General features: G+C 36.5%; 54 protein-coding genes, 2 pseudogenes and 5 other annotated features (1 of these 61 only partly in view). Of the genes and pseudogenes, 11 read left to right on the forward strand and 45 right to left on the reverse strand.

The annotated features are described in order from the left end of the window. From AC3WVA_RS04180 to zapA, 8 genes are all read right to left on the reverse strand, one after another. On the reverse strand, positions 1–969 hold a 969-nt coding region (locus AC3WVA_RS04180; RefSeq protein ID WP_492321789.1), incomplete at its 3' end, for an NEAT domain-containing protein. A gap of 19 nt (positions 970–988) precedes the next feature. Then, positions 989–1696 carry a heme uptake protein IsdC gene (gene isdC, locus AC3WVA_RS04185; protein WP_098521707.1) on the reverse strand — a complete coding sequence of 236 codons (708 nt, stop codon included), beginning with the start codon at positions 1694–1696 and terminating at the stop codon, positions 989–991. Positions 1697–2195: 499 nt separating this feature from the next. After that, positions 2196–3521, reverse strand: a complete 1326-nt coding sequence (gene brnQ6 / locus AC3WVA_RS04190; RefSeq protein ID WP_048531564.1) for a branched-chain amino acid transport system II carrier protein BrnQ6 — start codon at positions 3519–3521, stop codon at positions 2196–2198. 114 nt (positions 3522–3635) lie between these two features. Further along, positions 3636–3886, reverse strand: a binding site (T-box leader). A 109-nt stretch (positions 3887–3995) separates the two neighbouring features. Continuing rightward, entirely contained in the window at positions 3996–4685 is a 690-nt protein-coding gene (locus AC3WVA_RS04195; protein ID WP_048531567.1) for a 23S rRNA pseudouridine(2604) synthase RluF, read from the reverse strand. A gap of 195 nt (positions 4686–4880) precedes the next feature. Beyond that, the gene (locus AC3WVA_RS04200; protein ID WP_048531569.1) at positions 4881–7241 is read right to left on the reverse strand and encodes an endonuclease MutS2; all 2361 of its coding nucleotides are present in this window, start codon (positions 7239–7241) and stop codon (positions 4881–4883) included. A gap of 19 nt (positions 7242–7260) precedes the next feature. Next, a complete protein-coding gene (gene polX, locus AC3WVA_RS04205; protein ID WP_492321790.1) occupies positions 7261–8979 on the reverse strand; it encodes a DNA polymerase/3'-5' exonuclease PolX in 1719 nt (572 codons plus the stop codon). Positions 8980–9034: 55 nt separating this feature from the next. Then, positions 9035–9574: a CvpA family protein gene (locus AC3WVA_RS04210; protein WP_048531573.1), complete on the reverse strand. Its 540-nt coding sequence runs from the start codon at positions 9572–9574 to the stop codon at positions 9035–9037. 1 nt (position 9575) lies between these two features. After that, positions 9576–9845 carry a cell division protein ZapA gene (gene zapA, locus AC3WVA_RS04215; protein WP_000082701.1) on the reverse strand — a complete coding sequence of 90 codons (270 nt, stop codon included), beginning with the start codon at positions 9843–9845 and terminating at the stop codon, positions 9576–9578. A 124-nt stretch (positions 9846–9969) separates the two neighbouring features. Here zapA and rnhC point away from each other — a divergent pair, with 124 nt between their 5' ends. Continuing rightward, on the forward strand, positions 9970–10905 hold the full coding sequence (gene rnhC / locus AC3WVA_RS04220; protein WP_098521705.1) for a ribonuclease HIII: 936 nt from the start codon (positions 9970–9972) through the stop codon (positions 10903–10905). A gap of 534 nt (positions 10906–11439) precedes the next feature. Next, positions 11440–11691 carry a hypothetical protein gene (locus tag AC3WVA_RS04225; protein ID WP_098520792.1) on the forward strand — a complete coding sequence of 84 codons (252 nt, stop codon included), beginning with the start codon at positions 11440–11442 and terminating at the stop codon, positions 11689–11691. 42 nt (positions 11692–11733) lie between these two features. On the opposite strand, the gene AC3WVA_RS04230 is transcribed toward AC3WVA_RS04225, so the two are convergent. From AC3WVA_RS04230 to AC3WVA_RS04250, 5 genes are all read right to left on the reverse strand, one after another. Further along, positions 11734–11868, reverse strand: coding sequence for a YuzL family protein (locus AC3WVA_RS04230; protein ID WP_048531579.1), 135 nt, complete (start codon positions 11866–11868; stop codon positions 11734–11736). Positions 11869–11959: 91 nt separating this feature from the next. Next, positions 11960–13351, reverse strand: a complete 1392-nt coding sequence (gene asnS / locus AC3WVA_RS04235; RefSeq protein ID WP_048531582.1) for an asparagine--tRNA ligase — start codon at positions 13349–13351, stop codon at positions 11960–11962. Between the two features lie 52 nt (positions 13352–13403). Next, positions 13404–13655 (reverse strand) — a binding site (T-box leader). A 152-nt stretch (positions 13656–13807) separates the two neighbouring features. Continuing rightward, the gene (gene pheT, locus AC3WVA_RS04240; protein WP_098520793.1) at positions 13808–16228 is read right to left on the reverse strand and encodes a phenylalanine--tRNA ligase subunit beta; all 2421 of its coding nucleotides are present in this window, start codon (positions 16226–16228) and stop codon (positions 13808–13810) included. 18 nt (positions 16229–16246) lie between these two features. Beyond that, on the reverse strand, positions 16247–17281 hold the full coding sequence (gene pheS / locus AC3WVA_RS04245) for a phenylalanine--tRNA ligase subunit alpha (protein WP_000388219.1): 1035 nt from the start codon (positions 17279–17281) through the stop codon (positions 16247–16249). A 43-nt stretch (positions 17282–17324) separates the two neighbouring features. Continuing rightward, positions 17325–17553 (reverse strand) — a binding site (T-box leader). Between the two features lie 48 nt (positions 17554–17601). Then, on the reverse strand, positions 17602–18399 hold the full coding sequence (locus AC3WVA_RS04250; RefSeq protein ID WP_141539562.1) for a TrmH family RNA methyltransferase: 798 nt from the start codon (positions 18397–18399) through the stop codon (positions 17602–17604). 82 nt (positions 18400–18481) lie between these two features. On the opposite strand from AC3WVA_RS04250, the gene sspI reads away from it, so the two are divergent. The 4 genes from sspI (at position 18482) to AC3WVA_RS04270 (ending at position 21217) form a co-directional block, all read left to right on the forward strand. Further along, a complete protein-coding gene (gene sspI / locus AC3WVA_RS04255; RefSeq protein WP_000009509.1) occupies positions 18482–18691 on the forward strand; it encodes a small acid-soluble spore protein SspI in 210 nt (69 codons plus the stop codon). A 177-nt stretch (positions 18692–18868) separates the two neighbouring features. Next, positions 18869–19426, forward strand: coding sequence for an HD domain-containing protein (locus tag AC3WVA_RS04260; protein WP_000554791.1), 558 nt, complete (start codon positions 18869–18871; stop codon positions 19424–19426). A 139-nt stretch (positions 19427–19565) separates the two neighbouring features. Next, entirely contained in the window at positions 19566–20279 is a 714-nt protein-coding gene (locus tag AC3WVA_RS04265; protein WP_001182105.1) for a CPBP family intramembrane glutamic endopeptidase, read from the forward strand. A gap of 263 nt (positions 20280–20542) precedes the next feature. Then, complete coding sequence (locus AC3WVA_RS04270; RefSeq protein ID WP_098520795.1) at positions 20543–21217, forward strand: CPBP family intramembrane glutamic endopeptidase; 675 nt, start codon at positions 20543–20545, stop codon at positions 21215–21217. Positions 21218–21244: 27 nt separating this feature from the next. Here the strand turns inward: AC3WVA_RS04270 and AC3WVA_RS04275 are convergent. Together AC3WVA_RS04275 and AC3WVA_RS04280 are read right to left on the reverse strand one after the other, a co-directional pair. Next, positions 21245–21388 (reverse strand): annotated as a pseudogene (locus tag AC3WVA_RS04275) (DUF4179 domain-containing protein); the annotation flags it as partial. After that, a pseudogene (locus AC3WVA_RS04280) lies at positions 21378–21548 on the reverse strand (sigma-70 family RNA polymerase sigma factor); the annotation flags it as partial. The pseudogenes AC3WVA_RS04275 and AC3WVA_RS04280, both read right to left, overlap by 11 nt. A gap of 145 nt (positions 21549–21693) precedes the next feature. Here AC3WVA_RS04280 and AC3WVA_RS04285 point away from each other — a divergent pair. Together AC3WVA_RS04285 and AC3WVA_RS04290 are read left to right on the forward strand one after the other, a co-directional pair. After that, positions 21694–22065, forward strand: a complete 372-nt coding sequence (locus AC3WVA_RS04285) for a DNA-binding protein (RefSeq protein ID WP_492321791.1) — start codon at positions 21694–21696, stop codon at positions 22063–22065. A 24-nt stretch (positions 22066–22089) separates the two neighbouring features. Further along, entirely contained in the window at positions 22090–22446 is a 357-nt protein-coding gene (locus tag AC3WVA_RS04290) for an ammonia permease (protein WP_098520797.1), read from the forward strand. Positions 22447–22467: 21 nt separating this feature from the next. Here the strand turns inward: AC3WVA_RS04290 and AC3WVA_RS04295 are convergent, their stop codons facing one another. Next, positions 22468–24267, reverse strand: coding sequence for a DHA2 family efflux MFS transporter permease subunit (locus AC3WVA_RS04295; RefSeq protein WP_098520798.1), 1800 nt, complete (start codon positions 24265–24267; stop codon positions 22468–22470). Between the two features lie 12 nt (positions 24268–24279). After that, a complete protein-coding gene (locus AC3WVA_RS04300; protein ID WP_048531600.1) occupies positions 24280–24933 on the reverse strand; it encodes an HlyD family secretion protein in 654 nt (217 codons plus the stop codon). A gap of 297 nt (positions 24934–25230) precedes the next feature. On the opposite strand from AC3WVA_RS04300, the gene AC3WVA_RS04305 reads away from it, so the two are divergent. After that, positions 25231–25848, forward strand: coding sequence for a TetR/AcrR family transcriptional regulator (locus tag AC3WVA_RS04305; protein ID WP_048531603.1), 618 nt, complete (start codon positions 25231–25233; stop codon positions 25846–25848). Positions 25849–25888: 40 nt separating this feature from the next. Here the strand turns inward: AC3WVA_RS04305 and AC3WVA_RS04310 are convergent, their stop codons facing one another. The 19 genes from AC3WVA_RS04310 to AC3WVA_RS04400 all read right to left on the reverse strand — a co-directional run bounded on the left by AC3WVA_RS04310 (position 25889) and on the right by AC3WVA_RS04400 (position 46075). Beyond that, positions 25889–26974, reverse strand: a complete 1086-nt coding sequence (locus tag AC3WVA_RS04310) for a M42 family metallopeptidase (RefSeq protein ID WP_087957139.1) — start codon at positions 26972–26974, stop codon at positions 25889–25891. Positions 26975–27043: 69 nt separating this feature from the next. After that, a complete protein-coding gene (locus AC3WVA_RS04315) occupies positions 27044–27535 on the reverse strand; it encodes a dUTP diphosphatase (protein ID WP_000365050.1) in 492 nt (163 codons plus the stop codon). Positions 27536–28005: 470 nt separating this feature from the next. After that, positions 28006–28362, reverse strand: coding sequence for a 50S ribosomal protein L20 (gene rplT, locus AC3WVA_RS04320; RefSeq protein WP_001138362.1), 357 nt, complete (start codon positions 28360–28362; stop codon positions 28006–28008). Positions 28363–28399: 37 nt separating this feature from the next. Further along, complete coding sequence (gene rpmI / locus AC3WVA_RS04325) at positions 28400–28600, reverse strand: 50S ribosomal protein L35 (protein WP_001125945.1); 201 nt, start codon at positions 28598–28600, stop codon at positions 28400–28402. Positions 28601–28621: 21 nt separating this feature from the next. Next, a complete protein-coding gene (gene infC / locus AC3WVA_RS04330; protein WP_000973214.1) occupies positions 28622–29125 on the reverse strand; it encodes a translation initiation factor IF-3 in 504 nt (167 codons plus the stop codon). A 62-nt stretch (positions 29126–29187) separates the two neighbouring features. Continuing rightward, positions 29188–29308 (reverse strand) — a sequence feature (ribosomal protein L20 leader region). A 207-nt stretch (positions 29309–29515) separates the two neighbouring features. Then, positions 29516–31453: a threonine--tRNA ligase gene (gene thrS, locus AC3WVA_RS04335; protein ID WP_000786081.1), complete on the reverse strand. Its 1938-nt coding sequence runs from the start codon at positions 31451–31453 to the stop codon at positions 29516–29518. A 47-nt stretch (positions 31454–31500) separates the two neighbouring features. After that, positions 31501–31728, reverse strand: a binding site (T-box leader). Positions 31729–31759: 31 nt separating this feature from the next. After that, a complete protein-coding gene (ytxC, locus tag AC3WVA_RS04340; RefSeq protein WP_048531606.1) occupies positions 31760–32641 on the reverse strand; it encodes a putative sporulation protein YtxC in 882 nt (293 codons plus the stop codon). 269 nt (positions 32642–32910) lie between these two features. Further along, the gene (dnaI, locus tag AC3WVA_RS04345; RefSeq protein ID WP_048531608.1) at positions 32911–33849 is read right to left on the reverse strand and encodes a primosomal protein DnaI; all 939 of its coding nucleotides are present in this window, start codon (positions 33847–33849) and stop codon (positions 32911–32913) included. 33 nt (positions 33850–33882) lie between these two features. Beyond that, positions 33883–35289 (reverse strand): replication initiation and membrane attachment family protein, encoded by a 1407-nt coding sequence (locus tag AC3WVA_RS04350; RefSeq protein WP_048531610.1) that lies wholly within the window; start codon positions 35287–35289, stop codon positions 33883–33885. 148 nt (positions 35290–35437) lie between these two features. Next, complete coding sequence (gene nrdR, locus AC3WVA_RS04355; RefSeq protein ID WP_001203687.1) at positions 35438–35899, reverse strand: transcriptional regulator NrdR; 462 nt, start codon at positions 35897–35899, stop codon at positions 35438–35440. Positions 35900–36183: 284 nt separating this feature from the next. Then, positions 36184–36567, reverse strand: coding sequence for an adenosylmethionine decarboxylase (gene speD / locus AC3WVA_RS04360; RefSeq protein ID WP_002003660.1), 384 nt, complete (start codon positions 36565–36567; stop codon positions 36184–36186). A 388-nt stretch (positions 36568–36955) separates the two neighbouring features. After that, complete coding sequence (locus AC3WVA_RS04365; protein WP_000198979.1) at positions 36956–37984, reverse strand: glyceraldehyde-3-phosphate dehydrogenase; 1029 nt, start codon at positions 37982–37984, stop codon at positions 36956–36958. 109 nt (positions 37985–38093) lie between these two features. Further along, a complete protein-coding gene (coaE, locus tag AC3WVA_RS04370; protein WP_492321792.1) occupies positions 38094–38696 on the reverse strand; it encodes a dephospho-CoA kinase in 603 nt (200 codons plus the stop codon). A gap of 53 nt (positions 38697–38749) precedes the next feature. Continuing rightward, on the reverse strand, positions 38750–39382 hold the full coding sequence (gene ytaF / locus AC3WVA_RS04375) for a sporulation membrane protein YtaF (RefSeq protein ID WP_000281740.1): 633 nt from the start codon (positions 39380–39382) through the stop codon (positions 38750–38752). 72 nt (positions 39383–39454) lie between these two features. Beyond that, positions 39455–40285, reverse strand: a complete 831-nt coding sequence (mutM, locus tag AC3WVA_RS04380) for a DNA-formamidopyrimidine glycosylase (protein ID WP_098344573.1) — start codon at positions 40283–40285, stop codon at positions 39455–39457. 12 nt (positions 40286–40297) lie between these two features. Continuing rightward, entirely contained in the window at positions 40298–42931 is a 2634-nt protein-coding gene (gene polA / locus AC3WVA_RS04385) for a DNA polymerase I (RefSeq protein WP_142320920.1), read from the reverse strand. Between the two features lie 283 nt (positions 42932–43214). Further along, on the reverse strand, positions 43215–44978 hold the full coding sequence (gene phoR, locus AC3WVA_RS04390; RefSeq protein WP_492321793.1) for a sensory box histidine kinase PhoR: 1764 nt from the start codon (positions 44976–44978) through the stop codon (positions 43215–43217). After that, positions 44971–45690 carry a two-component system response regulator PhoP gene (gene phoP / locus AC3WVA_RS04395; protein WP_001065225.1) on the reverse strand — a complete coding sequence of 240 codons (720 nt, stop codon included), beginning with the start codon at positions 45688–45690 and terminating at the stop codon, positions 44971–44973. The genes phoR and phoP overlap by 8 nt, the downstream gene beginning before the upstream one ends. A 148-nt stretch (positions 45691–45838) precedes the next feature. After that, positions 45839–46075, reverse strand: a complete 237-nt coding sequence (locus AC3WVA_RS04400) for a hypothetical protein (RefSeq protein WP_098344570.1) — start codon at positions 46073–46075, stop codon at positions 45839–45841. 100 nt (positions 46076–46175) lie between these two features. Between AC3WVA_RS04400 and AC3WVA_RS04405 the strand changes: the two genes are divergently transcribed. Then, on the forward strand, positions 46176–46307 hold the full coding sequence (locus AC3WVA_RS04405) for a hypothetical protein (RefSeq protein WP_001238013.1): 132 nt from the start codon (positions 46176–46178) through the stop codon (positions 46305–46307). Between the two features lie 56 nt (positions 46308–46363). Here the strand turns inward: AC3WVA_RS04405 and AC3WVA_RS04410 are convergent, their stop codons facing one another. The 5 genes from AC3WVA_RS04410 to AC3WVA_RS04430 all read right to left on the reverse strand — a co-directional run bounded on the left by AC3WVA_RS04410 (position 46364) and on the right by AC3WVA_RS04430 (position 51462). Then, positions 46364–46837: a MaoC family dehydratase gene (locus AC3WVA_RS04410; protein ID WP_098344569.1), complete on the reverse strand. Its 474-nt coding sequence runs from the start codon at positions 46835–46837 to the stop codon at positions 46364–46366. 216 nt (positions 46838–47053) lie between these two features. After that, positions 47054–47992, reverse strand: coding sequence for a malate dehydrogenase (gene mdh / locus AC3WVA_RS04415; protein ID WP_000153232.1), 939 nt, complete (start codon positions 47990–47992; stop codon positions 47054–47056). Between the two features lie 19 nt (positions 47993–48011). After that, positions 48012–49304 carry an NADP-dependent isocitrate dehydrogenase gene (gene icd, locus AC3WVA_RS04420; RefSeq protein ID WP_000206898.1) on the reverse strand — a complete coding sequence of 431 codons (1293 nt, stop codon included), beginning with the start codon at positions 49302–49304 and terminating at the stop codon, positions 48012–48014. 160 nt (positions 49305–49464) lie between these two features. After that, positions 49465–50613, reverse strand: a complete 1149-nt coding sequence (gene citZ, locus AC3WVA_RS04425; protein ID WP_492321794.1) for a citrate synthase — start codon at positions 50611–50613, stop codon at positions 49465–49467. Positions 50614–51000: 387 nt separating this feature from the next. Continuing rightward, positions 51001–51462 carry a DUF441 domain-containing protein gene (locus AC3WVA_RS04430; RefSeq protein WP_000625507.1) on the reverse strand — a complete coding sequence of 154 codons (462 nt, stop codon included), beginning with the start codon at positions 51460–51462 and terminating at the stop codon, positions 51001–51003. A 420-nt stretch (positions 51463–51882) separates the two neighbouring features. On the opposite strand from AC3WVA_RS04430, the gene ytvI reads away from it, so the two are divergent. Next, complete coding sequence (gene ytvI / locus AC3WVA_RS04435; RefSeq protein ID WP_001081377.1) at positions 51883–53001, forward strand: sporulation integral membrane protein YtvI; 1119 nt, start codon at positions 51883–51885, stop codon at positions 52999–53001. A gap of 608 nt (positions 53002–53609) precedes the next feature. On the opposite strand, the gene AC3WVA_RS04440 is transcribed toward ytvI, so the two are convergent. The 4 genes from AC3WVA_RS04440 to accA form a co-directional block, all read right to left on the reverse strand. Further along, positions 53610–53999, reverse strand: a complete 390-nt coding sequence (locus AC3WVA_RS04440; protein WP_098344568.1) for an FxsA family protein — start codon at positions 53997–53999, stop codon at positions 53610–53612. Between the two features lie 201 nt (positions 54000–54200). Continuing rightward, a complete protein-coding gene (gene pyk, locus AC3WVA_RS04445; protein WP_048531634.1) occupies positions 54201–55958 on the reverse strand; it encodes a pyruvate kinase in 1758 nt (585 codons plus the stop codon). A 53-nt stretch (positions 55959–56011) separates the two neighbouring features. After that, positions 56012–56971 carry a 6-phosphofructokinase gene (gene pfkA, locus AC3WVA_RS04450; RefSeq protein WP_000821161.1) on the reverse strand — a complete coding sequence of 320 codons (960 nt, stop codon included), beginning with the start codon at positions 56969–56971 and terminating at the stop codon, positions 56012–56014. A gap of 128 nt (positions 56972–57099) precedes the next feature. After that, positions 57100–57671: the 3' portion of an acetyl-CoA carboxylase carboxyl transferase subunit alpha gene (gene accA / locus AC3WVA_RS04455; protein WP_098880536.1), read on the reverse strand. 403 nt of this gene lie beyond the right edge of the window; only the last 572 of its 975 coding nucleotides appear in the window; the start codon falls outside the window, past its right edge; its stop codon occupies positions 57100–57102.

The raw sequence follows: 57671 nt of genomic DNA on the forward strand, positions 1-57671 counted from the left end.
TTGTTTCTCTTCATTTTTAATTGGCTCAAGTTTATCTTGATTAAATTGAAGTTGTACCTCATGTGTTTGCTTATAGTTTCTTGATGCCATTTCGATAAATACTTTTATATTTAACTTCTTAGATAAATCATCTACTTCAAATTCTACTATTCTTGTATCTTTTTCTTTATCTTCACTCACTACTTTTGCATCAGCAAATGCGCCGTCTTTTTCCGTTTGGAAATTTTTAATTAATGAACTACTTGTTAGTGTTACAATTGCTTTTTTCTTACCGTTTTCTACTTTTAATACTCCTGGATTTACCATGTAAGTATTCATCTTAGATTCTTCATCTGTTTGATTTTTTAACACTTTAAATGGAATACTGTACTCTCCATCTTTAATTGTGTTAGAATTTGGTTGTTGATCTGGGTCAGGCTTTTGGTCGGGCTTCTGACTTGGATCCGGTTTTTCATTTGGATCTGGCTTATTTGCTGGATCCTCTTTTTCATTTGGTTTTTCTACATGAATCGGTGTAATACTGTTTTGATCAAATGCAATACGCACATCATAATCATGATGATAATTTAAAAAGTCTATGTCTACTTTTACTTTCGCATTTAATACTTTCTCTACATCGTCTACTTCAAATTCTACTACTCTTGTATCTTTTTCTTTATCTTCACTCATTACATTTGTCGCAACAAATTGGCCATTTTTTTCTGTTTCAAACTTCGTAATCCATGAACTATGTTCTAACGTAAAGGATACCTTCTTCTTCCCATCCTTCACTTTTAAAGTTCCTGGACTTACAGAGTATTGATTCATCATAGATTCTTCATCTGATGTGTCCTTAAGAACTTTGAAACCAATTGAATATTCACCATCGGCTAGTTTAGTAGCTGCTTGAACAGCAAGTGGTTGTAATGTTGATACGAATGTAAATATCATTAAGCACATCGCAACAACAATTTTAAGATATCTATTCAATGGAATAACGCTCCTTTATTTAGTTTTGACGTACTCTACGAATTAAGAAAACACCTGAAATAAGAATTAGCGCTGCAAATAATCCTATGCGTGCTTCATCGCCTGTTTTTGGGTTATCTGTTTTTTCAGCTTTACTACTTTCATTTGTTCCTTTGTTCGCCTCTTTATTTGCTTCTTTACTCTCTTCTTTCTTCACTTCTTCTTTTGCTTTTGTATCTGTTTTTGTTTGATCATTATTCTTTGTTGCAGCAGTTGCTTTATTTTCTCCACCTACCGCTTTTACATTTGCATCAAACGCAAAGCGAATTGTGTAGTGATGGTCATAGTTTACGTTTGGTACAACAACATGAATTTTTACAGCTGCTGGTTTAGATAAATCATCTATTTTAAACTCTACAGTTCTTTTATCTGCTGCTTCATCTTTACTAACAACTTTTGCATCAACAAAATTCCCATTCTCAGGTGCTTTAAATTCTGTAATCCAAGCACTATGATTCATCGGAATTTGTACTCTCATTTCGCCATTTTTCACAACTAGCTTAGCTGGTTTCTCAAAATAATCATTTGCCATAGATGCTGAAGCATTTTCCGCTTTTTGAATGACATAGTTAATATCATACGTACCGTCAGCTAGTTGTGCTGAAACTTTCCCATATGGCATGACAAGAAAAGCTAGCATACATACGAACGTTATAATAAAAGCGGGTAATACAGAAATCTTTTTCATTTGGCTTACTTCCTCCTTGTTTATCCTTCATCCATACTTCCTTGAAAATGATAATTATTCTCAATTTATGAGAAAAAAATAATAATTCTCTATCATTATTTACTTGTAATTTGTTTATGTAGCATAGATATTATTGATTATCATTCTCATTAAGTGTTAAAAATAATATCCCTCTCTATTCCTTATAAAGAGCGATTCGCATTTTAACATAAGTCTCTATTCCTTTTGTTGATTATCATTCTCAATGAAGCTCAAAAAAAATAAAACTCCCTATTTTCCTACTCTATCACCTCTATCTACAAAAATGATATCGTTATAGAAAACTTTATACCTTTCACTCCTCACTTCCTTCCAATATTTCCACAACTAAGTCAATCTTAGCCTACTCATAATTTTTTTGTCAACTATATTACGTATAAAATTTTAAATATCTAAATTTCTCTATATACGGCTTTTTCTACAAAAAAAGAGGCTTTCTTTCATAGAAAGCCTCTTTTCACTATTTTTCTACAGCAACTTCTTGCTTTTGAAACAAAGAAATAACATATCCAATTACAATACCTACTAGAGCAGGAACTAACCAACCAATCCCTACACTATATAATGGAACCTTATTTAAAATAGGTGCTAATGCCGCAATTTGAAGGTTTGCATTGTGCAATCCATCAAAGAAGCTGATCATGAACGCTCCTACAATACCACCTACATACATTACTAAAGGAAGACGAATATAGTTTTCAACAAGTGATAATACAATTAGCACGATACCAATTGGGTAAATGGCAATTAAAATCGGTAATGCTAATGCATTTAACTGAGTTAACCCAAGATTCGCTACCATAAATGCTAATACACAGAAAATGAAAACGACTTTTTGATAAGAAAGCTTTGGTAATAAGGAAGAAAAATAATCACCACAAGCTGCAACAATACCTACAGAAGTTGTTAAACATGCTGCTGTAATTGCGATTCCTAGTAATAGAGTTCCGTAGCTACCAAATAAATGAGTTACAACGTTTGTTAAAATAATTCCTCCGTTTGCTCCCATTCCAAGTGACACACTAGAAGCTCCAAGGTAAGCAAGCGCTAAATAAACTAGAAGTAATCCAAGTGCTGCAATAAATCCTGCAAAGATTGTTACTTTTGCAATGCTGTTCTTATTTGTAACACCTTTTTCTTTTAAAGCATGAATGACAACATTACCGAAAACAAGTGCTGCAAGTCCATCTAAAGTTAAATATCCATCAATAAAACCTTTAAAGAGCGGAGCACTATATGCTTCTGTCGGTGCGCCAAATTCCCCAATTGGTGTAATAAGTGCTTTCACTACGATAATTGCAATAACAGCTAATAAAATTGGAGTTAATACTTTACCAATGCGGCCCACTAATTTTGATGGATTTAAAGCTAAATAGAAAGTTACAGCAAAGAAAATAAATGTAAAGATAACAAGTGGATACGATTGACTAGCTATCTCACTTGGTAAAAACGGTGCCATACTCATTTCATAAGCAACAGTTCCTGTACGTGGAACACTTACGAATACGCCTAAACATAAATAAATTGCAGTGATAAAAACTAGTGCGAATACAGGGTGTACACGCCCGGCTAACTCATTAATATCTCCCTTTAGAGCTATAACGATAACTCCTAATAAAGGCAAGCCAACACCTGTTACGATAAAACCAAACAACGCAATCCATACATCTGTTCCAGCACCTTGCCCTAAAGCCGGCGGGAAAATCATATTACCTGCACCGAAAAATAGTGCAAATAACATTAAACTTATTGCAAACATCTCAGAAAACTTTAAAGATGATTTCATTTCTACTAACCTCCTAAATAATTAATTAACAAAATATTCTGAATTAAAATCCGTCACATATCCTCTTTCAAGCATACTTCCCCGTAAAAGAACGCAAAAAACACCCGTCCCTAACAAAGGGACGAGTGTTGAAATCGTGGTTCCACCCTTATTCTAATAAAATGAATTTATAACAAAATAAGCTCATTTTATAGCTCGTGTAAATTGATAACGGTTTTATCCGCCAAGAATTACAATGCATCATGCAGTTCACTCTTGAAGTTTAGAGGTGGTAAGTTTGTCTGTCCGTATTAGGAAGCTCACAGCCTAGGCTTCCCTCTCTGAGAATCGTAAAAAACAACTCATGTCCTCATCATTACTTTTATAAAATATCTTGTCGAAACTTGTTGTTTTTTTATTATATGGGCTACTTTTAAAAAAATCAATAGTTTTATTTTTTCTGACAAAAAAATATAGGGAGAAAATTTCCCCTCCCTATAACTGTCCTATTAATATTTCTAATTCTTCAGCTGTAATATCCCGCCACTTTCCAGATTCCAGTCCATTTAGCTCTATATTCATAATACGAACTCGCTTTAGCTTCGTTACAGTAAACCCGAAAGCACGGCTCATTCTACGAATTTGTCTGTTCATTCCTTGCGTTAAAATGATTCGAAATGTAGACTGATCCACTCTCGTCACTTTACATGGCTTCGTCATTCCATCTTTAATCTTTACACCGCTGGACATCTCATCAATAAACCAATCTGTAAACGGCTTATCTACCGTAACGATATATTCTTTCTCGTGCTCATGATTTCCGTGTAAAATTTGATTTGCAATCCCGCCGTCATTCGTTAATAAAATAAGGCCTTCCGACGCTTTATCTAATCGCCCAACAGGAAAAATACGCTCTGGGTAATTAATATACTCAATAATATTATCTTCAATATGATCGGCTGCTGTGCAAGTAATACCAACTGGTTTATGAAAAGCGATATACACCTTTTCTTTCTCTTCCTTTGCAATAACTTGTCCATCAATCGTTACAACATCACCATCATTAACAATTGCCCCGTGAGTACAAATTTCACCGTTAATTGCAGCTCGTCCTGCTTTAATAAGGCGATCTGTTTCACGTCTTGAGCAAGATTTTGCTTCACTTATGTATTGGTTGATTTTCATGTTTTATTCCTTTTCACATATATTAAAAGCGTCAATCTATGGCAATATCATTATGCCACGATTGACGCTCGTTTACTTTGCAAAAACAACTAAATAAATAACCCCAATCACCAAAAATATTCCGCAACAAGCTAACAATACTTTTGCAAGTTTGTCCATAAACATATAATGGTTTCCCCTTTGTTTCGTTGTTTTCTATTTTAATTCGACAACTGTTACGCCTAGGCCTCCCTCGCCCATGTCACCGTAACGGAAGTTTTTCACACCGCGGTGCTTCTTCAAGTAATCTTGTACACCTTGGCGAAGTGCTCCTGTTCCTTTACCGTGAATGATTGATACGCGAGGATAGCTTGCGAGCTGGGCATCGTCTAAATATTTCTCGACGCGCGCCATTGCATTTTCAAATCGTTCCCCACGAAGGTCAAGTTCTAATGAAACGTGGTAGTCTCTACCTTTTACTGTTGCAACTGCTTTTTTCTCTGTTTGCTTTGGCGTATTAATGTATTCCATGTTAGACTCTTTTACTTTCATCTTTAGAATACCGATTTGTACGCTCCACTCTGTATCACTTACTTTTTCAAGTAGTTGGCCTTTTTGACCGAATGTTAATACTTTTACTTCATCACCTGCACGTAACTGTTGTTTCGGCGCAGTGTTTTTCACGTTTACTTTTTGTTTCTTCACAAGCTCTGGCGCTGCGCCTTCTAGACGGCTCTTCGCTTCAATTAGCTCATGATCTTTCACGTTTGCAAGCTGTGCTTTACGCAATTGACGAAGTTCTTGAATAATGCCTTCTGCTTCTTTCTTTGCAGCTTCGACTTTTTCTTCACCTTCTTTTTGCGCTTTTAATAATCGTTCATCACGATCTTCGTTAAATTCAATGATTTGACGTTGTAAATCGCGATGAAGTTTTTCAGATTGCTTGCGAAGTGCTTCTGCTTCGTTCCAGTCACGCTCTGCGTTCTTTTGACTTTCTTCTAACTTCGCAATCATATTTTCAATTTTGTTTGTATCTGTACTAATGTGATTACGAGCTTGATCAATCACGCGATCAGATAGCCCAAGGCGTTTTGAAATTTCGAAGGCATTACTACGTCCTGGTACACCAATTAATAATTTATACGTTGGGCTTAACGTGTTCACGTCGAACTCAACGCTCGCATTAATAACTTGTTCGCGGTTATATCCGTATGCTTTTAATTCTGGGTAATGCGTCGTAGCAACAACGCGAGCACCGCGATTACATACTTCATCTAAAATTGAAATTGCTAGTGCAGCCCCTTCTTGTGGGTCTGTTCCAGCACCTAATTCATCGAATAAAACTAAGCTTTCGAAATCAGCTTTTTCTAAAATATCAACAATGTTCACCATATGTGAGGAGAACGTACTTAAACTTTGTTCAATCGATTGCTCATCACCGATATCAGCAAAGATATTTTTAAATACACAAATCTCTGACTCGTCCATTACTGGAATGTGAAGACCAGATTGCGCCATTAATACACAAATACCAACTGTTTTCAGCGTAACTGTTTTACCACCTGTATTCGGTCCTGTAATAACAATTGTCGTGAAATCTTTCCCCAACATAATATTATTTGGCACGATAATTTCTGGATCAATAAGCGGATGACGCGCTTGTCTTAAGTCCATATAACGCTCGTTATTTACGATTGGCTTCGTCGCTTTAATACGCTTCGCATAGAAAGCTTTCGCAAAGATGAAGTCAAGATTCGCAACTACTTCTACGTTAGATAAAACGATATCCGCTTCTACTGCCACTTCTTCTGTTAACATCAATAAGATACGTTCAATTTCTTGTTTTTCTTTCACTCGTGCTTCTTGAAGCGCGTTATTTAACTCTACAATGACTTGCGGTTCAATAAATAGCGTTTGCCCAGAAGCTGATTGATCGTGAACAATACCGCCATATACGCCGCGGTATTCTTGTTTTACTGGGATTACGTAACGTTCGTTACGAATCGTTACAATCGAGTCAGATAGCATCTTTTGTGCGTTTGAAGAACGCGTCATGTTTTCTAACTTCTCACGAATGCGACTTTCCGCAGTACGAATTTGAGTACGAATACCACGCAGTTTATCACTTGCGCTATCGACTACTTCACCGCCATCACCGATGCAATTTGTAATTTTCTTTTCTAAATCATATAAAGATACAATTTGAGCGACATGCTTTTCTAAAATTGGAAGCTCGACACCATTATCAACCATATCTTCAATGAAACGTTTCATATTACGACTACCATACATCGTATTCGCGATATCAAGCAGTTCATTTGGGCTTAACATACTTCCAATCTTTGCACGCTTCACATTTGAGCGAATATCCGTAATACCACCTAATGGTGCACTACCTTTTAAACGAATGACTTTCGCTGCTTCATCCGTTGTATCTTGCATTTCTACAATTTCTTCAAAATCAGTGCTCGGCACTAAATGCTTCACTTTGTCACGACCAAGTGAAGAAGCTGTATGTTCAAGTAATTGTTCTTTTACTTTATTGTATTCTAATACACGCAACGTTCTTTCTAACATGTTGCAGGTCCCCCTTGTGTTACTTATTACGTTTAATATAGTCTAATAAACGTTCAATATCCCACGTGTTAATCACGTTATCTTTTTGAATCCAACCTTTACGTGCTGCCGCTACACCTGTTTCCATATCTTCTAGCATTTCAAGCGTATGAGCATCCGTATTAATCGCTACTTTTACCCCAGCATCTTGTGCTTGTTTTAATAATTTCGCACTTAAATCTAGACGATTTGGATTCGCATTTAATTCTAAAACTGTATTTGTTTCTTTTGCGAGTTCAATTAATAAATCCGTATCTACATCATATCCCTCACGGCGTCCAAGAAGACGTCCTGTCGGATGAGCAATCATTGTGACATGCTTATTCTCTAACGCAGCGCGAAGACGTTTCATAATCGTCTCACGGTCTTGCGAGAAGCTAGAGTGAATCGCTCCAATGACATAATCTAATTCTGCTAATACTTCATCATCAAAATCAAGCGAGGCATCTGGTAAAATGTCCATTTCAATTCCGCGTAAAATTGTAATGTCTGGATACTTTTCATTCATGCGTTCAATTTCTTTCGCTTGTTCACGAAGACGCTCTTTCGTTAAACCATTCGCCACTTTCAAGTATTGTGAGTGATCAGTAATTGCCATAAACTTATATCCACGAGCACGGCACGCCTGTACCATCTCTTCAATTGAAAAGGCACCGTCACTCCATGTGGTATGCATATGTAAATCACCTTGTATATCAGAGAACTGAATTAAGTTTGGATACTCTTTAATTAACTCAATTTCTTTTCCATCTTCACGCACTTCTGGCGGGATAAATGGAAGACCGAAATGAGCAAAGAATTCCTCTTCTGTTTCAAATGTCTTCACTTCGCCTGTTTCTAAGTTTTCTACACCGTACTCACTAATTTTCTCGCCTCTATCTTTCGCGATTTGACGCATTTTTACGTTATGGTCTTTTGATCCTGTGAAATGGTGAAGGGTTGTAATAAATTCTTCTGGTTTTACTAAACGGAAATCGATTGAAATATCATATTCATACTGAAGACGAACAGAAACTTTCGTATCTCCACTTGCGATTACTTCGATCATATTATCAAATTGCAGTAAATGCTCACGTACTGTAGCTGGTTCTGTCGTCACAATAATGAAATCTAAATCTTTCACTGTCTCGCGAACACGGCGCAAACTACCAGCGCGAGAGAAACGAATTACTTCCGCAATATTCGACAATTTCTCCTCTATTTCCCCGGCAATAGGCAATACCATCGCGATTGGTAAACGCTCTGGACGAGTTCCTACTTGATCGATTGCTTCTAATATTTTCTCTTCTGTCTTCTTACCAAAACCTGCTAAAGCTTGTACTTTATTTTCCTCACAAACCGCTTTTAGCGATTCCATATCAACAACACCAAGTTCTTTATATAACTTAGCTACCTTTTTACCACCAAGGCCTGGCAATTTTAATAATGGTAATAAGCTACTTGGCACTTCTTGTTCAAGCTCTTGTAACACTTCAGATGTTCCCGATTCTATATATTCTTGAATAACTGCTGCTGTTCCTTTTCCAATGCCGGGAATCTTCGTGAAATCTTCAATCTCAGAAAGACTGCGATCATCACTTTCTAATGCTGCTGCCGCTTTACGAAATGCAGATATTTTAAATGGATTCGCGCCCTTTAATTCCATAAACAGGCCGATTGTCTCTAATAATTTAATAACTTGTTTTTTATTTACTTTCATCATTGCCCCGCCTTTCTTTCATAGAAAAAAACTCCTCTTTCCGAAAAAAGAGAAGTTATACTCTGCTACCTGTCTGCCATAGTTCCTTCACCTTTTCAGAAAGAATCGGTGTATCGTCTACAATTATTTTGCTGATTGATGATTTTTGTAATGGTGTTTGTAGTTGTTCAATCGGAAGAATGTTTCCAACGATAATTAAAACAAACAAAATAATATACACTTCTAAAAATCCGAGGATTGCCCCCGCAAACGCATTGACTTGCTTTAAAACCGGTATTTCTGCAAACATATTTAACAAATTACCAAGTAATGAAAGGGCGATTTTTGTAATAATAAATAATACGATAAACGCAAGTGCTTGATAAAATACTGTTTCAATATTATTTGCATCAATCCATTCTGGAACAGATACATTTTTATCAAATGGATACGGAATAAATTTCGCAAGTGCTGGCGCTAAATCTTTACAGTACCAGTATGCAACAAGGTATGCGATAATAAAGCTTGTTAACTTTACAAGTTGCAAGATAAACCCTCTGCGTAAGCCGAGGAAAAATCCCATAACAAGCAGTAAAATGATAATAATATCAATCATGTTATTCCATTCCTTTTTTTGTCATACTTTCTTTCAATTTCTCATGTTCTTCTTTTAATTTTATGTAATCGTGTATGACGTTTACCGCCGTCAATACCGCTAATCTACTCGTGTCAAGCGAAGGATTCTTGGCATTGAGTTCGCGCATTTTATCATCCACAATCGCTGCTACCATGCGGATATGACTTGTACTTTCATCGCCAACAACTGAATATTGTTGACCATAGATTTCTACATTAATTCGACTTTTCTTTCCCTTTTGTTGTGACAACTCACCGGCCTCCAATCACGTACAGAATCCTAAAGTTTATCATACCATGAACCATCATATTATGGAAACAGAAAGAACAATCCGATATGATAAAAATAACAATATAAAAAAAGGAGCGACCATCTTGTCAAATTCTATCGTAATACAAACAAGTTCTACAGTAATTGAAGACATGAAACAACAATATAAACAAGCGCTTAGCCCAAAAACCCCACAAGGCGGAATCTTCATGGCAAAGGTGCCATCTTGCACAATTACAGCTTATAAATCAGGAAAAGTAATGTTCCAAGGAGGTCGAGCTGAAGCGGAAGCTTCTCGTTGGCAATCTGTCTCTCAAACACCGAAAACAGCTGTAAAAAAATCTGTCGATTCACACCGTTATGCACCGCCCGCTTCCATCGGTACAATGTCTATCGTAGGGTCAGATGAAGTTGGTACTGGTGATTTCTTCGGACCGATGACAGTCGTTGCTGTATATGTGGACGCTAAGCAAATTCCACTTTTAAAAGAACTTGGTGTAAAAGACTCTAAAAACTTAAATGACGATCAAATTTCTGCCATTGCGAAAGAACTTTTACACGTTGTTCCTTACAGCTCTCTTGTCCTTCATAATGAAAAATATAACGAGCTATTTGATAAAGGAAACAACCAAGGTAAGTTAAAAGCTCTACTACATAATAAAGCTATTACAAACTTATTAGCAAAAATTGCACCTACAAAACCTGAAGGCGTCTTAATCGATCAATTCACACAACCTGATACATACTACAAATATTTAGCTAAACAAAAACAGGTACAGCGTGAAAATGTTTATTTCGCGACGAAAGGCGAAAGCGTCCATTTAGCAGTAGCTGCTGCCTCTATTTTAGCTCGTTACTCATTCGTAAAACAATTTGACGAACTAAGCAAAAAAGCTGGTATGCCACTTCCGAAAGGTGCTGGTAAACAAGTTGATATTGCAGCCGCTAAATTAATTCAAAAGCTTGGTAAAGAACGATTACCTGAGTTTGTGAAACTGCATTTCGCTAATACGGAGAAGGCGCTTCGCTTACTAAAATAGTATCGACAAAAACAGGAGCCTACAAACTCCTGTTTTTTGTTTCACCCTACTATTGTCCTTATAGTTTTGTTATAATTATAATATGCAGATTATTCTAACATAGGAGGAGATTCCTATTGCTACTTCTACAAATGATTCTAAATATTTTACTAGGCGATCCACACGAAAGACAGTTTGAAATTAGAGAAATATTCAGCTACTCAGTGAGCAACGAGAGTTCAACGATTTAATAGAGCGTTATGGCCGTTCTTTCTTATTAAACTTTCGAATTCGAAGATTTATCCCGCTTTAATGGGCAGTAAGCCCCCCACCTCAAAATGCAGCGAATGCAAAGAAGTTAGGTGGGGGTCGGGCTGCCCATAAAAGTCCGATTGGTGAGGGCTAATAATCAGTGGGGGGATGAACCACCCCCCACTGATTAAAGTTTCACTTTATCGGAAAACACGATGCCCGCTTGTTAATACATAATCCAGCAAAACTACAGCACTTCTGTGAGGAACTTGAATGTATGATTAGAAAAAGGAGGTTTTTCATATGAATGCTGTAAAAGTTAAAAAGTTATTATATGTTCTCGTACACCTCGTAGGCCCACTTTCTTACCTCACTATTTCTATCATTTGGGGAGCTTTTTTCACTACTAAATCCACATTCGAAAATATATCTGATAGTCTTGGTGTGATGGCCATCTATTACGTGTTCATGAGCTTCATGTGGTTTTTCTATTTAGATCGATTAGACAAAGATGTAGATAACATTACAAAAGAGATTAATGATAACAAGATGTAATACATAAAAAAGGAGAGTCGCCAAGACGCTCCTTTTTTTAAGTTAGCTTTGTTTCTGCTTCTTATTTGATGAAGATACTTTATACGAACCGGTTTCATGTGTCGTCGTTCCTTGTCCTTCTACTTCTGGAGAGCCAAGGCTTGATCTTGAATGATCTTTTTTCACTTTTTTACTCATTTATATTCACCCCTTCGCGTTACTTTTTGCTATGGGAGAATAAACTATACAAAATAAAAAGCGAGAGGAAATCCTCTCGCTTTTTTATATTTTAGAATTCAGAAGAACCTGGAGTTCTTGGGAATGGAATTACGTCACGGATGTTAGCCATACCAGTGATGTACATTAGGAAGCGCTCGAAACCTAGACCGAATCCAGCGTGTTTTGTACCGCCGTATTTTCTAAGTTCTAAGTACCACCAGTAGTCCTCTTCGTTCATACCTAATTCTTTAATTCTGTCTACTAAAACGTCCATTCTTTCTTCACGTTGACTTCCGCCGATTAATTCGCCGATGCCAGGAACTAGAAGGTCAGTAGCAGCTACTGTTTTACCGTCTTCATTTAAGCGCATGTAGAATGCTTTAATGTCTTTTGGATAGTCAGTTACGAATACAGGGCGTTTGAAGATCTCTTCTGATAAGTATCTTTCGTGCTCTGTTTGTAAGTCAATACCCCATTCTACTGGATATTTGAAGTCAGCACCTGACTCTTGAAGCACTTTAATTGCTTCTGTATATGTGATACGACCGAAGTCAGAGTTAATTACGTTGTTCATGCGCTCTAGAACTGTTTTATCAACGAAGCTGTTGAAGAATTCCATTTCTTCTGGTGCATGCTCTAATACGTATTTCATTGCGTATTTCAGCATATCTTCTGTAAGGTTCATTACGTCACCTAGTTCAGCGAATGCAATCTCAGGCTCAACCATCCAGAACTCAGCAGCGTGGCGAGTTGTGTTAGAGTTTTCTGCACGGAATGTAGGTCCGAATGTGTATACATCACGGAATGCTAATGCATAAGCTTCAGCGTTCAGCTGTCCACTTACTGTTAAGTTTGTTTCTTTGCCGAAGAAGTCTTTCGATTCATCAACTTGTCCGTCTTCGCCTTTTGGTACATTGTTTAAATCTTGCGTTGTTACGCGGAACATTTCGCCTGCACCTTCTGTATCACTACCAGTGATGATTGGTGTGTGAACATGTACGAATCCACGCTCTTGGAAGAATTGGTGAATCGCAAATGCTGCGATAGAACGTACGCGGAACGTTGCAGAGAATGCGTTTGTTCTTGGACGTAAGTGAGCAATTGTACGTAAGTATTCAAACGTGTGACGTTTCTTTTGAAGTGGGTAATCAGAATCTGATAAGCCCTCGATATCAATTTTTTCTGCTTTAATTTCAAATGGTTGCTTCGCTCCAGGCGTTGCAATTACTTTACCTTCTACTTTAACTGAAGAGCTAAGTGGAAGTTTTGCAATTTCTTTGAAGTTTTCTAACTCTGTATCGAAAACGATTTGAACGCTTTTGAAGAAGCTACCGTCGTTTAATTCGATGAAACCAAATGCTTTTGAATCACGTAAGTTACGAATCCACCCTGATACTTGTACTGTTTGACCTGCGTATTTATCTGTATCTCTATACAGACTTTTTACTAATGTGTTTTCCATAGTGAAATTCTCCTTTGCTCATATATTTAAATACAAAAAAACCTTTCATCCATAAAGGGACGAAAGGTTAAACTTCGCGGTACCACCCAATTTGTCATAAAGACCAACTTTAACTCGTATGTAATACATACTTCCCGGTTTGTAACAGGCCGGATTCCCGTCTAAGTCTACTCTTGAATACAAGATTCAATTTCGGTTAGCAACTCCAAGGTGTTCTTCACATATACCGCCTCATCAGGCTCTCACCGTCCCTGATTCGCTTTGGATTATAGTATATACTACTTTTCCTTATCATCGTCTTTCATTTTGTTAAACTAAAATTAATGTACTACATTCGAGAGAAAGATGCAAGATGCCAAAAAATATATCAGCGATTTTTGTAATATATCGACTTACCAACATTTTTCGACAATCGTGCCACAAAAAAATTGCCGGACTTAATCCGGCAATTTTTTATTACTTACGTAACTCCGCACCAAATTTCTCTTCTACCGTTGTTAATACACGGTTATGTGCTTCTGTTACTTCTTCGTCTGTTAACGTACGTTCTGCATCGAAGTAAGTCATAGAGAATGCAAGTGATTTCTTGCCTTCTTCCATTTTTTCACCTTCGTATAAGTCGAATAGCGTTACGTCTTTCAGAAGTTCTCCACCAGCTTCAGTAATAACTTGCTTCATTTCGCCAGCTTTTGTTTCTTTCGTTACGACAACAGCCATATCACGCGTCATAGATGGGAAACGTGGAATTGCTGCGTAGTAAGTTTCTTCTGCGTCTGCACCGAATACTTTTACAAGAGATAGTTCGAATACGAATGTATTTTTCACATCTAATTGTTTTTCTGCTTCTGGGTGCAATTGACCGATGAAACCAATTACTTCGCCATCTAATACGATGTCAGCTGTACGACCTGGGTGCATACCTTCACGTTTTGCTGGTGCATAAGTGATTTGTTTCGAAACGCCAAGTACGTCAAATAATCCTTCTAGTACACCTTTCACTACGAAGAAGTCTACTATTTTTTTCTCACCTTGCCATGCATGGTGAAGAGCAAGACCTGTCATAACACCTGCAAGATGTTGTTCTTCTTTCGGAAGTTCTCCTGCTTCTGTCGGTAAGAAGATAGAGCCTACTTCGTATAAAGCAACGCTATCGTTTTTACGTGCAACGTTGTATGAAACTGCTTCTAACAATTGTGGCACTAAGCTTAAACGAAGTTGGCTGCGCTCTTCACTCATTGGAAGTGCAAGATTTACAGGCGCCTTTTCGTTTGGCTCAACCATATATTGTTTTGCTTTGTCAGCGCTTGTTAATGAATACGTGATTGCTTCATATAAACCAGCACCTTCTAAGAAGCGACGTACTTTACGACGTTTCGTTTGTGCCGATGTTAATTTACCACGAGTCATCGTTCCAGAAGGTAATGTAACTGGAATGTGGTCATAACCGTATAGGCGACCCACTTCTTCTACTAAGTCTTCTGAAATTGTAATATCAGGGCGACGTGCTGGTACATTCACATGGAATGTTCCTTCTACTTCTGTGAATGGGAATTTTAAGTTTGTGAACATTGTACCCATTTCACTTGCAGAAATATTTGTACCTAATACACGGTTTACTTTTTCAGCAGTAACAGATACTGTACGCTCTTGTACTTGTAAGTTATCAGCTTCTACTACACCTTCAAGTGCTTCTCCGCCAGCGTATTTCGCCATTAAAGCAGCTGCGTGTTGAATTGCTTCAAACGTACGTGTTGGATCGATTCCTTTTTCGAAACGTGCACTTGATTCACTGCGAAGACCTAAGTCTTTTGATGTACGGCGCACTGTTTGACCTGCAAAATATGCAGACTCGATTAAAACGTTCACCGTCTCATTTGTAACTTCAGAATCCGCTCCGCCCATTACACCAGCAACAGCTAAAGCTTTTGTTCCGTTTGTAATTACAAGATGATGGTCTTGTAAGGTACGCTCTTGATCATCTAACGTTTCAATTTTTTCGCCTTCTTTTGCAAGACGAACAACGATTTCTTTTGAACCTAATTTATCGTAATCAAATGCATGTAACGGTTGACCGTATTCCATTAGAATGTAGTTTGTAATATCAACTACGTTGCTAATTGGACGAATGCCAGCTGCCATAAGGCGAGTTTGCATCCACATTGGTGATGGACCAATCTTTACGTTTTTTACCATTTTTGCAATGTATAATGGATTTTCTTCTTTCGCTTCTACACTTACAGAAATGTAATCAGCAGTTTTTTCTGCTGTTTCTTGTAAGTCGATAGCTGGAAGTTTTACTTCACGGCCGTAAATAGCAGCTACTTCATATGCAACACCTAACATGTTTAAGCAATCTGCACGGTTTGGTGTTAAACCAAGCTCAAGTACTTCATCATGTAAGTTTAAAATTTCAAGTGCATCTGCACCAACTTCAGCGTCACTTGGGAAGATGAAGATACCGTCTGCGTATTCTTTCGCAACTAGTTTCCCATCAATACCAAGCTCTTGAAGAGCACAAACCATACCGTGAGAAGCTTCACCACGTAGTTTTGCTTTTTTAATTTTGAAGTTGCCAGGAAGTACAGCTCCAACTTTTGCAACTGGTACTTTTAAACCTTTTGCAATGTTAGCAGCTCCACAAATAATTTGAACTGGCTCTTCTTCACCGATATCGATTAAGCATTTGCTTAATTTATCAGCTTCTGGGTGTTTTTCACATTCTAATACGTGACCAACTACAACACCTTTTACACCTTTATTTAATACTTCAACACCTTCTACTTCAATACCACTTTTCGTGATTTTGTCTGCTAGTTCTTGTGCTGTTACATCTTTAATATCTACATACTCTTGTAACCAACGATATGATACGAACATACTTATCCTCTCCTTCCCTTAAGCTCGTTTGAATTGTTGTAAGAAACGTACATCATTTGTATAGAAATGACGAATGTCATCTACGCCGTATTTCAACATTGCGATACGCTCTGCGCCCATACCGAATGCGAAACCTTGATATTCTTTTGAATCATAACCAGCCATTTCAAGTACGTTCGGGTGAACCATACCTGCGCCTAAAATTTCGATCCAACCAGTTCCTTTACAAGTGCCGCAACCTTTGCCGTGACACATCATACAAGAAATATCCATCTCTACAGACGGCTCAGTGAATGGGAAGAAACTTGGACGAAGACGGATTTCACGATCTTCACCGAACATCTTTTTCACGAATACTTGCAGTGTACCTTTTAAGTCACTCATGCGAATATTTTTATCAATTACAAGACCTTCAATTTGCATGAACTGGTGTGAATGAGTCGCATCATCGTCATCGCGGCGATACACTTTACCAGGACAAATAATTTTGATCGGGCCTTTTTCTTTATTGTTTTCCATTGTACGTGCTTGCACAGAAGATGTATGTGTACGTAGTAATGTTTCTTCTGTAATGTAGAATGTATCTTGCATATCACGCGCTGGGTGATCTTTCGGTAAGTTTAATGCTTCGAAGTTGTAATAATCTTTTTCTACTTCTGTTCCTTCAGCTACTTCATAACCCATACCGATGAATACATCTTCAATTTGTTCAACAACAGCTGTTAACGGATGGTGACAACCTGTTTCAACAGGGCGACCTGGTAATGTAACATCAATTGTTTCAGTAGCTAATTTCGCTTCAATTACTGCTTTTTCTAAGTTACTGATTTTGTCGTCTAAACGCGTTTGGATCGCTTCACGTACTTCATTTACTAATGCTCCCATACGTGGACGCTCTTCTGCTGATAATTTCCCCATGCCGCGTAATACTTCTGTAATTGGGCCTTTTTTTCCTAAATACGCTACGCGTACGTCGTTTAAGCCTTTTAGCTCTTTCGCTTCTTCAATAAGCTCTAACGCTTTTTGTTTTAGCTCTTTTAAACGTGCTTCCATTTGGAACCCTCCTAATTTTAAAAATAAAAAAACCTCGCTCCCAAAAAGGGACGAGGTAAATTCGCGGTACCACCCTAAATTGACAGAACAAGTCTGCCCACTCATTAGTTATAACGATCAATTCTGACCGGAACGCCTTTACATATATATGGTCCTGGCGTCAACTCCAGAGGTGAATTCACTTCCGTCTACCATAAGAATGCTTTCAGTCTAAGGCATTCTCTCCCTATATGGCGATTTTGTAAGTTACTCTTCTCTATCAACGTTTTTCGTTATTTAACTTTTAATATAATATACTTCAACTTATTATAAGAAGTTTTTTATTTGTTCGCAACTGGGCTTTGCAAATAATACGTTAAAATCCCTGCTGCAACCGCAACATTTAATGATTCTGCCCCGCCGTAAATCGGAATATACAAGTTTTGATCCGTTTTCGCAAGAATTTCTTGGCTTACGCCATTTCCTTCATTTCCTACAATTAATGCAAAACTACCGGCTGGTGTTACTTCACCATACGGAACTCCATTTTCAAGTGCTGTTCCATATACAGGAACGTTATGTTCTTTTAACTTGTCTACCCATTCTTCTAAGTTACCTTTTACAACTGGCAAATGGAAAATAGAACCTTGTGTAGAGCGAAGTACTTTACTATTATATGCATCAACGCATCCTTCTCCAAGCACAACGGCATGAATACCAGCTGCATCAGCTGTACGAATAATTGTCCCTAAGTTACCTGGGTCTTGCAGGCCGTCTAATAAAAGAAACTTCCCATCAGCAAGAGCTACTTCCTTCTCATGCTTTTCACAAACAGCAAATACACCTTGCGTCGTTTCTGTTTCACGAAGTACTTTTACGATAGCTTCAGGTACGATATACATTTCTACATCATTAACTGTCCAATCTTTCGGAAGGTCTGTCTGATCTGAAACGATAAGTTCCGTTACAATTCCTGCCTTTAAAGCTTCCTCCACTAAGTGGAATCCTTCTACAAAAAATAAACCTTTTTTATCACGCTCTTTTTTCGTTTGCAGCTTTTTCCACTGCTTCACACGCGGATTTTGTACTGAATCAATGTTTTTCATAATATGTATTTCCCTCTCTTCTTGTCTTATCATTATAGCCTATTTTTCATACATATTTACATAAAAAAGAACAAAAACTAACGTCAGTTTCAATTCTGAAGAAGAGGTGAAAAGAATGAGTTTTAATTTACGCGGTGCTGTATTAGCGAATGTATCTGGAAATTCACAAGATCAATTACAAGAAACAATTGTCGATGCCATTCAAAGCGGTGAAGAAAAAATGCTGCCAGGTCTTGGTGTTTTATTTGAAGTCATTTGGAAAAACGCTGATGAAAATGAAAAGCACGAAATGTTAGAAACACTAGAGCAAGGATTAAAAAAATAAGCAATTTGAAAATCACCTTTGCATAGGCCAAGGTGATTTTTTTACGGAAAAAATTTTTTCTTCTCCTAAACATTTCTACTTTACTAACGCTACCCGTATGGAGTACAATGTTCAAAATACATTTAAACCGATCGATTTTCTTCACAGACACCATTAGATAAAAGGAGTGAATGTTTTATGCACCGTATTACGCTTGAACAAATTTTTAAACACCATATTACACAAAAATACGTAAATCGTTCTGGGATGGTCCACGCGATTGCTGTCGCTTACCATGCGTTTCACTTAGCTAAAAAGCATCACGCCTCAGTCGATGCTGCTACAAAAGCTGGTTTCCTTCATGATATCGGACATCATACGTGGTACACAGGCGGCGAATGGGACTATGATTTATACAAAAAGAATGATATACACGCAATTAAAGGAGCAGAACGAGCTCATAAATTGCTTATTAGATTAGGAGAACATCCGAAACTAGCAAAAGAAATTTCTATCGCAATTCTTCTTCATACAGATTCTTTCTTAGTACAACAAGAAATTGAAAGAACATCTCTTCAAAACATTATTAAATGGGCAGACGAAGCAGATGAAGAACCGGGCGGAGCGCACCATTATAGAACAATTTCTTATGAAAAAGCATTAAAAGCTATTCAGCAGTTAGATCGATTAGTAGAGCGTGAATTGCAAATAGAGCAATCAAAATCAAATAACAAGGCAGAACATAGTTATCAATGAGAAAGAGGCATCACTATAGGGTGATACCTCTTTTATTATTTTATGGAAAATACACCTTTATATGTAATATTTTAATATTACACTCGAAAATAAAATGCTTTATAATCAAATATACAAATATAAAGAGGTGATTTTACATATGCAACCCGCTACACAACTTCCTTATGAAAAAAAATACTCTATGTCATGGTTACAATTTCTTGGAGTTTTATTCATTCTCTTTCCATGTCTCTCATTAATAAATATAATTCTTACATTTTTACCTATTGAGTTATATGGATACATTAACCCAAATACAAATAAATTTTTGCTTAATTCCATAGAAAATGTAAGTTATGAATTAGTTGCCTTACTTTTACTAATTGCATTTATCACGAAATATAAACCACTGAAAGAACTAGTATTACCTATATTCGATTTTCGAGTTTTAAAATCTTTTCGGATGTACATCTATGTTCTCATTTATTATGTAATCACCTTGTTTGTAGATATGTTTGTGCTAGATAAATTATTCCCTTCATCCATACAAGAACAGTCTAATGCATTACAACTTTCAACACTAGAGCACTATCCACTTCTCTTACTTCTAGCTGGTGGAATTTTTGCGCCTATTTTTGAAGAACTTATATGCAGAGGTATTTTTCTTCGTTTTTTTGAAGAAAAGTTTACTTTTTGGCCAGCTGCAATTCTCTCCAGTTTACTTTTCGGTATTGCCCATACGTATTCTGTAGGAATTATGGTTAGTGCATTTGTGACTGGAATTTTCGCTTGTTTATTGTACAAACAAACTAAATCTATTATTCCAGCTATAATATTACATATTTTGACCAACATAATTGCTTTTTTACCTTAAGAGAGGTATCACAATACCTCTCTTTACTCTTTTATCACAATTATAAACTCTTCCGTTAACACTTTTAGACAAACCATTTGTACAGAACATCAATATAAAATTATTACTGTCTGTAAATAGTAGCTTCACCATATCTTTTTTACTACAATGATGACTTTTCTGTATGAATATTCTATAATCTTTATATATGACTATTAAAAAGAAAGGATAGGTGATTCACTATTATACAAGCCACGCAACTAACTTACCCACAAAAACATCCTATGTCACTCTCACAATTTCTATTTTCACTCGTTTTTGCGATTTGGGGAACAGGATTCCTAGCCGACCTCTTTATAGGTCTTCCTACCGTTATTTATACAGAAGGTTTAACCGATCCAAAACAAATTGCTTTAACAAAATCACTTACTACTTTTGGGAGGCATTTATTTGTATTGTGCATTTTATTAATTTTAATTTATGCATATAAGCCATTAAGAAATTTAATTGTCCCAACACTAAACTTTACAGCATTAAAAAAAGTAAGCACATACATCTATATCATTCTTTTTTATGGATTACATATCGTTAATGACATATTTATAATTAATAATATTTTTCCTGATGCGGTAAAAGAGCAGTCATCCGCTTTAGACCTAGAAATGTTAAAACAATACAAGCTATTATTACTAATAGGTGGCGCTATACTTGTACCTATTTTTGAAGAACTTATAGTCCGCGGTATTATTCTTCATTTCCTACAACAGCGCTTCCCATTTTGGATTGCAGCACTTGGGTCTAGCTTCCTCTTCGGAATAGGTCATATATACTCAACTGGTGTGATGTTTAGTATGTTCATCATGGGTCTATTTATGGCCATTTTATGTAAAAAAACAAAATCCATTATTCCAGCTATATTACTTCATATTATAAATAATATGTTAGCCTTTTTAGGATAAAGAGAGGTATCATCACGATACCTCTCTTTACTCTTTTATAACAACTTCAAACTCTTCTTCCGTTAACACTTTTCGATAATCCGTTTTCTTGTCTCCTTCTTCACCAGAAGTTAGAACAGGCGTCAGTACAATTTTCGTTACACTGTCCTCTAGTTTTTCAAATCGCCAATAGCACATCATCCATACATTCCTCTTGGACATCTTGAAACGAAGCTAAATGCTTCTGAATAATACTTTTTATAAGTCCGCCGTACTGGTCGATAATAAAGTATAATGCTTTTTCATTCTTTTTCCTTAGCTGCATTGCAACGTTCTCTTCTGTAATTTTCATATGTGCCCTCCTCTCTAACGTTCTCTATGTCTATTAATTCGTATCATCACTTCTCATTTCTATCAAATTATACATATTTATTAATAATATCCAAAATAAACCTCATGTAGTAAAATATAACTGATTACATAGAAGGAGATTACATATGTTGAGCTTACTTTGGGTTGTTTATATGCCACTTCTTGTTTTATGTGGATTTTTCGGTGGTATTATTTTAATTGTTACTAGCATGAAACATCGTAAATTATTAGTTGGTTTAATGGGGCTACTTAGCCTATCTTTTGTCACGCTACCTTTTGTTTTTTGGGGTATGGGAGTGAAGGGCGATACAATCCTCCCTATTTCAACTACTTTATATTGGATACTGTTTTCTTTAACTGGATTATCGGCAGGTTTAATTGGATTACAAGCAAAAATTAAAAGTATACGTAATATGGGATTCATTATTTTTATCGCCGGCATATTAGGGGTTATCTTCTGGTTACTTATGTCTGTAGGGAATTCATTCTATATATAATATTGTATCGGAGGTAATACAGAGGTGTTCGGAATATTAACTTGGATGATTTTAGCTCTTACTTTGATGTTATGCGACTTCATCGTTGGCATTTTTTTAATTATTGCTGGTATTAAATGTCGTAAATCACTTACCATTATAGCTGGTTTCATTAGCATATCGCTTATCGTTGTTCCTATCATTTGTATAGGTTCTGGAATAGATTTAGAGGGGATGGTTCCAATTTCGGGAACTTTATATTGGAGCTTCTTCTCTTTAGCTGGACTATTAGCTATTATAAGCGGAAGAAAAACATCAAGTATTCGTTCTATGGGGACGATTTTGTTTATAACAGGGCTGTGCGCCGTAACTGGTTATCATCTTTTATATCTAACTGCATAAAAAACAAAAAAAGCAGGGAAATTAATTCCCTGCTTTTTTATTTGGTTTATTACCTGATGGTAAGAAGAACGATAACACCCAAGCAATCCCTGCGAGTATCGTTGCAATTAAGAAGGCATCGTTAATACCGTTAATTGCAGATAGCTTTGAAATTTGTCCATATAATAGTTGCGTGCTCATCGCATCTCCTGCTTGGGCCGATCCAGCTAAGGCTGCTAAGCTTTGCCCCATGCCGTGTACTTTATCAACTAAAATTGGATTTGAAGTTGTTAACATATTGCCGTAATCTGCTACGTGAGCAGTCGTTTGTTGCGTCATAAGTGTAATTAATATCGCCGTTCCGATTGAACCAGCTACTTGTCTTGACGTATTTTGTGTTGCTGTACCGTGAGAAATTAATTTCATCGGCAGTGCGTTCATACCAGCTGTCATAATTGGCATCATAATGAATGACATACCAATCGAACGTATAATATAATCCATCATAATAACGCTATATGGTGTATCCATAGATAACGTTGTGAACTCATATGTCGCAAATGTTGTAATGGCTAATCCAACAATTGCTAACGGACGAATACCATACTTATCAAATAGTTTACCTGCAATAGGTCCCATGATCCCCATAATTAATGATCCTGGAAGTAATAATAAACCTGATTCTATCGGTGTGAAACCGCGAATGTTTTGCAGATATACTGGAAGTAATAACATCCCCCCGAATAATGCCATCGTAACGATTGCGTTAATTACTAAAGTAAAAGTAAATACTGGGTATTTAAACACTTGTAAATCAAGCATTTTATTATCTGTTGTTAACTCTCTCCAAATAAATAATGCTAAACCAATTACACCGATAACAAGTGAAATAACAACTTCGGCGCTAGTCCAACTATTATTTCCAGCTTCACTAAATCCATACAACAAGCTTCCTAGTCCAATACTTGAACTAACAACACCAAATATATCTAATTTCGTTTTAGACACTGGCTGAGCTAGCGTAAAGAATTTTAAAGATAAGAAGGTAATAATTAAACCGATAATAAACATCGCATAGAACATTAAGTTCCAGCTATAGTTTTCAATCACCCAACCTGTTACAGTTGGCCCGATAGCTGGTGCTAAAATCATCGCTACACCTAGTAATCCCATCGCTGCTCCGCGCTTATGAGGCGGGAATAATGTCATGAAGATATTCATACCAACCGGCATTAAAATACCCGCACCAACCGCTTGAATAACGCGGCCCGTCATCATCATCGTAAAGTTTCCGGAAGTAGCACAAATGATAGATCCTACCGTGAAGAATAACATTGCTGCTACGAATAATTTACGATACGTAAATCGTGAAACTAAAAAGGCACTAATCGGTACTAAAATACCATTTACAAGCATGAAACCTGTAATTAACCATTGTGCTGTTGAAGTTGATACGTTAAATTCATTCATTAACGGAGGCAATGCAACGTTAATGATTGTTTGGTTTAAAATAGAAACGAACATGCCGAGAATTAATACAGCTACAACTGCTTTTACGTTCACATTCTCTACAGGCGTAGACATTTGTTTTTTCGGCACTTCTTTTTCTTCTTTTACTTCTTCTTGCTTTCCTGTTTCTAACTCAACTACATTAGAAATTTCCGATTCTTGCTCTCGTTCAATTTCTTTTTCTTCTGTTTCTACCTTACTTACTTGTATTTTATTTACGGCTGGGACTTGTTCTTCTCCCACGTTCGTTTTTTTCTTTCGTAAAAGACGATTTACAAGGAAGAAGACGATTATACAAAATAGTGCATATCCTGCAATTGCAATTGAGGACATCTCATCTCCCCCTTACTTATGAATACGAACTGACACATTCATTCCAGGAACAATATTTACTGATTTACTATGATCTAAAGAAATTTTAACTGGTACTACTTGTGTTACTTTTGTATAGTTCGCTGTTGCGTTGCTTGATGGTAACATAGAGAATGTGTTCGCTGTTGTTAATCCAACTTGCTCTACTTTTCCTGATAACGTTGTATCTGGGTATGCATCTACATACACATCTACGTCTTGACCTTTTTGTACATCGTCAACATCTGTTTCTTCAATGTTTGCCGTTACCCATAAATTGTTCATATCAAATGCGTAAGCAATTGGGCTACCTGCTCCAACGAAAGCATTTGTCGTCGCGTTTGATTGTACAACTGTTGCATTTTGCGGAATTGTTACATCTACTGTTTGTTCTCCATTTGCTGCCGCTACAGTAACAGCACCTAATTTATCGTTCTCATTGTAGTTCTTACCTACTTCAGCTTTCCAGTCAGTTAATTTACCTGCTACTGGTGATGCAATCGGAATTACCTTTCCATCAATTTTTGCATTGTCTGTTTTTAAGTAATTTTCCGCTTGATTGTAATAGTAATAACCGCCAATACCGCCGCCAACTAGTACAATTAATGTGATAATGTTAATAATCACCATTCTTCGAAACTGATTCATTGCATTCCTCTCCTTATATCGCATATAATTTTTTTCTAAACTATTTATGTCCTTATTGTTTAGACTGTTTAATTGTTAATTATATTAACTTTTAAACAAAAAAATCACACCATCTGCGGTGTAAATCGAAATTTATCTACCTGCGAGCGGTGCTGATTTCTGAAGGACTATCGTTTATAATTATAAATAATTATTTTAAATCTACAACCGACAATTTACGTATGAAATGTCGCTTAAACAACAATATAATACCAATATGTTGTTTAAGTATAGAAAATTAAACGAGAGGAAGTAAAAATGTCTATTAAAAATACAAATGATCCACGTGTAAAGCGGACGAGACAACTCATACAGGATGCTTTTGTCGCTTTAGTAGGCGAAAAAGGATTTGACGATGTAACTGTTCAACATATTGCAGAACGTGCTCCAGTAAATCGTGCTACGTTTTATAGTCATTACCATGATAAATATGACTTATTAGACAAAAGCATCGAAGAAATGTTAGAGAAGTTAGCCGAAGTTATTAAACCAAAAAATAGAAATAAAGAAGAATTTCAACTTACTTTTGATTCACCACATCCGACATTTTTAGCTTTGTTCGAGCATATAGCAGAAAATGCGAACTTCTATAACGTTATGCTTGGCGATAAGGCTGCTGGAAACTACTCTTATAAAATGATGAAAACGATACAAACACATTTAACATTAAGCTTATCTATTTCACAGCCCGATGATAAAGATCTTATGGTTCCTCGTGATATTTTAATTAGTTATGTGACAGGAGCTCATATCGGGATGATTATGTCATGGTTAAAAAGAGGGATGATATATACACCGCATTTTATGGCTATGCAATTAACTCGTTTAATTATTTTAGGAGCTCATACTGCGGCAGGATTAGAGAGACCTTTTTAAAACATAAAAAAGCGAAGGAGAAACTCCTTCGCTTTTTCTATTAATTAAATGTAATGTTATGTACAGCCTCTTTATCAAGACGTTTAATAACTTCTACAATTAACTTCACTGCATTTTCATAGTCATCACGATGTAACATTGCCGCATGAGAATGGATGTAGCGCGTTGCAATCGTAATGGCCATAGACGGAATACCATTTACAGCAATATGGATTGCACCTGCATCCGTTCCGCCGCCCGCTACTGAATCATATTGGTATGGAATTTCCAATTCGTCAGCAACATCAACTACAAAGTCACGTAAACCTGTATGACCAATAACAGAGGCATCATATAAAATAATCTGTGGTCCATCACCCATTTTACTTTGCGCTTCTTTTGACGTTACACCAGGTGTGTCACCAGCGATACCAACATCTACTGCGAACGCGATATCTGGTTTAATATAGTTTGCAGATGTTTTCGCACCACGAAGACCAACTTCTTCTTGTACAGTCCCTACGCCGTATACAACGTTTGGATGCTTTTCATCTTTTAATTGTTTTAATACGTCAATTGCAATTGCACAACCAATTCGGTTATCCCATGCTTTTGCAAGTAACATTTTTTCATTCTTCATCACTTGGAATTCAAAGTAAGGTACAACTTGATCTCCTGGTCGTACGCCCCACTCCATTGCTTCTTCTTGGCTAGAAGCACCAATATCAATGAACATATCTTTAATTTCAACTGGCTTTTTACGCGCTTCTGGAGGTAAGATGTGCGGTGGTTTTGAACCAATTACACCTGTTACATCTCCTTTACGCGTTACAATTGTCACGCGCTGTGCAAGCATAACTTGTGACCACCAGCCACCAACTGTTTGGAAACGAAGGAAACCTTTGTCATCAATTTGCGTGATCATAAAGCCAACTTCATCTAAATGACCTGCAACCATAATTTTCGGGCCGTTTTCTTCCCCTACTTTTTTCGCAACTAAACTTCCTAAATTATCAGTAGAAAGCTCGTCTGCAAACGGCTCAATATATTTCTTCATTACTTCGCGTGGTTCACGTTCGTTACCCGCAATACCACGTGCATCTGTTAATTCTTTTAGCATTGTCAATGTCTCGTCTAATTTTGTCATTGCCAACACCCTCCTTTTTCTTCAGTCACTTCATTATACAAAAGGAAATTGAAATATTCAAAAATTAACTTAGTATCCTTGTGTTTGACGCTGATGATTTACTTCGTTTTTATCTAAGTATGCCTTTTCGATCTCTTCTTGTTCAAACTCAAGCGCTTGTCCAAGTCGAAGGTAGCTTGTAAATAATTCAATATAGTTCGTAATAGATGGTTGATCTGTAAAACGAATTACCTTCGCATATGTGTCTAAGAAAATTTCTACTTGTGTTTTATTCGTCTGTGCACACTTATAGAATAGGAAGTTTTTATCAATACCTAAATCAATTCCGATTGATAAAATAAAATGTAAACCATCTACGTATTCTTCTAGTATTACTTCACGTTCTGATGCTGGTTTGTTGCTCCAATATTTAAAACAACGTGTTTCATTTGCAAGTTCTCCAATTTCTACAAGAAGAGCTAACATTTTTTCTTTTAACAACTTTTTCGGTTGTAAGTCATGCTCCTTCGCAATACGGTCATCTAATTCTTTTTGTAATTTAAATAGTTGTAGTAAGTCCATTCTATTGTCCTCCTCCAACATCGCATTTTACGCAACAATGTTGTTTCATCTCAAAGTTCATTATTATTTTTCGTTTCTTATTAATAAGTCAGCTATCTACCTCTTTACAAAATAGCTTGTCCTTAATTTACAAATACGTTTCAATCATCACGATTAGATTGTTCACTCCGATTGGTGATAGTTAATAATTATCCAGGAATTGCCCAATAATAAAAATGTTATTTTATCTGATGAAAGTTCCATATCATCTTTCCATTATAGCAGTGTCGTTTCAGGTAGGAAAGATACTCTTCTTTCCAGAGGGTGATAATTAAAAAGAAGCCAGGAGGATTCTCCTGGCTTCATATATATATTCTTCTATATTACTATAGCTTTTATATTGGTTTTGTCATATCTATAACGACATATTTCTCTTTGTATACAAACAAAAAACCTTAGAAGAAAAATCTTCTAAGGTTTTAACTAATTAATTAGTTAATGTTGTTTTTTGCAACTGTTGCTAATTCAGCGAAAGCTTTTTCGTCATGAACAGCTAAGTCAGCAAGCATCTTGCGGTTAACTTCGATGCCAGCATTTTTAAGACCGTGCATTAAGCGGCTGTAAGAAAGACCATTCATACGAGCTGCTGCGTTGATACGTGTAATCCATAATTTACGGAAGTCACGTTTCTTTTGACGGCGGTCACGGAATGCATACATTAGAGATTTCATAACCTGTTGGTTAGCAACCTTGAATAATGTATTTTTTGAACCGTAGTAACCTTTTGCTAATTTAATTACTTTTTTACGACGTTGACGAGTAACTGTACCACCTTTTACTCTTGGCATAATATTACCTCCTAATTGTTCTATATATCAGCCGAACTTATTTTAAGTTGTCAAGCATTTGACGAATGCGTTTGAAGTCACCAGCGCTTACTACACCAGCTTTACGTAGTTTACGTTTAGCTTTTGTAGATTTGTTAGCGAATAAATGGCTTGTGTAAGCGTGAGAACGTTTCAGTTTACCTGATCCAGTCTTTTTGAAACGCTTTGCAGCGCCGCGATGAGTTTTTTGTTTAGGCATAGGTATTTCCTCCTCTATCTATTACTTATCGTTTTTCGGTGCTAAAACTAAGAACATACTGCGTCCTTCCATTTTAGGCTTAGATTCGATTGTACTAACTTCAGCACAAGCTTCTGAGAAGCGATCTAAAACACGTTGACCGATTTCTTTATGAGTAATGGCACGTCCTTTAAAGCGAATTGACGCTTTAACCTTGTCGCCTTTCTCTAAAAACTTGATAGCATTACGAAGTTTTGTGTTAAAGTCGTGTTCATCAATTGTTGGACTTAAACGAACTTCTTTCATGCTAATTACTTTTTGATTTTTGCGCTGTTCTTTTTCTTTCTTCTGTTGCTCAAAGCGGAATTTACCGTAGTCCATAATGCGGCATACTGGCGGTTTCGCATTTGGAGCAACTAATACTAAATCAAGATTAAGATTTGCAGCTAAGTCTAAAGCGTCATTACGAGACTTGATTCCAAGTTGATCGCCATTTGCACCAACTAAACGTACTTCACGTGCACGAATTTGCTCGTTAATCATCATATCCTTGCTAATAGTAAGCCACCTCCAAGGTTTTCTCAGAACATAGTTTGTAGTCATAGAACCCGACAAAAAAAGTGCGGGCATACGACACCCACACTTGTAAAATCTTAAGTAAGAAATACATTTACCTGTAAACTGCGAATGCGTCCATCAGGTGAGAAGCGGGTGCTTCTACTTGTTCCACAAAACAATATTCTATTATCCTTGATGAGTTTATCATAGGACATGACGTCTGTCAAGAAGACGCGATGTGTTTTACTAACAACAAGAAATATTGTAACAAACAACTAACATACTTGCAATACTTTTTTACGATAAGTATTGTTTGGTTATTTTTTCTAATTTTTTTCTATAATACATAAGAAAGCCGCGGTATACCGCGGCTTTTTCTTATCGTTTTCCTTCTACTTTAATCATATCAACAAAAGCATCTAATGCTATTGTTTCTGATTTTTGTTCACCATATTTACGTACGTTTACGCCGTTTTCAGTTACTTCATTGTCACCTACTACAAGCATGTACGGAATTTTTTGCATTTGCGCTTCACGGATTTTGTAACCAATTTTCTCTTCACGAGTGTCTAATTCAACACGGATACCAGCACGGCGTAACTCATCTTGTACTTTCTTCGCATAATCTAAATGTACTTGCGGAGAAACTGGAATTACTTGTGCTTGAACTGGAGCTAACCAAGTTGGGAATGCACCTTTGTATTCTTCAATTAAGAAGGCTACGAAACGTTCCATAGTTGATACAACACCACGGTGAATTACAACTGGACGATGTTGTTTACCGTCTTCACCAACGTAAGCTAATTCAAAGCGTTCTGGAAGTAAGAAGTCTAATTGTACAGTTGAAAGTGTTTCGTCTTTTCCAAGAGCAGTACGAACTTGAACGTCAAGTTTTGGACCGTAGAATGCTGCTTCACCTTCAGCTTCATAGTAATCAAGACCCATTTCATCCATAGCTTCTTTTAACATACCTTGTGCTTTTTCCCACATCTCATCATCAGCATAGTACTTTTTAGTATCAGCTGGGTCACGATAAGATAGACGGAATGAATAGTTCTCTAAACCGAAATCTTTGTACACTTCTAGAGTTAAGTTTACAACACGTTTTAACTCTTCTTTAATTTGATCTGGGCGAACGAAAATGTGCGCATCGTTTAAAGTCATTCCGCGTACACGTTGTAATCCAGATAATGCACCTGACATTTCATAGCGATGCATTGTTCCAAGTTCCGCAATACGAATTGGTAATTCACGATAGCTGTGAATATCGTTTTTATAAACCATCATGTGGTGAGGGCAGTTCATTGGACGAAGAACTAACTCTTCATTATCCATTTCCATTGATGGGAACATACCATCACGGTAGTGGTTCCAGTGACCAGAAGTTTCATAAAGCTCTCTGCTTCCTAGTACTGGAGTGTATACGTGATCATAGCCTAAGCTTGCTTCTTTATCAACGATGTAACGCTCGATAATGCGGCGGATAGTTGCACCCTTTGGTAACCAAAGTGGTAAACCTTGTCCTACTTTTTGGCTATTAGTAAATAGTTTTAATTCTTTACCTAATTTACGGTGATCGCGCTCTTTCGCTTCTTCAAGCATACGTAAGTGCTCATCTAATTCTGCTTTCTTAACGAATGCAGTACCGTAAATACGTTGTAGCATTTTATTATTGCTATCGCCGCGCCAGTAAGCACCAGCAACGCTTAATAATTTAAATACTTTAATTTTCCCTGTAGATGGAAGGTGAACACCACGGCAAAGGTCGAAGAATTCGCCTTGCTCATAGATTGAAATAACAGCATCTTCTGGAAGATCGTTAATTAAATCTAATTTTAACTCATCGCCAATTTCTTCAAAACGACGAATTGCTTCTGCACGTGGTACTTCATGACGAACGATTTCTAAGTTCTCGTTCACAATTTTTTGCATTTCTTTTTCAATTTTCTTGAAGTCTTCAACTGTAATTGCTTCTTCCATATCAATATCGTAGTAGAAGCCATTTTCAATTACTGGACCAATGCCAAGCTCAACCTTAACATCTTTATATAAACGTTTTAACGCTTGTGCTAAAAGGTGGGCTGTTGAGTGGCGTAAAATGTATAAGCCATCTTCAGAATCTAATGTAATAATAGAAACTGCACCATCTTCTTCGATTGGTGTAACAAGATCGATCATCTCATCGTTTAATTTTCCAGCCACAGCTTTTTTCTTTAAGCCTGGGCTAATAGAAGCTGCGATTTCTTCAGTTGTTACGCCTTTTGGAAACTCCTTCACAGCTCCATCAGGGAAAGTAATTTTAACTACATCTGCCATCACTGGTCACTCCTCTTTTTTTCAAAATAAAAAACACTCATCCCGTAAAAAGGGACGAGTGTTGAATTCGTGGTTCCACCCTTGTTCCAATTAACCTTATTGTTAATTGCTCAAGTTCAACATAACGGTGTTGTCCGTTAGCAATTACTAGAAAAACGTTCACTGCTAAAGTTTAGAGGTGGTAAGTAATAATCCCGTACTAGGAAGCTCACACCCTAAGGCTTCCCTCTCTGAAAATCGTAGAAAACTACTCATGTCCTCATCATGACATTTCAATATATTTCATTTATGTAGGTAATTATATGCTCAAAAACTTAGAAAATCAAGGGCGTTACCTTTATTTTTTAAATTTTTCACATTGCGCTCAAACTCATGTAATCCATGTAATTGTACCCGTTCTTGAAATACATTTCGCAAAGTAATAATCATATTATGGTCTTGTTCTTTCGTGTATAAATAAATTTTTTTCGGCGAGATAGAGAGCAGTGGTGCAATTACTTTCGTATCAATATATACATCCTTTTGCTTCAATAATTCCTCATCTATATATTGGACCAATTTCTCCTGTTTTAAACGTCTACCTTTATCATCATAGAAAATAAAGCTTTCATCAAAAATAAGATGCACGCAGGACAAACGTGATTTCCGGCTACGCACTTGTTGCCTTAGTGTCTCAATAAACATTTGATATTCTTGTTCCAACTTATACTCATCAATTGACACTTCAGCAAGCTTAGCTACCATTTCCCTATATGTACGAAGGCGAAAACGAACATATGATGAAAACGAGAACGAAAGCGGATCACAAAGCCAGTTATTTAAAGAGGTTTTAATATATGATTCAAACGTGTGACGCGTTAATTCACGAGCAATCCCTTTTCTTCTTCCCTTTAAAATCTCATGTGCCATATGCAATATTTGATGACACTCTTCCTCTTCTTCATAAAAAAACTTCTCTTTTAAGATTGTATATATCCACTCATTTTGTTTCACATTCACAATGAAATATACCATTACTGGCAATAAAATCTTTTCAATATAATTCGATTCACATACTGGTATATGAATCACCACTTTTTGTTCCTGTAAATACACACTCGTTTCCTTATATAATAGTTCCGCTCTTTTCAGTAGTTGTCTATATACATGCATAGCATCATTTTTTTCTTCGAAGCAAATTTCAATCACTTTTGTCCCCCCTTTTATCCCTGCTCTAAAGGACTGTATCTATACGTTACAAATCCTATAAGAGTCCGTTCCACGTGAAGTTCACTCTTAGTAGAATTACATTTCTTATCGTTAAAAAATCCAATCGATATGGCTTGCTAATTTTATATATATTAAGGGAGGGAGAAAAAAATGATACAAGCTACTAGGAATTTTCAATAACATTTTACAATTCAACTACTTCGAAAAGCGTTTAATACAAAAAAAGAGCAAGCTTCTCAGCTTGCTCTTTACTTATGACGTCGGTTTTTCCCGCCAATTGGAATTGGCTTTGCTAAATATTTAATTCGTTCCATAATACGCGCTGCTTTCATTTGTTCTGCTTCACCGCGTTGTGTATACGTTAAATGATGTTCCAATTCCTTGAAATCAAAGTTAGACGTAAAGAACGTCGGTAAGTTCTCTAACATGCGGAATTGCAAAATCGCACCAAGCACATCATCACGCACAAAGCTTGACATTGCTTCCGCTCCAATGTCATCTAACATTAAAACTTGTACACGTTTCACCGCATCAATCTTTTCCCCAATTGAATTATCTTGAATCGAACTTTTAATTTCACGTAAAAATTCAGGGAAGTATACGAGCATCGAACTTATTTTCTTTCGAGCAAGCTCATTCGCAATTGCTCCTAACAAATACGTTTTTCCTACACCAAATTTACCGTACAAATATAAACCTTGTACTTTTTTACCAGGTTCATATGTACTTAAAAATTCATTAGCTGCACCAATTGCATCAATACGCGCATCTAAATCTGATGGATCCAAGTTTTCCATCGTTGCCTGTAAAATGTCAGTTGGCATATATACACTTTGAACGAGCTTTTCATATTTCTTTCTCTCATCATATGCTACTTTTCTAACGCAACGATCGTATTGAATATCGATCATCTTTCCTTGGATAACGAGCTTTGGCTCATATCCTTGCAACATGTTTTTACACGAACCTAAATCCGGACAATCCGCGCAACCTACACTTTGTCCAATATATTCGTATAATTTCACAAGACTGCGCTCAATCATAGAAGTTGTTACTTCACCTTTATGTTCGTCTATAAATTCTTTCACACGCGGATGTGCCATTACTTCCGCCTTTAATACTTCATATCTATTTTTAAAATTTTCATTTTCCATTAACTTTGCAAATGAATTTTGAATATGCTCCATTTTCTCACCTCAAAGAGCGTTCATTCTCTTCTATTAATCACGCTTATATTTTTTTAACACTTCTTCTAGTCGTTTTCGTTCATCATCTAACGTACTTGCATCTTTTTTCTTACTTACATCTTTCTTCACTGTTTCTTTCGGTTGTTCTTTCGGCTCTTCTTTCAACCAATCTGGTACCATTTCTTGTCGTACCGTTTTCTTCGACGTACGACCTTTTTTCTTCGTCTCAGCCCAGTCTTGATATTGACGATTCTCTTCTTTCGCTAATGCCATTGCTTCAGCTACTGTACCGACCTTTTTACGTGCCCAATGTCCCGCAATCTTCTCCACATACGTTTTCGCAAGTTTCATATCCGAGCGTAGCATAACATAATAAATAAGTACATTCACAACACCTGGCGTTAATTTTTGATTGATCATTACATCTTCAACGATTTGCAAGTCAGCTTTCGTTGCCTCTGCACCGCCAGAGATTTCTTTCAATAGTTGCTTTGGTGAGATTTCCTCTAACTGTTTGATTAACATCTCTTCTTGCGTAGAAGGCTCTTTCTCTTTCATCATACGTGCAGCGTGAGGCTGTACTCTTTCACTTAATACAGGTAACGCTTGACCGTTTTCGAACTGATACCAATCACGTGCTCCTTTTCTAAGCCTTTCGATATCAATTGTCTGTATCTCTGTCACCGCACCAAGAACGATATTTTGCATTGATAACACATCTACATCATACACGTAAGCAAGTGTAATGACACATTCTCGCACTTGATCTGTAATCGCCTTTTTAGGAACAAGAGCAGACAATCCATCTACAAATAAGGAGAAATCAAAGAAATCATTCCAAACTTTCGGAGCGTCTCCCTTTTCATTACTTGGCATTGCTGTCGTTTTTGGAATACGAAGGTCTTCCTGCGCATGCTCAAGCTGTCCTGGATTAAACGAACCAAACACATCATTAAAAGAACGCGTCACATTTTCATAAGATACAAAATCAAATTCTTCTTCTAAGAAATATTGCTTTACTTGATTATATTTTGTCCGACTCAATCGATTGTATAAAAAGATACTTAAAACAATATCATCAAAAAACTGCTTCGGAGATAAAGGTGGTTGTAGCTCATATATAAACATTCGAATATCTTTTTCTTTCTTAATATATACTTTCAAAAGCCCAATTGCCTCTAACTTTACTCGTTCCTCATATATTTCAGGAAGTTGCATTTGCATGGTCACCATAAGGGAATGATGCGTATTCTCTTTTCCAAACACACGGTCTTGCTCTAACTCTCCCCATAGCGTCATGTACAAGCTAAAAGCTCTACTACCTATTAACGGCTGATACAACATCGTTAACACTTTTCGGTCGTAATTATGCAATAATCCTTTCGCACTTACTTTATAACGATCAATCGGCAATAGCTCCATCCATGACTGTTTTTCCATTCTTGCTTTTCCTTTCTCTCATCCAATCTATCCTCTACTTCATTCACTCTTCATTATATAATTTCTTAGCGAAAAAGAGCTATTAGCTTTCGCTTCTAGCTCTCTTATCTCATTACTTACGGTATGTAAAGAGAATACAATACAAATTCTACTCTCTTTCTTTTTGCAGTATATCTTTTAATTCTTCAATAAATACATTTAAATCTTTAAATTGGCGATATACAGAAGCAAAACGCACGTAAGCAACATCGTCGATATCACGGAGTTCTTCCATAACAATTTCACCAATCATATCACTTTTCACTTCTGATATACCTAAATTACGAAGTTCACGTTCCACACTTTGAGTTACTTCCTCTAATTGTCTTAAAGATACTGGTCTTTTTTCACACGCTTTAATTAACCCACGTAAAATCTTTTCTTTATTAAACTCTTCTCGTGTACCTTCTTTTTTTACAACGATAAGAGGTGACTCTTCTACTCTTTCAAATGTCGTAAAGCGGCTTAAACAGCTTTCACACTCTCTCCTTCTTCGAATAGAGCGCCCCTCGTCTACCGGACGCGAATCTAACACTCTTGTACCATTATGAGAACAGGATGGACAACGCAATATATTCACTCCTTTACACTATACTCTTTATTTTTCTCTACTTACTTCATCTGACAATATATATACATTATTATATAACTCATTCTAACTCTCTTACCACTTTAAGTTGAAGCGCATTATTTTATCATCTCATTTTCGAAAATAAGATGGTAGATGGAATGCTACCTTATTCGTAAGAGCTCCATTTATTCAACTAACGAGTACGTTATATTTTTCCTTTTCTATAAACTAAAAAAGAGGTGCATTATACACCTCTTTACATTTTAAATCAATTATGTTCTTTTTTAAAGAGCTTTTGTTTCTCTCTGCTTAATTTCGAAGCTACCAGTGCCTCGAGGAAGCTCGATGCTCTCACGCGTTTTCGCGTTTAAACCTTCTGCAATATATTCTGCAGCAACATTTGGATCAATACGATCCCCACAAGTATAAACATCAATACTTGCGTAACCGTGCTCCGGAAAGCTATGAATTGTTAAATGTGATTCCGAGATAATTACTACTCCACTTACACCTTGTGGTGCAAATTTATGGAAAGCTACCTCACGCACTTCAGCACCAGCTCTTAGTGCTGCATCCACAAATAATTGTTCAATATACGGCATGTCATTAAGCTTGTCGAAATCGCAATCCCAAAGTTCAGCGATCACGTGACGACCCATCGTATCCATAGTATCCATTCTACAGTTCCCCCTTGTAAATTTATTCTAACTGTTCGAATTGAAAACTAATTTGCAATTTGGCTTGCTCCACTACCACGGGGGAAAGTTAGTCCAGAGAGGTCCTAACCCTTTAAGTAGTGACTACGTACCTCAGCTCTTAAGTTTACGAGTGTTAGTATACTTTGTTTATTTTCATTTTGCAACAACAGTTTTTTCGATTTTCTGTCATATTTTCCTCTTTACTTTTCCCTAAAAAAAAGAAATGATTCACAAATACAGTAATCCCAACGTTTTGTGGTATGTCCACTTCCGAAAATATACTCCTATAATTTCTTTCCTTTTCAGAAAAAATTAAAAAAAAGAGGGCAAATATTCACTTGCCCTCTCCCTTATTCACTTAAATATGTTGCACATTTTCTTGTTTCGCTAATTCTTCAACAACTAACGTTACAAGATCTACAACACGACGAGAGTAACCCCACTCGTTATCATACCAAGCAAGTACTTTCACTTTACGGTCACCCATTACCATTGTAGATAAACCATCAATGATAGCTGAGTGTGTATTTGTATTAAAGTCAATAGATACTAAAGGCTCTTCACTGAATTCTACAATGCCTTTAAGCGCACCATTTGCAACAGTTTTGAACGCCTCGTTAATAGCTTCAACTGTCACATCACGTTTTACATCTACTACTAAGTCAACAAGAGACACGTTTGGTGTTGGTACACGAAGTGCCATACCATGAAGTTTTCCATTTAAATGTGGAAGAACTTTTGCTAGCGCTTTCGCAGCACCTGTCGTTGTCGGAATAATTGATTGTCCGCAAGCACGTGCTCTTCTTAAATCTTTATGTGGGTTATCAATATTTTTTTGGTCATTTGTATAAGCGTGAACTGTCGTCATTAAACCGTTTTCAATTCCAAACTGCTCATCTAACACCTTCACAACAGGCGCTAAACAGTTTGTTGTACAAGATGCATTTGAAATAACAGTATGTTTTGTAATATCTAATTGGTCTTCGTTCACACCAACTACAATTGTTACATCTTCGTTTTTACCAGGCGCTGTTAAAATAACTTTTTTCGCTCCAGCTTCAACATGAAGAATTGCTTTTTCTTTTGAATTAAATTTACCAGTTGCTTCAATTACAACTTCAACACCTAGATCTGTCCAAGGCAATTCCTTTGGATCGCGGTTGTTTAAAAGGCGAATCATTTTCCCATCAACTAATAAGTGATCTTCAAATGCTTCTACTGTTCCGTCAAACTTGCCGTGAACTGTATCATATTTAATTAAATGTGCTAACGTTTCAGATGGATAGCTTGCATTGATTGCTACAATTTCGAATGCGCTTTCTTTTATTGCCTGACGAAATACCATTCTCCCAATACGTCCAAATCCATTAATTGCCACACGAGTCATAATATGTTATCCCCCTTGAATGCGTTATACTATTTATCTCCAATCCCAATAATAGTATAACACAAAAAGGGGATATGTCACTAAGCATTTTCATTAATTTCACAATTTTTTAGTCAATAATGTTCCAATTCTTTAAAATCACCTGTAATTGTGTTTTCGTTCCCATAATTGTGCCATCATTATTTATCACTTCATCTGCATGTTTCACTTTTTCTTCTAACGGCATTTGAGATTGAATACGAGCTGTTGCTTCTTCTTCTGAAAAATTATTTCGTTTCATTAAACGTTCTAATTGCGTATGCGGCTTAACTGCTACGACTAATACGCGGTCGACAAGACTTGTTAATTTACTTTCAAATAAGAGAGGAATATCTAACACAACCGCTTGCGCATTTTCTTTTATGTACATTTCCTTTTGCCTATTCATTTCCTCACGCACTGCAGGGTGAACAATTTTATTTAACTGCAATCGTTTTTCTTCATTATAGAAAACAACACTTCCTAATTTTGGACGATTCAGCTCTCCATCTTCTTGTAATACTTCCGTTCCAAACACTTCTACAATTTTGTTATACGCTGGTTTTCCTCGTTCTACAACTTCTCGCGCAATAATATCTGCATCAATAACTGGTATACTTAGTTCACGAAACATTTGAGACACTGTACTTTTTCCACTTGCAATGCCTCCTGTTAATCCAATTACTACTGTCATCATAATCCTCCTCACAATATAAAAGGCGCGAAACTAATGTTCCACGCCCATACTTACATTTTCCAAATTCCAATAATAATGAGTAATACCCCAGGCAGGAATGTAAATTTTTGTAACCATTTCATATTTGATAAAACCGTTCCAAGTTTCATTCCGATAAATAAAAACAAAGAACTCATAACCGCAACTAATATTGCCATCATTGCAGGTGCATACCCTAATAAAGATGCACCAATTCCAGCACCAAACGAATCTACAGAAAGAGCGATACCAAGAAGCAATGCTTCTCCTGCAGAAATGGTGCCTGATTTATCGAAATCTGCGACAGTCGGTTTCCGTAAAATTTGGATCACTAGCCCGAGTGAAGCGATTTCTAATTTCCAAACCTTCTCCTCTTGCTTCGGTTCTTCTTTTTTCTCACTTCGAAAAAATTGGTATAATACCCAAATTCCTATTCCAATAAGAACAAGCCCACCGATACGCGTTGCGATAACAGGTGAAAATATTTTTGCGATCATATGTCCAATTCCCATTGAAACAAGCATAACAGCCGCTGAACACATTCCGATAATTATAATTGATCTTAGTGGAATTCTTACACTTCTTAAACCATATGTTAGCCCTACACTACAGCTATCTAAGCTTAATGTAAAAGCTAATAAAATAAGAGATAAATAAAGGTACATCGGTAAGCTCCTCCCTTATACATAGCTCTGCTGTATGTATATGACAAATGCCTATCCGATGTTATCTCTTTTCTATATTCTTGGCTGACAAATCGGGCAATAATGCGTTCCTCTTCCGCCAACAACTGTTTTTTCTAATATCGTACCGCAAGTTACACACGGTTCTCCTTTTTTTCCGTATACATTTAGAAGTTCCTGGAACGAACCAATTTGCCCTTGCGAGTTGATATACGTTCGAATTGTACTACCGCCACGCTTCACTGCTTCGCCTAGCGTTGTAATAGTCGCCTCATAAACTCGCTCGATTTCTTCTGCTGTTAAAGACGATGCTTCTCGCTCTGGGTGAATTTGAGAACGGAATAAAACTTCATCTACATATATATTTCCAAGCCCCACTAAAAGACGTTGGTCTAATAATACAACTTTTATTTTACGATTCGTCTTTTGCAATCTTTCTTGTAAATACTGTGGTGTCAATTCAGCATCAAATGGCTCCGGACCTAAGTCAGCAAGAGGCATTTGATTCAACTCTTCACCTTTTTTAAAGAGGTGCATCGTCCCAAACTTTCTCACATCTTTATAATGTAATTCCGTTCCATCTGTAAATAAGAAACGGACGTGCGTATGCTTATCAATTGGCTCATCCTCTTGATGCAGTAAAAACTTACCTTCCATACGCAAATGTGAAACAATAACATAATTCGTTACATATAAAAGCAAAAACTTTCCTCTTCGCTTTATATTTTCAATCTTCTCGCCTCTAAGCATTTCTTTAAAGATTTCTACATCATCCGGTCGTTTTACTATTTTGGGATAGGTAACAATGACATCTTCAATTGTTTTTCCTGTTACAAGATTTTCAAGTGTCCGTCTGACGTTTTCAACCTCTGGTAATTCAGGCATTTCATCACTTCCTTATTTTGCGTCGTACCAAGTTGGACCGTAAGAATAATCAACTTTTAGCGGAACTGCGAGTTCAATTGCATGCTCCATTACTTCTGGTACAAGCTTCTCTAATTTTTCAATTTCTTCTTTTGGTGCTTCAAATATCAATTCATCGTGTACTTGCAGAAGAAGACGAGCTTGTAATCCTTCTTCTTCTAAACGATCTGCCATAATAATCATCGCTTTTTTAATAATATCTGCTGCAGTACCTTGAATTGGCGTATTCATAGCTGTACGCTCAGCAAAGCTACGTAAATTGAAATTACGACTCGTGATTTCCGGAATGTAACGGCGGCGATTTAATAATGTAGCCACATATCCTTTTTGCTTCGCATCTTTTACGATGTCATCCATGTATTCTTGTACACCAGGGAAACTTTCTAAATACTTTTCAATAAATTCCGCTGCTGCTTTTCTTGTAATTCCTAAGTTTTGTGAAAGACCATAATCACTAATACCATACACAATTCCGAAGTTAACAGCTTTCGCTTGTCTTCTCATATTTGAAGTCACTTCATCTTTTTCAACGCCAAATACATCCATAGCTGTTTTCGTATGAATATCCATGTCATGTTGGAATGCGTCAACTAGCCCTTTATCATTTGCAATATGAGCTAATACACGAAGTTCAATTTGTGAATAATCCGCTGCGTACATAATCCATCCTTCTTCTGATGGAACGAATGCCTGACGAATCTTTCTTCCTTCTTCTAATCGAATCGGGATATTTTGCAAGTTTGGATCCGTTGAACTTAATCGGCCCGTTTGCGTTAATACTTGATTGAAACGAGTATGGATTTTAGATGTGTCTTCATGTACAACTTTTAATAAACCTTCAATATACGTTGAGTTTAGTTTCCCTAATTGACGGTAATGTAAAATGTTTGGAATAATTTCATGGTGATCCATCAGCTTATCTAGTACATCAGCTGACGTAGAATAACCTGTTTTCGTCTTTTTAATAACTGGTAAGTTTAAGTTCTCAAACAGAATAACACCAAGCTGCTTCGGTGAATTAATATTAAATTCTGTTCCCGCAAGCTTATAAATTTCCTGTTCCATTTCCTTTAATCTACCTGCAAGCTCTTCTCCCATATTACGAAGACGCTCTGTATCAACTTTTACACCTTTCACTTCCATATCAGCTAATACACGTGCAAGTGGTAATTCTAACTCGGTAAACAGTTCATATTGCTCATTCTTTTCTAACTCTTCAACGAATGTTTGTTTTACATCGTATAATACATGCACTTTACGAGCTACATGCTCCGCTACTACGTCTAGCTCTGGAACAGCGCGCTTCGCACCTTTTCCGTAAACTTCTTCATCAGATTTCACAGCATGCGTTTCTTTCATTTTCGCTACAGTACGAAAATCTTTATCCGTATCAGCCGGATCAAGTAAATAAGCAGCGATTAATAGATCAAAATCAATCCCTTGCATATCTATACCGTTCCATTTCAGTGCAACGATCGCACGCTTCGCATCAAATGTATGCTTCCTCATTTCTCCATCTGCAAGCCACTCTTTAAAAGCGTCTGACTTAAGAGCCATGTCTGTTTGAATAAAATAACAGCCATTTTCATTTTGAATACCGAAACCTTGAATGTCTGCTTTATGATAGTTATCTTCTTGCACTTCAACAATAAGCGCACTATCTTGCTGAAGCATCTCATCTGTAACTTCTTCCACAATATCAAATGTAATATCATCTAATTCAGCTGGAGCCGTTTCTTCTGGCGTAACACCTAATTTATTTAAAAGAGATGTAAACCCTAAATTCTCAAACATCGGAATGACATCACTTGCTTCATACCCTTTATACTCCATATCATCCACATGCACTGTAATCGGCGCATCTGTAATAATAGTTGCCAGATCTTTACTCATAAGAGCTTGGTCTTTATTTGCTTCCAGTTTTTCTTTTAATTTCTTCCCGCTTACTTGATCTATATTTTCATACACTTCTTCAACCGTTCCAAACTGTGTTAACAATTTAATCGCAGTTTTTTCACCAACTCCTGGTACACCTGGAATATTATCTGATTGGTCTCCCATTAAACCTTTCATATCGATAATTTGCTTTGGTGATAAGCTGTATTTCTCAAATAAAGCTTCTTTCGTATATTCATCTACTTCCGTAATCCCTTTTCGAGGAATACATACAAGCGTGTTATCAGAAACAAGTTGAAGTAAATCTTTATCTCCTGAAATAACTTTTACATTCGCTCCTTGTTCACTCGCTTCTTTCGCTAACGTTCCCATAATGTCATCCGCTTCATAATTTTCAAGCTCATAACGCGGTACATTGAATGCATCCAGCATCTCACGAATAAACGGGAATTGCTCTGATAATTCAGGTGGAGTCTTTTGACGTCCTCCTTTATAATCACTATACGTTTTATGACGGAATGTCGTTTTCCCCGCATCAAACGCTACTAACATATGCGTCGGTTTTTCTTCCTCTAATATTCTCATTAACATCATTGTAAAACCGTAAATTGCGTTCGTATGTATACCTTTGTCGTTATTTAAAAGCGGTAGTGCAAAGAAAGCACGATACGCGATATTATTACCATCTACTAATACGACCTTTTTTTCCAAATCAGAAACCTCCCCATGCAAATTTGAAATGATTTTTTTCACAGAAAAAAACCGTTCCTTTCCTCTCTCTATATTAACATGACTAATAGAGAGAAGAAAAATAACGGCTATTTTCTATCATATATAAAAACGTTTACTAATATAAAAGGGAAGTGACGAGAACAGCATAACTATTCTCGTCCAAAATTACTCCTTGGATGAAGGGGTTTTCATGTATTATATTAACAGAGCTTTATTAATATTTAATTAAGCCATTGTTAATATATTGTAAACATCCTTCATCCTATTTTTCAGTTGCTGATTTTGGTAAAACAACTATAAATGTTGTCCCTTCCCCAACTTCACTATCCACTGTAATCGTACCGTGATGCGCCTCGACTAAATGCTTTACAATCGATAATCCAAGGCCTGTACCACCAGTATTTCTACTTCTCGCCTTATCCACTCGGTAAAAGCGTTCAAAAATACGCGGAATTTCATCTTTACTAATACCAATTCCAGTATCCGAAACTTTTATATAAGCATTATATTTATCTTCTGCTAATTCTACAGAAACAACGCCTCCAGCCGGCGTATATACGATTGCATTATTAATTAAATTAATAAAGATTTGCTTTAAACGACTTGGATCTCCAATGACAGAGACTCGTTTTAGCGCATTTACTTGTAAAGAGATTTCTTTTTCTCCCGCTTTGTTATCAAGCACCATATGAATGTCTTCAAGAAGTCCCTTCATATCGACGGTTCCCATACTCAATTTAAATCCTTGTTGCTCAATCTTTGATAAATCTAATAAATCTTCAATTAACCCTTGCATGCGTTCACTTTCTTTTAAAATAATGTGTAAGAAATGTTCGCAGAATTTTTTATTATCCATAGCACCGTCCAAGAGCGTTTCTGAAAAACCTTTAATAGAAGTAATCGGCGTCTTTAGTTCATGAGAAACATTCGCTAAAAAGTCTTTTCTCATTTGTTCTAACTTCTTTAACTCAGTAATGTCATGGAATACAAGGACAATCCCTTTCCATTCATGGTTCGTCCCGATAATCGGTGCTCCATATACTTCGAAATGCTTTCGCTCAATTCCAAGTGGTAATAACATTTGTTTACGCACTTTCACTTCTGTCATAAAGATTTCTTCCACAAGCTCTATAATTTCTGGATGATGAAACGATTCATAATATAAACGATCTAAATATTCTTCATCTGTTACGTGGAAAGTTTCTTTATACGAACGATTCACAAGGTTTATATAACCGCGGCTATCAATTAAAATCATTCCACTTCCCATATTTTCAATTAACGTATGCAGACGATCTTGTTGCATTTCTTGTTCAAGTGTCATCTCTTGTAAATTACGAGCTAAAATATTAATCGCCTTACTTAACATTCCCGTTTCATCTGAATGACTTTCATAAGCGCGTGCTTTATAATTGCCCTTCGCTAATTCGATAGCAACTTTCGTAACGGATTCAATCGGCCTAATATATTGCCCTGTAATTCTCATACCTAAAAATACGACTACAAGACACGCAATAACAAATCCGATAATTAATAATCCCCACGTTTTTTGATGAACAGCTTTCAAAGGCTCAATTGTACTTTTCACCAAAATGTAACCTTGTTTCCCTGCTACATCTTGCACGAACACTGCATGATAAAATTCATTATTTTGATCTGTTTCTTTCGTAATGACTTTATTTCTTTGTTTTGTCGTTTCAGAAGAAAGTTCTTTCATTATCCCTTGGCTAAACGCAGACTGTTCTCCTCCGCTATATTGAATGTTCTTTTTTTCATCCAAAAATATAATAGAAGCTGATATTTTTTCTTCTAACTTTTCAAATACGTACGGATTTTTTAAAACATCATCAAAACCTTGTTCTGCTGCTAATACAGCAACGTATTCTGTCTCTTTTACCATTCTCTCTTTTGCATGATCTATATAATAGTTTTCAAATACGGTTTCCAACAATAAACCTAGTCCTACTAAAATAAAAACAATAAGAGAAACAAATGTAAAAAGAAGCCTGGAACGAAATTTATTCATCCCCTTTTGGCTCCTCTAATTTATATCCTAAACCACGTATCGTTTTAATGTACGTCGGTTTTTTCGTATTTTGTTCAATTTTATCGCGCAAATGGCTAATATGAACGTCAACAATCCGTGTATCACCAGCAAAATCATAATTCCATACAGCACTTAATAATTGATCACGTGTCAACACACGACTCTTATTTTTCGCAAGATAAACAAGTAATTCAAATTCTTTTGGTGTTAATTCAAGCTTTCTTCCTTGGAAATAAGCCTCATAAAACTCTGGTAAAATTTTAAGCTCAGCAATTGTGATACTTTCTTCATCTGATGATTCTGTAACTTGCTCTTCTTGTTGCAATTTCGTACGGCGCAAAATCGCCTTCACACGTGCCACAACTTCCCTTGGACTAAACGGCTTCGTCATATAATCATCCGCCCCTAGTTCAAGACCTAGCACCTTATCAAATTCATCATCTTTTGCTGTTAACATTAAAATCGGCGTCATAACGCGCTGCAATCGTAATTCTTTACACACTTCCATACCATCCATTTTTGGAAGCATTAAATCTAATATAATTAAATCTGGGCGTTCTGTTGTCGCTTTTTGAAGCGCCATTTCTCCATCCATCGCTGTTATTACTTCAAACCCAGCTTGTTGTAGATTAAATTCAATTAAAGTTAAGATAAACTCCTCATCATCAACTACTAAAATACGATTGTTCATTCTTTTCCTCCAAGTTATAGACTTGAAACCTTCTTCATCCTAGTATTTTCCCCGTTATTCTCATCATACTAGAAAACAAGGTCCCTCTCAATATAATTGTCTATACATGGATTCAGATTGTTCTATCGTTATTACTCATTCACTCCAATTAACGTGTTGTTATCCATACTTTATATACTTCTATATTTTCATTCCATTCTACTTCCGTATGAATATTGAATTCTCGATTTTGCGCTAGTAAAAACGAAAGAGCATACGCTATTTTATAGTCCGGCGTTTCATATCCACCAAATACTCTTCCATACATTTCATTCGCGACCCCGTCCGCCCACACTTCAGCTTCTCTTATCGTTTCAAAAATAACATCTTCTCTTTTCCATTTCATCTAAAAAACCACTCCTTTCATTGACTTAAATTATTAAATCACGATATAGTAAAAATTGTTAATCTAAAAATCCATATATAAAAGATAAGGAGACTCTATTATGCGACTATTACTACCTATTCTATCTTTAATAGTAACGTGTATTCTTACATTCAACGCCCCAAGCTGGGATACGATTAAAACAGGTTGTTCAGATTTCGCTGAAGGATTCTCACAGGGATTCTTTAACTAAAATAGCGCTAGCTCCCTTATAGAAAGGTATGCTAGCGCTATTCACATTTTTACTTTTTAAAAATTATCTAATGCTTTTTCCATAATAGAAACTGATTTGAAAGGCGGCGTTACTGTTAATGAACCTTTTACAACCGTTTCTCCTTTTTCATCATGAGCAGATACAAGCAGATCAATTGTATGCTCCTCCTCAGAAACAGCCACAACTTCAAAGTGGATTTGTAACGTTTCATAATGGTGAACATGCTTCACGAACGTAAGGTCCTTTCTCGTAATATGACTACCTGGACCTGGTAAATATTTCGTAACTGCCGTTGTAATCATTCCAGTTAGCATAATGCTTGGTACAATCGGCTTTTCATACGGAGTTTGGGATGCGTAATCATGCTGAATATATAATGGATTGGCATCATTCGTTAAACCTAAGTACAATAACAAATCTTTATCCTCAATTTTTTCAGTGATAGATAATTTCTCTCCTACTGTAATTTCATCCATTTTACGACCAATTTGAACTTTTTTCTTTAACATGTTACAACCCCCTCCGATTTTTTCACCTTATTATCCTACTAAAAGCGATACTTGATCCGAAATTTACTATGATGAGGGCAATGTATAGTATAAATCTATAGTTTCATTATAGGATACACCAAATGATAGCGTTTTCATATTATTTCAAAAAAACATTTGCATATATAGTAGAAAAAGATTCGGGGCCCCGAATCTTTTTCTACTTATATTTAATTATTAAACAAGAACCTTCATAACATTACGTACAGATTCTACAGAGCGATCTAACGCTTCTTTTTCATCTGCAAGAAGTTCTAATTCAATAATTTTTTCAATTCCGTTACCACCTAAAATTACTGGTACCCCTAAATAAAGGTCACTATAACCATATTCACCTTCAAGGTACGCAATAGCCGGTAATACACGGCGTTGATCTTTTAATATTGCTTCTGTCATTTCAACTAAAGAAGCAGCTGGTGCGTAATATGCACTACCGTTTCCTAATAAGCCTACAATCTCGCCGCCACCTTTACGGGTACGTTCTACGATTGCTTCTAAACGCTCTTTCGGAATTAACGTTTCTAACGGAATTCCACCTGCATAAGAATAACGTACAAGAGGTACCATATCGTCACCGTGTCCACCAAGAACAAATCCTGTAATATCTTTCACAGAAAGATTCAATTCTTGTGCGATGAATGTACGGAAACGAGCTGTATCTAATACGCCCGATTGACCGATAACACGCTCTTTCGGGAATCCTGCTTCTTTAAATACAGAATATGTCATTGCATCAACTGGATTTGTTAATACAACAATAATTGCATTTGGTGAATGTTTTGCAATGTCGCGCGTAATACTTTTCATAATTTTAGAGTTTGTTGCTACTAAGTCATCACGGCTCATACCAGGTTTACGCGCAATACCCGCTGTAATCACAACAACGTCAGAATCAGCAGTATCTGCGTAATCAGATGTTCCAATAATGTTAGCATCAAAACCTTGTACTGGGCTCGCTTCTAACATATCTAACGCTTTCCCTTTTGTTGGATTTTCCAGTTGTGGAATGTCCACTAATACAACATCTGCAAGTTCTTTTTGTGCTAATAAGAATGCTGTTGTTGCTCCTGTAAATCCTGCACCGATGACTGAAACTTTCTTGCGTTTGATTGTCATAATTTACCCCCCGCTTTAATTATGCGTTTTTGATTATCGCTACATCCATGTTTTTAATAAGTTCATTAGCGAACTCAGAACATTTCACTTCTGTTGCACCTTCCATTAAGCGTGCGAAATCATAAGTTACTACTTTTGAAGCAATTGTTTTCTCAACAGAAGCAGTTACTAATTTCGCAGCTTCGTTCCATCCTAAGTGTTCTAATAATAATACACCAGAAAGAAGAACTGAAGATGGGTTTACTTTATCTAAACCTGCATATTTTGGAGCTGTACCGTGTGTAGCTTCAAAGATAGCATGTCCAGTTACATAGTTAATGTTTGCACCAGGTGCAATACCAATTCCACCTACTTGTGCAGCAAGTGCATCAGAGATGTAGTCTCCGTTTAAGTTCATTGTTGCAACAACATCGAACTCACGTGGACGAGTTAAAATTTGTTGTAGGAAGATGTCTGCAATAGAATCTTTTACGATGATTTTTCCAGCCACTTCAGCATCTGCCATCGCTTTATTCGCTGCATCTTTACCATCTTTCTCAACGATACGATCATATTCAGCCCAAGTAAATACTTTGTCGCCGAATTCTTGTTCCGCTACTTCGTAACCCCAGTTTTTGAAAGCACCTTCTGTAAATTTCATAATGTTTCCTTTATGAACTAATGTAACAGAAGAGCGTTTTTCGTTAATTGCATATTGAATTGCAGCACGAACAAGACGCTTTGTCCCTTCTTCTGAGATTGGTTTAATACCAATTCCAGATGTTTCTGGGAAGCGGATTTTATTAACACCCATTGCTTCTTTTAAGAAAGCAAGAACTTTTTCTGCTTCTGGAGATCCTTGTGCATATTCAATTCCAGCGTAAATGTCTTCTGTATTTTCACGGAAAATAACCATATCAGTATCTTCCGGACGTTTTACAGGTGAAGGAACACCTTCAAAATAACGAACTGGACGTAGACATACGTATAAATCTAATTCTTGACGAAGTGCTACGTTTAGAGAACGAATACCACCGCCAACTGGAGTTGTAAGTGGACCTTTAATCGCGATTAAATACTCACGGATTAAATTTAAAGTTTCTTCTGGTAACCACTCGCCTGTTTGGTTGAATGCTTTTTCCCCTGCAAGCACTTCTTTCCAAACAATTTTCTTCTCACCATCATAAGCTTTTTCAACTGCCGCTTCTAGTACTCGAGATGCAGCTGCCCAAATATCAGGACCAATTCCATCTCCTTCAATAAATGGAATAATCGGATTGTTTGGTACATTCATAACACCATTAGTTACAGTAATTTTTTCACCTGTCGTCAATGTGATAACCCCCATGTTTGAAATTTCATATGTATGAAACTGAGGGAATAACCCCTCAGTTCAAACCGTTAGTCAAATTAAAATATTCTAATCATTACATCTTTCCGAAAAAATCAGACTTTTAAAAGCGTATTTTCACTATCAAAATAGTGTTTTTCGCTTATCTTTGTGCAATTGGAACGTACACTTGATGTGTTGGTCCATTATAATCAGCACGTGGACGGATTAAACGGTTGTTTTCATATTGTTCTAGAATATGAGCTAACCAGCCTGACATACGGCTAATTGCAAAGATAGGTGTAAATAAGTCATGGTCAATTCCTAAACAATGGTATACAGAAGCTGAATAGAAATCAACATTTGGTGGAAGACCTTTTTCTTTTGTTACAATGTCTTCAATTTTGATAGACATATTATACCATTTGTCTTCTCCTAAAAGCACGCATAATCTCTTGGACATTTCACGTAAATGTTTTGCACGTGGATCACCTTGCTCATATACACGGTGGCCAAAGCCCATGATTTTCACTTTATTTTGAAGAGCATTATGAATATATGATTCTACATTTTCTTCTTCGCCAATTTCAGTTAACATCTTCATTACATTTTCATTTGCCCCGCCGTGAAGAGGACCTTTTAACGCACCGATTGCTGCTGTAATACCAGAATATATATCTGAAAGTGTAGCTACACAAACGCGCGCAGTAAATGTAGAAGCGTTTAACTCATGATCTGCGTGAAGTACAAGCGCCTTATCAAAAGCTTCAATTTCAACTTCATTTGGCTCGCGATCATTTAACATGTACAAGAAGTTTGCAGCTAACGATAAATCATTTCTAGGTTCAACAACATCTAAACCTTTACGAATTCTTGCATAAGCAGCAACTAAAGTTCCCACTTGAGCCTGTAATTTAACCGCTTTCAAATAATTGGACTTTTCATCCATAATTTCAGCGCTCTCATCGTATAATGATAGCATGGAAATTGCAGTTCGTAAAACAGACATCGGATGTGCGATTTTTAAATCTACTTGTTTTAAATATGTTAAAATCTCACCTGGCACTTTATAGTATTCCGATACAGTCCCTTTAAATTTCTCTAGTTCTTGTTCGTTAGGAAGCTTGCGATGCCATAATAAGTATACTACTTCTTCAAATGTAGCATTCTCAGCTAAATCATCAATATTATACCCAACATAAGTTAATGTATCATCAATAATAGAGCTCACAGATGATGTTGTTGCTACTACCCCTTCTAAACCTCGAATAACAGTCATGACATTCTCTCCTTTTCCTGAAAATTCTCCCAACCTTGCTCCTTATATCTATTTGCTTCCCTTTTGAATTATGAACGCCCGTTCACTCTTTAGGCAAGCAAAATGCACGATCATGCAAATTTGTTGCGATGTTCCCCTCTTATTGTCCATTGTTTACATGGAAAGCATGAGCGTGAATGTCTCCCCGAATCCTCACGCTCAAAACAACAAGTTAGTGAGGAAAATTAATTCCGAAGAGTTTTATGATAAAAACAACATAAAACAATATCATTATAAAATTGTTTTATGTTGTTTTTATTTTATCTGGTGTAAAGTCTCGGCTGTTATGTAACTTTTCAAAGTTTCTAATCCTATTATAAACAATTATCTGACTTTTGTGAACAGAAAGAATTCAAAATTTTTATATTACTATAAAATTCCTTATTTAAACATCTGTATAATACTCATCACTGCGTAGGCAATTCCAGCCCCAATTAACGGGCCTACAGCAACTCCATTAAATAAAGCAACCGCTATAATTGTCCCGAAAACGAGCGCAGTTGTAATATGAGGATCCGTCGTCAATAATTGTACGCCGCCTTTCGCTAACAAAGCAACCGCTACCCCTGAAGCTAAAGCAATCCATGCATAATACGATTTCGCTGCTTCCCCAAGTTGTTTAAAACCTATCTCCCCCGTCGCGATCGGTACGAGTACTGCTATTGTAATAACCGTAACACCGAGGTTAATTCCTTTCGTTTGTAAATATGGAAAAACTTTATCTCCTAGAAACGTAAATTTCAATAAAAATAACACACCAATAGCTACAGTTAGCGATTGATTTTTCGCAATAAGTCCTATAATAAGTAGTATGAATAAAAATAACGTTGACTGACTAATCATGTTTACACTTCCTTTCTGAAAATAATGAACTCATTTCCAAATAAAAATACCTTTAAACCTATCGTTATACATGCTATATCGATGCCTATTCAACATAAACCACTTCATTTTTTTACGTATTTCAAAATGAAAAACTGAGACTTTCACCATCAAAATGTAAACATGTATACATTTTTAAAAACGGTCGTCTCTCCTTTCTTTTCTAATAAGAAACAGGTAAAATAAAAAGAAGAGAAAATGAAGTTTTTACCATATAGTAGAAGCATCAACACCAAGCTTTCCCAGTCATTCACGTACTGAAAAAGCAGGAAAAATCCATCATTCCACTATAACATAAAGTGAAACTTTAATCAGTGAGGCACACTCGTTATAAGTTGAACGAATTAGGATAATCCAAATTGGAATGGGAGGTATACATCTTTGAATCGAAACTTACTATATATGATATTGCGACTCATATTTGTCATTGTAGCGACGGTAGCCGGATTCTATGCATTACTATATATGTCAGGACTTATCTACCCTTTTATTATCGCTTTCGCATTTGCTTATTTGATTAATCCTGTCGTCAATTTCCTTAATCAAAAACTACAATTTCCTCGCGCACTCGCAGTACTCGTTAGCTTAATTCTCGTATTCGGAGCTATCGTCGGACTCGTTACATACCTTGTAACAGAAGCCATATCTGCTACAACATACTTACTACAACTTGTTACAGTAAAATTTCCGGATATCGTTGCATTTGCTCAGCAATTTGCACTTAATCATATTATGCCTCTCTATGATGATTTAATTTCTAAATTTAATCATCTTGGGGAACCACAGCGCTATACGATTACACAAAACATTCAAAACTTAGGAACAGAAGCAACGACGCAAATGAAAGAACTTTTAACCGCTATTATAAGTGGATTAACAAATTTCATTAGTGCATTACCAACAACTTTAACTGTACTTGTATTCGTTTTATTAGCCACTTTCTTCATTAGTTACGATTGGCATCGTCTTGCTCAGAAAGTAAGAAAATTTTTACCCAACCGTGTTCATGGCTACGGAAAAACGATTTTTGTCGATTTAAGAAAAGCTTTATTCGGTTTTGTTAAAGCACAACTTACACTCGTATCTATGACAACTGTCATTGTACTAATCGGACTGTTAATATTACGCGTACCATACGCCATTACTATCGCGATTATTACAGGGGTTGTAGATTTACTCCCGTATTTAGGAACAGGAGCTGTTTTCGTTCCTTGGGTTATATACGTATTTTTCACTGGCGACACTGCTTTCGCCATTGGTCTTCTCATTTTATACATCGTCGTGATTGTCCAAAGACAAATTATGGAGCCTAAAGTACTTTCTTCTAATATAGGCCTCGATCCATTAGCAACACTGATCGCTCTATTTGTCGGCTTTAAACTCTTTGGCTTTTTAGGATTAATCATCGGTCCAGTCACCTTAGTACTACTTAATACATTGCACAAAGCTCGTGTATTCCATGATTTGTGGAAATATATTAAAGGCTCACCTTCAAAATAATAGTTTCTAATTCATATACAACAAAAACTTACATATAATCAGTGGGAATTTCCCACTGATTATTCCTTGTACTTATTTTTCATACTCATCACACACAACAAGAGAACGGAACCCCAAAAAGGATAGTTTTCTTGTTTTTTGCATAGAAAATGTATATTTCGAGGTATTTTTACATATTTATTCTATTATTTTTATAATTATTACTTACATTTATTACTTTTTATGTAAATGAATAAATATACAAAATCGCATAGAATTAGACTTAAACTAAGTATTTCACCGATCACTTTTAGCATTTCCACATCAATTCATTCTTTTTATATACAAATCAAACTTCAGTTCAAAGGAATTATTCTAAAACAGACTCATTAACAACTACTAACTCCTCAAATCACAGATCCAATCGAAAGATATACAGCAAATAAAGTGAAACTTTAATCAGCGGGGGTTTTCTTCATCCCCCACTAATTATTAGTTGAACCAATCGGACTTTAACCTTTAAGAATTTCATCTGCACAATCACTAAATTTTAATTAACGGACCTTTAACCATCCCTCTCATCCTTTTATAGACAAAAAAATAGTGCTTAGATCGCTATAATCTAAGCACTATTTCTGCACAATAATAGTAGAGTTCTTTCTAAACTTCCATTCTATCCACTTCATAACAAACGGCTTCAATAAAGCCCTCGTCATAGGGATAACAAAGGTCAAACCTATTATATCCGTTACATATCCAGGAAGCACTAAAAGAACACCTCCTATAAAGATAAAAATACCATCTAGGACCGCTCCTCCTGGCATTTCTCCTCTATTCAGCTTAGATTGAATCTCTCCAAGCACTTTAAAACCTTGCCTTTTCGCCAAATACACACCTACAACACCTGTAAATACAATCATAGCGAACGTAGACCATAAACCTATTACATGACTCGATCCAATTAAGACTGTAATCTCAATCGCCGGTATTAATATAAACAAGAATAGTAACCACTTCATAGTTCTACACTCCTCTCACATACTATCCACTTTAAACACCCTAACAACGTCCATATACACCATATAAAAGCCGAATGCACTTTCTTATCAAACTTCATAATAAACAGCTTTTAAAAGCAATTTCAGACGTCTTAAGCTAGTTTTACCTCATTTTTGTGTAAAAAAAAAAGAGAAGGACTCCGATCCTTCTCTCCGTATTACTTATAGCACTTCCGCATGTCCATTATAAACAATTCCGCGTGCTGCATCAACTGTTACTTCTTGGCCATTTTTTAAAGTTGCTGTTACGCCGTTTACACCAACGATAACAGGAATACCGATTGATACACCTACAACAGCAGCATGGCTTGTTAAACCGCCTTCTTCTACAACTAGAGCAGCAGCTTTTTCGATTGCAGGAATCATATCTTTATCAGTGCTTGTTGTAACAAGGATATCACCTTCGTTTACGTTCGCTACAGCTTCAGCAGCTGTTTTCGCTACAACTACTTTACCTTTTGCAGCTTTACGACCGATCCCTTGTCCTTTAGCAACTTCTTCACCAACAACGTGGATTTTCATTAAGTTTGTTGTACCAGTTTCAGCAACTGGAACGCCAGCAGTGATTACTACAGTGTCTCCAAGTCCGATTAGACCTGCATCCATACCTGTTTGAATTGCTGTATCTAACATTTCGTCAGTTGAAGCTGCGCGCTTCTCAGCCATAAATGCTTGTACACCCCAAACAAGTGCAAGACGACGTCCTACTTGCTCGTCAGATGTTACAGCTACGATTGGAGATTTTGGACGATATTTAGAGATCATTTTCGCAGTATATCCACTTTCTGTTGGAGCTACGATTGCAGCTACATCAAGAGCAAGTGCTGTATGCGCAACAGATTGACTAATTGCATCTGTAATTGTTGGAGTGAACTCTTTAATACGTTTTTTGAACATATCTTCGTATTGTAATGATTTTTCAACACGTACTGCAATGTTAGCCATCATTGTTACTGCTTCTACTGGGTATTGTCCAGCAGCTGTTTCACCTGAAAGCATGATTGCATCTGTACCATCGAAGATTGCGTTAGCTACGTCACTTGCTTCCGCACGAGTTGGACGTGGGTTACGTTGCATAGAATCTAACATTTGTGTCGCAGTAATAACTGGTTTACCTAACACGTTACATTTTTTGATTAGACGTTTTTGTACTAATGGTACTTCTTCTGGTGGAATTTCTACACCCATATCACCACGAGCTACCATTAAACCGTCAGAAACTTCTAAGATTGAATCGATATTATCGATACCCTCTTGGTTTTCGATTTTTGGTACGATTTGGATGTATTGAGCGTTATGCTCTTCTAATAATTCGCGAATTTCTAATACGTCAGACGCTTTACGTACGAATGAAGCTGCGATGAAATCAACTTTTTGCTCGATACCGAAGATGATATCTTTTACGTCTTTTTCAGTGATACCAGGAAGCTTAATGCTTACGTTTGGTACGTTAACGCCTTTTTTATTTTTTACAGTTCCACTGTTAAGAACTTTTGTACGGATGTTTCCGTCAGCTTTTTCAATTACTTCTAGTTCGATAAGACCGTCATCGATTAGAATACGAGAACCTGGGTCTACATCGTCATAAAGACCAGCATAAGATACAGAGAACTTCTCTGCAGTACCTAATACTTGCTCAGTAGAAAGAACTACTTCTGCACCTGTTACAAGCTCAGCTTGTCCGTCTACGAAGTCGTGAGTACGGATTTCTGGACCTTTTGTATCAAGTAAGATACCAACTGTTTTACCAGTTTTCTTTGAAGCTTCACGAATGTTTTTAATACGAGCGCCGTGCTCTTCATGGCTACCATGAGAGAAGTTTAAACGAGCAACGTTCATACCTGCTTCGATTAATTGCTCTAATTTTTCAATACTTTCACTAGCAGGACCTATAGTACATACAATTTTAGTTTTACGCATATTGCACCTCCGAAAATTATGAAACCGTTCCCAAATATCCGACATTACGCCGATTAGATGGATAATTCTTTAGATAATTGATACATATCTTTATCGATTGTATGCTTTTGAGCTAACGCTTCGATAATGTCATGATCAACAAGTTTATTATCTTGAATACCTACACAACGTCCACCTTTACCAGCAATTAATAATTCAACTGCTCTTGCGCCAAGACGGCTTGCTAATACACGGTCTTGTGCACTTGGTGATCCACCACGTTGTACGTGACCTAACACAGTTACACGAGTATCAAAGTTTGTCGCTTCTTCAATATGCTTACCGATGTCAATTGCACTTCCAACACCTTCAGCCACAATGATAATACTGTGTTTTTTACCACGTTCACTACCACGCTTCAGACGAGCAATAACATCTTCCATGTCATACTCTTCTTCTGGAATTAAAATTGTTTCAGCACCATCAGCTAGACCAGCCCATAATGCGATATCTCCAGCATGACGTCCCATTACTTCGATAACATATGTACGTTCATGAGATGTAGCTGTGTCACGAATTTTATCAATTGCATCAATAACAGTGTTTAAAGCTGTATCGAAACCAATTGTGAAGTCTGTTCCAGGGATATCATTGTCGATTGTACCTGGTACACCAACACATGGGAATCCTTGTTCAGTTAATTTTTTAGCGCCTTGGTAAGAACCATCTCCACCAATAACAACAAGTCCTTCGATACCGTGTTTCTTTAATTGCTCGATACCTTTTAGTCGTACTTCTGGGTCTTTAAACTCAGGACATCTTGCTGTATATAATTTTGTACCACCGCGGTGGATAATATCGCCAACAGAACCTAGTTCTAATTTTTCAATATGACCAGAAATTAATCCAGCGTATCCATGGTAAATACCATATACTTCAATATCATGGAAAATCGCTTTACGAACAACTGCACGAATGGCAGCATTCATACCAGGTGAATCTCCACCACTTGTTAATACACCAATACGTTTCATTTGTACTCACCTCATAAAGATTATTTGCCTTATAATAAAATAACACGAAAAAATATAAAAATACAATGGAGAAGATGTGTCTTTTCATAATAAAAACGTGCATTCGCGAAGTGGAACGCACGCTTTTCTTATTTTATCCAAATGGAAGCGTTTGAAAACGAAACTTGCCCAATTTTCATATATTTTTCATAACGTTTTTCGATTAATTCATCTTTCGAAATTCCGTTTAATTGTTCAAAAGTTTTTCTAATCATTAAGTCTATATTTTCTGACTGTTTCAAAACATTACGGTGTGCTCCACCTTTTGTCTCTGGAATAATTTCGTCAATTACACCTAATTCTTTCAAATCTGCCGCTGTAATTCTCATCGCCTCTGCAGCTTCCTTTGCTTTTCCTGCATCTTTCCAAAGAATTGCCGCTGCACCCTCTGGTGTAATAACAGAATAAGTGGAATTTTCTAGCATATGAATGTAATCCCCTACCCCAAGACCTAGTGCACCACCACTACCACCTTCGCCGATAACGATACAAATAACAGGTACTGTTAATCCTGCCATTTCAAATAAATTGCGAGCGATAGCTTCACTTTGACCACGTTCTTCAGCAGCTTTACCAGGATAAGCTCCTTTCGTATCAATAAAACAAATAATTGGACGATTGAACTTTTCTGCCTGCTTCATTAAACGTAATGCTTTTCGAT

The sequence above is a fragment of the Bacillus sp. EB106-04-02-XG92 genome, from assembly GCF_058791995.1.

What these genes read in the sequence shown, in the direction of transcription:
- speD (WP_002003660.1), bottom strand. Translation starts at nt 36,567, where the DNA reads ATGGATACGATGGGTCGTCACGTGATCGCTGAACTTTGGGATTGCGAT.
- AC3WVA_RS04250 (WP_141539562.1), bottom strand. Translation starts at nt 18,399, where the DNA reads ATGATAAGACAAGAAGAGAGGGAAATACATATTATGAAAAACATTGAT.
- ytaF (WP_000281740.1), bottom strand. Translation starts at nt 39,382, where the DNA reads ATGTACCTTTATTTATCTCTTATTTTATTAGCTTTTACATTAAGCTTA.
- coaE (WP_492321792.1), bottom strand. Translation starts at nt 38,696, where the DNA reads ATGACAGTAGTAATTGGATTAACAGGAGGCATTGCAAGTGGAAAAAGT.
- AC3WVA_RS04310 (WP_087957139.1), bottom strand. Translation starts at nt 26,974, where the DNA reads ATGACAAAATTAGACGAGACATTGACAATGCTAAAAGAATTAACAGAT.
- isdC (WP_098521707.1), bottom strand. Translation starts at nt 1,696, where the DNA reads ATGAAAAAGATTTCTGTATTACCCGCTTTTATTATAACGTTCGTATGT.
- AC3WVA_RS04210 (WP_048531573.1), bottom strand. Translation starts at nt 9,574, where the DNA reads ATGATTGATATTATTATCATTTTACTGCTTGTTATGGGATTTTTCCTC.
- AC3WVA_RS04265 (WP_001182105.1), top strand. Translation starts at nt 19,566, where the DNA reads ATGCAACCCGCTACACAACTTCCTTATGAAAAAAAATACTCTATGTCA.
- AC3WVA_RS04230 (WP_048531579.1), bottom strand. Translation starts at nt 11,868, where the DNA reads ATGAGTAAAAAAGTGAAAAAAGATCATTCAAGATCAAGCCTTGGCTCT.
- pheT (WP_098520793.1), bottom strand. Translation starts at nt 16,228, where the DNA reads ATGTTCGTATCATATCGTTGGTTACAAGAGTATGTAGATATTAAAGAT.
- AC3WVA_RS04270 (WP_098520795.1), top strand. Translation starts at nt 20,543, where the DNA reads ATGTCACTCTCACAATTTCTATTTTCACTCGTTTTTGCGATTTGGGGA.
- AC3WVA_RS04200 (WP_048531569.1), bottom strand. Translation starts at nt 7,241, where the DNA reads ATGTTAGAAAGAACGTTGCGTGTATTAGAATACAATAAAGTAAAAGAA.
- AC3WVA_RS04365 (WP_000198979.1), bottom strand. Translation starts at nt 37,984, where the DNA reads ATGACTCGTGTGGCAATTAATGGATTTGGACGTATTGGGAGAATGGTA.
- AC3WVA_RS04260 (WP_000554791.1), top strand. Translation starts at nt 18,869, where the DNA reads ATGCACCGTATTACGCTTGAACAAATTTTTAAACACCATATTACACAA.
- AC3WVA_RS04350 (WP_048531610.1), bottom strand. Translation starts at nt 35,289, where the DNA reads ATGGAAAAACAGTCATGGATGGAGCTATTGCCGATTGATCGTTATAAA.
- pheS (WP_000388219.1), bottom strand. Translation starts at nt 17,281, where the DNA reads ATGGAAGCACGTTTAAAAGAGCTAAAACAAAAAGCGTTAGAGCTTATT.
- AC3WVA_RS04400 (WP_098344570.1), bottom strand. Translation starts at nt 46,075, where the DNA reads ATGAAATGGAAAAGAGAAGATGTTATTTTTGAAACGATAAGAGAAGCT.
- AC3WVA_RS04405 (WP_001238013.1), top strand. Translation starts at nt 46,176, where the DNA reads ATGCGACTATTACTACCTATTCTATCTTTAATAGTAACGTGTATTCTT.
- AC3WVA_RS04430 (WP_000625507.1), bottom strand. Translation starts at nt 51,462, where the DNA reads ATGATTAGTCAGTCAACGTTATTTTTATTCATACTACTTATTATAGGA.
- infC (WP_000973214.1), bottom strand. Translation starts at nt 29,125, where the DNA reads ATGATGATTAACGAGCAAATTCGTGCACGTGAAGTACGTTTAGTTGGT.
- AC3WVA_RS04440 (WP_098344568.1), bottom strand. Translation starts at nt 53,999, where the DNA reads ATGAAGTGGTTACTATTCTTGTTTATATTAATACCGGCGATTGAGATT.
- mdh (WP_000153232.1), bottom strand. Translation starts at nt 47,992, where the DNA reads ATGACAATCAAACGCAAGAAAGTTTCAGTCATCGGTGCAGGATTTACA.
- phoR (WP_492321793.1), bottom strand. Translation starts at nt 44,978, where the DNA reads ATGAATAAATTTCGTTCCAGGCTTCTTTTTACATTTGTTTCTCTTATT.
- mutM (WP_098344573.1), bottom strand. Translation starts at nt 40,285, where the DNA reads ATGCCTGAATTACCAGAGGTTGAAAACGTCAGACGGACACTTGAAAAT.
- brnQ6 (WP_048531564.1), bottom strand. Translation starts at nt 3,521, where the DNA reads ATGAAATCATCTTTAAAGTTTTCTGAGATGTTTGCAATAAGTTTAATG.
- AC3WVA_RS04305 (WP_048531603.1), top strand. Translation starts at nt 25,231, where the DNA reads ATGTCTATTAAAAATACAAATGATCCACGTGTAAAGCGGACGAGACAA.
- thrS (WP_000786081.1), bottom strand. Translation starts at nt 31,453, where the DNA reads ATGGCAGATGTAGTTAAAATTACTTTCCCTGATGGAGCTGTGAAGGAG.
- phoP (WP_001065225.1), bottom strand. Translation starts at nt 45,690, where the DNA reads ATGAACAATCGTATTTTAGTAGTTGATGATGAGGAGTTTATCTTAACT.
- dnaI (WP_048531608.1), bottom strand. Translation starts at nt 33,849, where the DNA reads ATGGAGCATATTCAAAATTCATTTGCAAAGTTAATGGAAAATGAAAAT.
- rplT (WP_001138362.1), bottom strand. Translation starts at nt 28,362, where the DNA reads ATGCCAAGAGTAAAAGGTGGTACAGTTACTCGTCAACGTCGTAAAAAA.
- polX (WP_492321790.1), bottom strand. Translation starts at nt 8,979, where the DNA reads ATGAAAGTAAATAAAAAACAAGTTATTAAATTATTAGAGACAATCGGC.
- pyk (WP_048531634.1), bottom strand. Translation starts at nt 55,958, where the DNA reads ATGCGTAAAACTAAAATTGTATGTACTATAGGTCCTGCTAGTGAAAGT.
- AC3WVA_RS04315 (WP_000365050.1), bottom strand. Translation starts at nt 27,535, where the DNA reads ATGGACTTACTACAACTATTTAAATTACAAAAAGAATTAGATGACCGT.
- AC3WVA_RS04225 (WP_098520792.1), top strand. Translation starts at nt 11,440, where the DNA reads ATGAATGCTGTAAAAGTTAAAAAGTTATTATATGTTCTCGTACACCTC.
- AC3WVA_RS04295 (WP_098520798.1), bottom strand. Translation starts at nt 24,267, where the DNA reads ATGTCCTCAATTGCAATTGCAGGATATGCACTATTTTGTATAATCGTC.
- AC3WVA_RS04410 (WP_098344569.1), bottom strand. Translation starts at nt 46,837, where the DNA reads ATGTTAAAGAAAAAAGTTCAAATTGGTCGTAAAATGGATGAAATTACA.
- AC3WVA_RS04195 (WP_048531567.1), bottom strand. Translation starts at nt 4,685, where the DNA reads ATGAAAATCAACCAATACATAAGTGAAGCAAAATCTTGCTCAAGACGT.
- asnS (WP_048531582.1), bottom strand. Translation starts at nt 13,351, where the DNA reads ATGGAAAACACATTAGTAAAAAGTCTGTATAGAGATACAGATAAATAC.
- sspI (WP_000009509.1), top strand. Translation starts at nt 18,482, where the DNA reads ATGAGTTTTAATTTACGCGGTGCTGTATTAGCGAATGTATCTGGAAAT.
- AC3WVA_RS04285 (WP_492321791.1), top strand. Translation starts at nt 21,694, where the DNA reads ATGTTGAGCTTACTTTGGGTTGTTTATATGCCACTTCTTGTTTTATGT.
- rpmI (WP_001125945.1), bottom strand. Translation starts at nt 28,600, where the DNA reads ATGCCTAAACAAAAAACTCATCGCGGCGCTGCAAAGCGTTTCAAAAAG.
- pfkA (WP_000821161.1), bottom strand. Translation starts at nt 56,971, where the DNA reads ATGAAACGTATTGGTGTATTAACAAGTGGTGGAGATTCACCTGGTATG.
- AC3WVA_RS04300 (WP_048531600.1), bottom strand. Translation starts at nt 24,933, where the DNA reads ATGAATCAGTTTCGAAGAATGGTGATTATTAACATTATCACATTAATT.